Origin of the sequence: Phenylobacterium sp. RIFCSPHIGHO2_01_FULL_69_31, from assembly GCF_001824475.1 — a bacterium.
GTDB lineage: Bacteria > Pseudomonadota > Alphaproteobacteria > Caulobacterales > Caulobacteraceae > Phenylobacterium.
Genome location: NZ_MHXN01000004.1, coordinates 1 through 54,747, shown reverse-complemented (window position 1 = coordinate 54,747; position 54,747 = coordinate 1). Strand labels below are relative to the sequence as shown.

Here is a 54,747-nt window from a genome sequence, read left to right as displayed (position 1 = left end):
CGTCGACCACGTCATTGTAGCCCACCTGACGCACGGCTGGGTCAGCGGCGCCCGGGATAGGCTTGCCCTCCACCATGGCCCGCAGGGCGGTCAGGGTGAACTGCCGGTAGATCGGCGCGAAGATCCGGCATTTCGAGCCGAAGCGGGCCAGCTGCTGCTTCACCACGTTCAGCTCTTCGGCGTTGGCGGTCATGTCCGAGACCACGCCGGGGTCGTTCGAAACCGTGGGGTAGACGTAGAAGCAGTCGATCGGCGCCTTGGGGTCGGCCTTGAAGGCTTCGACGCTGGACGAGCCGTCGGCCTTGACCACCGTCGTCGACAGGTCGATGGCGCAGGCGTCGCCCGCCTTGCCGGGCCAGCACAACCAGGCCTCGGGCTTGGCGTAATCGTTCTTGGGATAGGTGCTCTGCGCCGCGGCGGGCAGGGCGGTCAGACCCGTGGCGGCAAGGGCCAGGATGGCAAGCGATCGTAGCGTCATAGTCTCCCCCGGAAGGCTTCTGATTTTCGAATAACCCGTATGATCATCGCCTGTCGGTTGCGCCAGGTCCAGCGCCCTTCATGCGCGCGGCGATTCGGGCCAAAGTCCCGCCCAGAGTTCGGGGAAAGACAAGATGGCGTCCGATAAACCGGCAGGCTGGCCGGCCAGGATCTGGGCCGTGATCGGCGGTGGGCTGGTGGCGCTGGTCGGGATCCTGCTCCTCGTGGGCGGGGGCTGGCTGATCTTCCTCGACGGCTCGCCCTACTACATGCTGGCGGGGGCTGCGATCATCGCAACGGGCGTGATGCTGGCCCGTCGTCATCCGGCGGCCGGCCTGATCTACGCCGCCGTGCTGGGCGCCACCCTGGCCTGGGGTGTGTGGGAGGGCGGCTTCTCGTTCTGGCCCCTTGTGCCGCGCCTCTTCGCCCCGGCGGTGCTAGGCCTGTTCATCCTGCTGGTGATCCCGTCGGCGCCGAAGGCGGCCCTGCGCCATCAGTCGGGCCTGGCGGTGGCGCTGCTGTCCCTGGCCTGCCTGGGGGTTCTCGGCGCCGCGGTCCCCGCGACTTTCACCTGGGGCCAGGCCACCATTCCGGCCCAGGTGACCGGCGCTGCGCCGCCCGCCGAGGCGACGTCGGACTGGCGCTACTACGGCCGCGATCCCGGCGGCTCGCGCTATGCGCCCGTCGACCAGATCAACCGCGAGAACGTCGACGACCTGAAGGTCGCCTGGACCTTCCGCACGGGCGAGAGGCGCCACCGCGGCAGCCAGGACCAGAACACCCCCGTCCAGGTGGGCGATACGCTCTACGTCTGCACCCCCACCAATGTGGTCATCGCCCTCGATGCCGATACGGGCCGCGAGAAATGGCGGCACGACCCCAAGGTGAAGCCGCTCTTCTGGAACCGCTGCCGCGGCGTGGGCTATTGGGACGGGAGCCAGCCCAAGGTGGCTTTGGCCGGCCCGGCCGCGCCGATAGCGAAGACGAGTGCGGTCCAGCCGGCCGCCGCGCCCAAGCCCGCCAGCGCCGCAGCCAAGGCGGCCGCCGCCCCGCTCTGCCGCCGCCGGATCATCTCCTCGACCGTCAACGCCCAGCTCTTCGCGCTGGACGCCGAGACGGGCCAGCGCTGCCCGGGCTTCGGCAAGGACGGCATGGTCGATCTCACCGTCGGGGTGGGGCCGGTGAAGCCGGGCTTCTACTTCCAGACCTCGACGCCGACGGTGATCGGCAACCGGGTGCTCGTCGGCGGCTGGGTGGTCGACAACCAGGAACTGGCCGAACCGTCGGGCGTCGTGCGCGCCTTCGACGTGGTCACGGGAGAGCTCGTCTGGGCGTGGGACCTGGGCGACCCGTCCATCGACAAGCTGCCGCCGGAGGGCAAGACCTACACCCGCGGCACGCCCAACGTCTGGTCGACGCCCGCGTTCGACCCCGACCTCGGCCTCGTCTACCTGCCGGTGGGCAACGCCACGCCCGACTACTGGGGCTCGCACCGCTCCATGGCGGCGGAGGGGTATTCGTCCTCGGTGGTCGCGGTGGACGTGGCGACCGGCAAGATGCGCTGGACCTTCCAGACGGTGCACCACGACCTCTGGGACTACGACGTCCCGTCCCAGCCGATGCTGATCGACTTCCCGGTCAAGGGCGGCACGGCGCCGGCCCTGGTCCAGCTCACCAAGCGCGGGCAGATCTTCGTGCTCGACCGGCGCGACGGCAAGCCGCTGACGCGGGTGGTGGAGGTGCGGGTTCCCGGCGGGGCCCAGCCCGGCGAGTGGGTCTTCCCGACCCAGCCCTATTCGGTGGAAATGCCCACCATCGGTGTCGAGCGGCTGACCGAGCAGATGATGTGGGGCGCCACGCCCCTGGACCAGTTGGCCTGCCGGATCATGTTCCAGTCCGTGCGCTACGAGGGCGACTTCACGCCGCCCGGAAGCGCCAAGCAGCCGTCGCTGCAGTATCCGGGCAACGCCGGCGGGATGAACTGGGGCTCGGGCGCCTTCGACGCGCGCCGCGGCCTGTTGATCGTCAGCGACGTGCGCATGCCGCAGATCGTGGCCCTGACCAAGTCGGACGAGCCCGGCGTGGCCCTGAGCCGCGCCGCGAAGGACCGCCCCCCGCCCAGCCTCAAGGCCATCCCCTACAAGGTGCGCAACCAGTGGTTCCTGAGCCCCGTGTTCGCGCCCTGCGTCCAGCCCCCGCATGGGATGCTCACCGCCATCGACGTGCGCACGCGCCAGGTGGTCTGGCAGGTTCCGGCGGGCACGGCCGAGGCCCAGGCGCCGTTCGGCCTGAAATCGCACCTGCCGATCCCCATCGGCACGATCGGCATCGGCGGCCCGATCACCACGGCCGGGGGCGTCACCTTCCGCGCCGCGACGACCGACGCCTATCTGCGGGCCTACGACAACGCCACGGGCAAGGTGCTTTGGCAGGCGTCGCTGCCGGTCGCGGCGGCGGGGACGCCGATGACTTACGTCTCGCCTAAGACCGGCCGGCAGTACGTGGTGGTCAGCGCCGGCGGCGCGGCCATGAGCCCGGCCAGCGGGGATTACGTCGTCGCCTACGCCCTGAAGTAGCGGTCAGCCGCCCAGGCTGCGCCGCAGGAACGCGAAGGTCTCCTGCAGGATCTCCAGCGTTCGCGGCGTCGGGCCTGTGAGGTCGAAGCTGTGCGGCGCGGCCGGATTGTTGGCGACCGTCAGCGGATAGTCCCGGCGCAGGGCCTCGGCCACGAACCGGTCCACGCCGGGCAGCAGCTCGGGGATCTCGTCGGCGCCGGCGCGGGCCAGGTACAGCGGCGCCTTGCGGCCCGGCTCGGCGACCTGGCGCAGGGGCGATTGGGCGGTCAGGGTCTCGGCCGCGTTGCTGGCGCGGTGCTGCGCGGAGCCCTCCAGGTCCATCATGGGGTAGTAGGCCACCAGGCACCGCAGCCAGGAGGGCGCATCCTTCACATAGGGCGCCAGCATCGCTCCGCCGGCGGAGTAGGCGGCCAGGCAGATGCGGTCGGGGTCGATGTTCAGCTCGGCCGCATGGGCCCGCACATAGGCTACCGCCGCGGCCACGTCCGTCGCGCCCTCTGCGACGCCCTGGGGGAAGCCCAGCCGGTGGGTGAAGGTCACGCCCACCAGGCCCTGCGCGGCCGTGAGCCGGCCGTAGGAGGTGAAGGCCCCGATCTCCTTCATCGGCGCGCCGGGCGGGCCGCCGCCATGGATGAAGATGACCGCGCCGCGCCGCTCGCCGGACTTCAGGCCGTCCGGCCGATAGACGTCCATGGCGATGCGGGGATCGCTCCCGCCGGCGTAGGGCAGGTTCTTGGTCACGGCGACCCGGTCCATGCCCGGCACGGTCATGACGACGGTCCGTCGCGCCGCTGCGATCACCTCGGGAGGGATGGACGGGGGCTGGGCCATGGCCGAGCCTGCCGCCAGCGTGAAAGCCAGGGCCGCCAGCAAGCGCATCGGAAGGTGTCTCCGGTGAAGGTGGGCGGGGAGTTTAGCCGCCCCCCGCATCCTTCGCCCAGCTAGAGCCGGCCAACAGGCGTTGCCGCCGGACTTTTACGCGACGCGGACCCGCGCCGTGCTCTCGGGCAGATCCTGGCCGAAGGCGCGCTGGTAGAACTCGGCCACCGTCCCGCGCTCCAGCTCGTCGCACTTGTTCAGGAACGTCATCCGGAACGCGAGCCCGATGTCGCCGCCAAAGATCTCGGCGTTCTGGGCCCAGGTGATCACCGTCCGCGGGCTCATGACCGTGGAGATGTCGCCGTTCATGAAGGCGTTCCGGGTCATGTCGGCGACCCGCACCATGGCGTTGATGGTCCGCTTCCCCTCGGCGCTCTGATAGCCAGGGGCCTTGGCCAGGACGATCTCGGCCTCAACGTCGTGGCTGAGGTAGTTCAGCGTGGTGACGATGGACCAGCGGTCCATCTGGGCCTGATTGATCTGCTGGGTGCCGTGGTAGAGGCCGGTCGTGTCGCCCAGGCCGATCGTGTTGGTGGTCGAGAACAGGCGGAAGTACGGATTGGCCCGGATCACCCGGTTCTGGTCCAGCAGGGTCAGCTTGCCCGACGCCTCCAGCACGCGCTGGATCACGAACATCACGTCGGGCCGGCCGGCGTCGTACTCGTCGAACACCAGGGCGATGGGGCGCTGCAGGGCCCAGGGCAGCATGCCCTCGCGGAATTCCGTGACCTGCTTGCCGTCCTTCAGGACGATGGCGTCCTTGCCGACCAGGTCGATGCGGCTGATGTGGCTGTCCAGGTTCACCCGGATCATCGGCCAGTTCAGGCGCGCGGCCACCTGCTCGATGTGCGTCGACTTGCCGGTGCCGTGATAGCCCTGGACCATCACCCGGCGGTCGAAGGCAAAGCCCGCGCAGATCGCCCGCGTGGTCTCGGGATCGAACTTGTAGGCCGGATCCACGTCCGGCACGTGGGGGTCGCGCTCGCTGAAGGCCGGGACCTTCATGTCGATATCCACGCCGAAGGTCTCGCGCACGTCGACCTCCCGGTCCGGCGTGAGCGTGATCAGCTTGTCTTCGGTGGTGTCGAAAGCGGCCATGACGGGCTTCGATTACAAGCTTGCCGTCGCGTACGCAAACAGGTGTTTTGTCGGCAAAGGCCACCGGCGCGGAACCGGTATCCGACAAGGGGAAACGCAGATGGGCGAGAACGCGCGCATCGTCAGGGACTTCATTGCCGCCTGGTCGCGTCTGGACGCGGCCGAACTGGCGTCGTTCTTCAGCCCGGACGGCGTCTACCACAACATGCCGGCCCGACCGGTGGCGGGCCAGGCGGCCGTGCAGGCCTTCATCGCCGGCTTCATCAAGGACTGGACCGCCACGGAGTGGGACATCGTCAACATCGTCGAGACGGGCGACGTGGTGATCGCCGAGCGCCTGGATCGCACGCGGGTAGGCGACCGGCCCGTCGACCTGCCATGCTGCGGCGTGTTCGAGATGTCGGACGGCAAGATCAAGGTGTGGCGGGACTACTTCGACCTTTCGACCTACACGCGCGCCCTCGGGGCCTGACGGGAAGGGGAGAACCACCATGGCGGACGGACAGGCGGGGGAAACGATCCGGGTGCAGCCGCGGGAGAGCGGCTTCGGCGCAGAGGTCACCGGCGTGGATCTCTCGCGTCCCCTGCCGGCGGCGGCGCTCGCAGCGATCCGCGACGCCTTCGCCCGGCACGCGGTGTTGTGGTTCCCCGACCAGCCCTTGAGCCTGGACGAGCTGGAGGCCTTCACGCTGCAGATGGGCCCGTTCGGCGACGACCCGTTCATCAAGCCGATGCCCGGCCGACCCAATGTGCTGGAGCTGCGGCGCGCGCCCGACGAGAAGGCGCCGAATTTCGGCGGGGGCTGGCACTCCGACTGGAGCTTCCAGCCGGCGCCGCCGTCGGCGACCATCCTGCGCTCGGAAGTGACGCCGCCGGTCGGCGGGGACACCCTCTTCGTCGACGCCGCCCGCGCCTACGACGACCTGTCCCCCACCATGAAAGCGATGCTCGCGCCCTTGCGCGCGATCCATTCCGCAGGCCGGCCCTATGGCGCCAACGGCCTCTTCGCGCGGGAGACCGAGAAGCGGACAATGGAGATCATCTCCTCGCCCGAGGCGGACAAGACCCACCCACACCCGCTGGTGCGCACCCATCCGGTGACCGGGCGCAAGGCGCTGTTCGTCAGCCCGACCTATACGGTGGGCGTCGAGGGCCTGACGGACATGGAGGCCGATGCGGTGCTGGGCTTTCTCTACAAGCACCTGCTGCAGGAGACTTATCGCCTGCGCCACACCTGGAAGCCGGGGATGGTGCTGATGTGGGACAACCGCTGCACCATGCACTTCGCCGAGGGTGGCTACGATGGCCACCTGCGGGTCATGCACCGCACGACCGTGGCGGGCGAAGTTCCGGTCTGAGCTACCAGAGGGTCTTCGTCGCGCGACCGGGCCACTCCTCGTCATAGGCCTTGCCGCCGACCTCGCCCGCGCTGAGCGCGGCCAGGATCTGGCCGGGCGTCGGCAGCGAGGCCGGATCGACGTGGGTCGCCGGGTCCCAGATCCTCGAGCGCACTACGGCCCGGGCGCACTGGAAGTAGGCGCGCTCGACGGTGATGACCATGGCCGTGCGCGGGGCCTGGCCCTGGACGGCGAGGGAGGCCAATAGGTCGGGATCGGCGGAGATGACGGCCCGCCCGTTCACCCGGAAGGTCGTGCCCGAACCCGGGATCAGGAACAGCAGCGCCACGCGCGGATCGCGGACGATGTTCGACAGGCTGTCGATCCGGTTATTACCGCGCCGGTCCGGCATCACCAGGGTCCGAGGCCCATCGATCCTGACGGCGGCGCCCGCGTCGCCGCGGGGGCTGCAGTCCAGTCCCTCCGGCCCCACCGTGGCCAGGGCCACAAAGGGCGAAGCCTCGATCAGGGCCCGGTAGTGCGGAGTGATGTGATCGGTCTCCTTGACCGTGGAGGCCGGCACTGGGGCGAGGTCGTAGATTGCGGCGAGCTGTTCGGGCGTCTCGATGAGCATGGGCCGATCATGCCGCGGGTGGGCTACTCCGCATAGCGTGGCTTCAGGGCGATCAGGCCCACGAAGCTCAGCAGCGCTGCGGCGGCGAGGTAGAGGCCGACGGGGGCCAGGCCGCCGCGGTCGGCCAGCAGCTGCGCCGCCATGGGCGCGAGGCCGCCGCCGATGATGCCGCCCACGTTGAAGGCGATGGACGCGCCCGTGTAACGGACGCGGGGTGGAAACAGGCTGGGCAGAAAGGCGCCGAGCGGCCCATAGACGAAGCCCATCATGAGCAGGGCTAGCGAGAGCCACAGCCAGATCAGCACCAGCGAGCCAGCGCCCATCATGGCGCCCATAACCGCGCCGACCGCCACCGTACCGACGCACCCCACCATCAGCACGCGGCGGGGGTTGGCGATATCCGACCACCAGCCGGCGGCCAGGATGCCCACCGCCAGGAACAGGATCGCCCCGAGCTGGACGGCCAGGAAGGTCTCGCGGCTGTACCCCAGGGTCGTCGTGCCATAGCCGAGCGCAAAGGCCGTGGAGAGGTAGAAGATGGCGAAGCAGGCCACCACCGCGAAGGTCCCGCCCAGCAGGGCGCCGCCATGCCGGCGGACCACCTCGGCCATCGGCACGTGGCTGGGTTCGGCCTCCTCCAACACCTTCTGGAAGGCGGGCGTCTCGCCGATGCGCAGCCGCACCCAGAGGCCCAGGCCTACCAGGATCGCGCTCGCCAGGAACGGCAGCCGCCATCCCCAGGTCAGGAAGTCGTCGGCCGGCATGGCCGCGCCCAAGATCAAGAACAGCCCATTCGCGGCGATGAAGCCCACCGGTGCGCCCAGCTGCGGGAACATGCCGAACCGTGCGCGCCAGCCGGGCGGGGCGTTTTCCACCGCCAGCAGCGCCGCGCCGCCCCACTCGCCGCCCAGGCCGAAACCCTGGCCGAACCGCAGCAGGCAGAGCAACGCCGGCGCCACCCAACCCACCATGGCGTAGGTGGGCAGGAAGGCGATCAAGAGCGTGGACGCCCCCATCATCATCAGCGAGGCCACGAGCGTCGACTTGCGCCCGACCCGGTCGCCGAAGTGGCCGAAGAACGCCGCCCCGACCGGGCGTGCGAAGAAGGCCACCGCGAAGGTCGCATAGCTCTGCAGCAGCTGGGCCGAGTCCGACGACTTCGGGAAGAACAGGTGCGGGAACACCAGCGAGGCGGCGGTGGCGTAGATGTAGAAGTCGTAGAACTCGACCGCGGTGCCCACCAGGCTGGCCGCCAGGACGCGGCGGTTCGAGGCGCTGCCGGCGCCGGTCTGAGATGAAGCCACTGGAGATCCCCTTCGACGCAGGAGGCCTTCGCGCCCGGAACGCCGGCGGTCAAGCCGCATGGCGTTTTGGCCGGCTTCGCACTACCTCTGCGGCATGAGCGCCGAGATCGATCCCTTCTACGCCATCTCCGTCAGCGGCCTGGCCCATCGGCTGAAGGCCGAGGGCCGTTCGATCATCCACATGGAGTTCGGGCAGCCGTCGACCGGCGCCCCGAAGGCCGCGATCGAAGCCGCGCACGCCGTGCTCGACGCCGAGGCCATGGGCTACTGGGAGAGCGCGCCGCTGAAGGCCCGCATCTGCCGTCACTATGCCGAAACCTACGGGGTGACGGTGGAGCCGTCGCAGATCACGCTCACCTGCGGCGCTTCGCCGGCTCTGGTGCTGGCGCTGTCGGCCACCTTCAAGCCGGGCGACGTGATCGCCATGGCGCGGCCGGGCTACGTCGCCTACCGCAACAACGTCAAAGCCCTGCACATGGTCCCGCTGGAGATCCCCTGCGGACCCGAGACCCGCTACCAGCTCACGGCCGACCTGCTGGCCCGGATCGAACCTGCGCCCGCCGGCGTCATCCTCGCCAGCCCGGCCAATCCCACCGGCACCGTGATCCCTGGCGACGAACTCGCGGCCATCGCGCAGATCTGCCGCGACCGCGGCATCCGCATCATCTCGGACGAGATCTACCACGGCCTCAGCTACGCCGAGCCGACGCACTCGATGCTGGAGTACGAACCCCAGACTATCGTCGTGAACAGCTTCTCCAAATACTTCAGTATGGCCGGCTGGCGCCTGGGCTGGCTGATCGTGCCTAAGGCCGAGGCCTCGCGGGCGGTGGCCTACATGGGCGCCCTGTTCCTCACCGCGCCCTCCCTGGCCCAGCACGCGGCCCTCGTGGCCATGGACAGTCGCGACGAGCTGGAGGGGCACCTCGCCACCTATCGCCGCAACCGCGAGCTGCTGCTGGAGGCGTTGCCGGCGCTGGGCCTGGAGAAGATCGCCCCGCCGGACGGCGCCTTCTACATCTGGGCGGACGTGGGCCGGCTGACGGACGACAGCCTGTCGTTCTGCAAGCAGCTCCTGCAGGACACCGGCGTGGCGACTGCGCCCGGCATCGACTTCGACCCGGTGGACGGCCGCCGCTTCATCCGCATGAGCTTCGCCGTCTCGACGCTGGAGATCGAGGAGGCGATCCGCCGGCTGATCCCCTGGTTCGAGCAGGCCCGCGCCAAGGCGGCGGCCTAGGCGCGGCCGGATGAGCCTTCGCTCGCTCCATGGCGTCCCTACGTGGGCCTGCCCGCTCGACGGTGCGAAGCTGGACGGCGAACGCGCTGCGACCGACATCATCGGCGAGGCTTTCGGCGTCGACGCCAAGCTGGTGGCGATACCCGTCGAGCGGCTGGGCGACGGCTTCCTCGATCTGCGGACGCGGGTCGCCGGCGAGGTAATCCAGAAGTTCGTGAACTACGGTTTTCAGGTCGCCTTCGTCGGCGACGTATCGGCGGCGATCGCGCGGAGCACCGCCCTTGGCGATTTCGTGCGCGAGTCGAACCGTGGCCGGCACGTCTGGTTCGTGGCCGATTTCGCCGAGCTCGAATCCAAGCTGGGTTGACCTCGACAGGATCGACGGCCTCTTTCGGGCGCAACCCTCAAGGAGATCGCTTCATGCAGACCCGCAAGCTCGGTCCGTTCGACGTCTCGGCCATCGGACTGGGGTGCATGAGCCTGTCCCGTGCCTACGGCTCGCCGCCGCCGCGAGCGCAGGCCGAGGAGGTGCTGCTGGGCGCGCTGGACGCGGGCTACACCTTCTTCGACACCGCGGTCGTCTATGGCCTGGGCCACAACGAGACCCTGGTGGGGGAGGTGCTGGGGCCGCATCGGAAGCGGTTCACCCTCGCCTCCAAGTGTGGCCTGACCGACGCGACCGGCACGCAGCGCGGCATCGACGGGCGCCCCGAGACGATCAAGGCCCTCTGCGACGTCAGCCTGCGTCGCCTGCAGACCGACGTCATCGACCTCTACTATCTGCACCGCTACGACAAGCGCGTGCCCATCGAGGAGAGCGTCGGCGCGCTGGCCGACCTGGTCCAGGCGGGAAAGATCCGCGCCATCGGGCTGTCCGAAGTTTCGGCCGAGACCCTGCGCCGCGCCCACGCCGTCCACCCGATCACGGCGCTGCAGACCGAGTACTCGCCCTGGACCCGCAACCCGGAGGTCGCGGTCCTGGACGCCTGCCGAGAGCTCGGCGTGGCGTTCGTGGCCTTTTCGCCCGTCGCCCGGGGGTTCCTGGCGGGCGGAGCGCCCGACCCGTCGCAGTTCGAGGATGCCGACATCCGCAAGGCCATGCCTCGCTTCCAGGGCGAGGCCTACCAGGCGAACCTGAAGCTGCTGGACGCCTTCAAGGCGATCGCGGCCGAGGCGGGCTGCACGCCGGCCCAGCTCTGCCTCGCCTGGCTGCTGCAGAAGGCCGAGCATATCATCCCGATCCCTGGCACGGCGCGGCCGGACCACATGCGCGAAGACGCGGCCGCCGCCGGCGTCGTCCTGTCGCCGGAGATCGTGGCCAAGGTGGAGGCCACCGTGAACGCCGACACGGTGGCGGGACCCCGCTATTCAGCCGCCCTGCAGGCGTCCATCGACACCGAGAAGCTGCCCACCGAAGCCTAGATCCGCCGCTCCAGTCCGGCCCAGAACGGCTCGCGCAGCTTGCGCTTGAAGATCTTGCCGGAATCCTCGCGCGGCAGATCGGCCGCCAGATCGACGCGCCTGGGCATCTTGTAGCCGGCGACATGCTCGCGCAGGTACGCCTTGACCGAGGCTTCGGTGACGTCCGCGCCCTCGCTGGGCTGGACCACCGCATAGACCCCCTCGCCGAACTCCTCGTCGGGAATGCCGAACACTGCGCAGTCGGCCACGCCGGGCATCTTCAGCAGCTCGGCCTCGATCTCGGCCGGATAGATGTTCACCCCGCCGGAGATGATCATGTCCTTGGCCCGGTCGCAGAGGTAGAGGAAGCCGTCCTTGTCGAAGTAGCCGATGTCGCCGGGGGCGATCAGCCCGGCCTTCTCGCTGTCGGCCCGCTTCTGGTCGTCGCCGTGATACGTGAAGTCGGCCATGCCGCGGGTGCGGGCCAACACCTCGCCGACTTCGCCGGGGGGCAGGCTCTCGCCATCCAGGCCGATCACCCGCACGTCCGTTTCCGGCCACGGCCGGCCCACGGTACCGGGGTGGCTCAGCCAGTCCTCGGACGTGCAGAAGGTGACCGCCGAGACCTCGGTCGAGCCGTAGTACTCGTTGATCACAGGCCCCCACCACTCGATCATCGCGCGCTTGATGGGGGGCGGGCAGGGCGCCGCGGCGTGGACCACGAACTTCAGCGACGAGAGGTCGTAGCGGGCCCGCACCGCGTCGGGCAGCTTCAGCAGCCGGTGGAACATGATCGGCACCATGTGCAGGTGCGTGACCCGGTGGCGCTCGATGAGCTGCAGAAGCTCCTCGGGGTCGAAGCGGGGCTGGAGAATGACCGTGGCGCCGAGCCGAGCGGCGGCGAGGCCGTACGCGTTCGGGGCCGAGTGGTACATCGGCCCGGTCACCACGGTGACGATCTCGTCCGGCGGGCCGAAGCCCATGAAGCCGAAGGCTCGGCCGATGATCAGGCCCGTAAGGGCCGCCTGCTCCGGGCTTGGCGGCCGGCGGCGCACGCCCTTTGGCCGTCCCGTGGTCCCCGACGTGTAGATGATCGTCCCGGGCGCCTCCGTGGGCGGCCCCTCGTACGGCGCGAAGCCCTCCAGCCACGACGACCAGTCCAGGAACCCGGGTGGCGCCGGCGCCGGATCGATGCCGTACGCCTCGGCGATCTCGGGCGGCGTGGGGACGACCAGCACCGGCACGCCCGGCGGCAGGGCCTCGCGGATGGCCGGGATGAGATCGGCGTGGATGACGATGGCCTTGGCGCCGGAATTCTCGAACAGATAGGCCGCCTCGTCGGGCGTGTAGTGCCAGTTCACCGGCGTCGGATAGGCGCCGATGAGGCCGGCGGCCGCGCTGGCCTCGAAGAACGGGAAGTCGTTGCGCAGGTAGAGCGCCACGAGGTCGCCCGCGCCGACGCCCAGGCTCGCGAACCCGGCGGCCGCCCGCGCGGCCCGCTCGCCGAGAGCGTCCGCGCCCAGGCGCCGGGCGCCGCTGATCAGGTCTCCCATCGCCTCGTCCTCACCGCAGGGGCTTGGGGAACTTCGGCAGGGCGTCGAAGTCGGCGGGCACATGTTGCAGCACTACGCGGGCCCCGGTCTCGCGAGCCAGCGCCTCGACCTTGTCCATGCTCTTCAGGGTCTGGGCGCGGTCGGTGTTGAAACGGGGTACGCGGCGCTGTGGCCGGCTCTCGGCGATGTGCCACATGTCGCCGGTGAGCAGGACCGGCCCCGCCGACTTGAGCTTGACCAGCAGCACGGCATGTCCGGGCGTATGGCCGGGGGTCTGCACGATCCTCACCGACCCGTCCCCAAACACATCGTGATCGCCGTCGCCCTCGATCAGCACCGTCTTGGCGGTTTCGAGCGCAGAATAGGCGGCGAAGCCCTGAGCGTTCGAGCGCGCCGCGGGGCGGAAGGCGTGGGCCCGCTCGTCCGCGTCGACGATCCAGGTGGACGCCGCGAACAGGCCGGCGTTGCCGATGTGGTCGAAGTGGCTGTGAGAGATCGAGAGGAATTCGATGTCGGCTGGGGCCAGGCCGAGTTCCGCAAGCTGATCGGTCAGCTTGCGCTCGACCACGATCCCGCCAGGCGCGGTGCGATTCGGCAGGTCGGCGATGGTCTGCGGGACGCCGGTGTCCCACAGGAGGTCGCCCTTGGGGTGCCGAACCAGATAGCAGGGCACCACCATGGTCGCCGACCGGCCCTTGTAGGCGCCGTCGTCGGCATAGCCGTCTGCGTTCTCCATGGTCAGCCGCCCGCAATCCAGGGCGTAGAGCTCCACGCCCTTCGGCGGGGCCTTGGCGGCCTGGGCGGCGCCGGCTTGTCCCAGCAGGGCGGCCGCCACAGCGGAGGCCAGCAGGCGGAGCATCATCGGGGGTTTCCTCAGGTCCGTTGTCGTTGCCGCAAACCTGCGCTGAGCCCGCGCCGGAGTCACCCATCCGATTTGAATGGACCCCGGCCATCTGCCGTGATTGTATGAGTGTATGCATACACAGGAGCAATTGCTGGGCCGCATCCGGATCGAGGGCACCGGCGTCCCGATCTATGTGCAGCTTCGCGAGCAGTTCCTTCAGGCCATGGGCGCGGGCCTGCTGAAGCCCGGCGACCAGATGCCGACCATGCGCCAGGTGGCTGTGGCCTTCCGGATCGATCTGAACACCGTGCGGCATGCCTATGACGAGCTGGAGCGCGCGGGCGCGCTGGTGCTCGTCCGCGGCCGGGGCAGTTTCGTCGCCGAGCCGGCCGCCGCCCTCAAGGGCCCCGATCACGCCGCCGAGGTCGAGCGGCTCGCCCGCCAGGCCCTGGCCACCGCCGCCGCCGCCGGGGTCGATCCCCTGGCGCTGGCCGAGAAGATCGCGGCGCTCGCCGCCGCGAAGGAGGAAGTCCGATGATGAACGCCGCCAGCCCCAATCTCAGGCTCGAGTTCGGGGGAGCCCCGAAGTTGCGAGGAGCCAACCCGCTCGCTATCGTGCTTGCCAGCCTGGCCATCACCGGAGGCGTGATCCTGGCTGTGGCCGTGACGGGACCGACGGCCAAGTGGGTCGGGGCTATCCTGATCTTTCTCGGCGCGCTCATCCCGGTCACCCTGATGCTGGCGAACCAGTGGGAGCGGGCGGTGGTCCTGCGCCTGGGCCGGCTGGACCGCATCGCCGGGCCCGGCCTCTTCTTCATCATCCCGGTCGTGGATCAGGTCGCCTACTGGATCGATCAGCGCATCCAGACCACCGAGTTCAACGCCCAGCAGGCGCTCTCCAAGGATACGGTGCCGGTCAACATTGACGCGGTGGTGTTCTGGCAGGTGCACGACACCGAGCGGGCCGCCCTGGAGATCCAGGACTACCGGCGCGCCATCGCCCAGGTGTCCGAGACGTCGCTGCGGGAGATCGTGGGCTCATCGTTGCTGGCGACGCTGCTGGCCGAACGCGCCAAGGGCGACGAGATCCTCCGCGAAGTGATCGGGCGAAAGACCGCCGATTGGGGCATCTCGGTGATCTCGGTGGAAATCCGCGACATCGGGGTCCCGTCCGGCCTGCAGGACGCCATGAGCCGCCAGGCCCAGGCCGAACGCGAGCGCCTGGCCCGGGTCGCGCTGGCTCAGGCCGAGCAGGAGGTCGCCGCCCGGCTCGTGGAGGCCGCGGAGATCTACGGCCGCTCGCCGGCGGCGCTCCAGCTGCGCGCCATGAACATCATCTACGAGACCACCAAGGAGGGCGGGGCCACCATCCTGCTCCCCACCGCGATGGTCGATTCCCTGAATCCGGGGGGCGTCCTTGGCCTGGCCCAGGCCGGCCTCGCGGCGCAGGCGACGACGTGAAACGGGCCTGCGGGCGCCGCCTCCGCGCCGCTTCGGGTTCTCCGTTACCCTAACGCGGATCTCCGATTAGGTGGGGTTTGGGGCGTAAAGGCATAGCTTGCCAATTCGTCGCAGGGGCGGGAGGCGCGCTGCAAACCAGCGTTAACCCCTGGATTGGCTAGTGCGAGGGGACGAAAGGATCTCCCCCGTGACCGACACCTACGCCGTCAAGGAACGCCTGGATTTCATCGGCCTGGACAGCAAGGCGCGCGAGACGCTCCGATCGCTGCAGCCGTTCATCGCGGCGGAGATCCAGCCCGCACTGACCACCTTCTACGCCAAGATCGCCCAGACGCCGCAGGTCGCCCGGTTCTTCAAGGACCCCGGTCACATGGCGGCGGCCCAGAGGGCGCAGGGCGGGCACTGGAGCACCATCGCCGAGGGTCGGTTCGACGAGGCCTATGTCACCGGCGTACGGACGATCGGCCAGACTCACGCGCGCATCGGGCTGGAACCGCGCTGGTACATCGCCGGCTACGCGCTGATCATCGAGAACCTGCTGCGGCGCCTGGTGGAAAGCCGCTGGCCCAAGGGCTTCGGCGGCCGGGCCAAGGGCGCAGAGGACACCGCCGACGCCACGGCGACCCTGGTCAAGGCCGTGTTCCTGGACATGGACTTCGCGATCTCGATCTACCTCGAGAGCCTGCGGGCGGAGCGCGAGCGGCTCCACGCCGAACAGGTGGCCGCCAAGCGCGATCAGGACGCGGCCATGGCGGCCCTCGGCCAGGCCCTGTCGCGCCTGTCGCAAGGCGACCTGCGGGCCCGCGTGGACGCCGATCTCGCGCCGGAGTTCGCGGGCGTGAAGGATGACTTCAATGCCGCGGTCGGCGCCCTGGAACAGGCCATGGGCTCCGCCGTCGACGTGACGCACGTGGTCACTCAAGGCGTCGCACAGATCGGCTCGGCGGCCGACAACCTCTCCCGGCGCACCGAGCAGCAGGCCGCCAGTCTTGAGGAGACCGCGGCGGCCCTGGAAGAGATCACCGCCGCCGTCCGCAAGAGCGCCGAGAGCGCCCAGGACGCGAGCCGGATCGTCGCGGCGGCGAAGTCCGACGCCGAGCGCTCCGGCGACGTGGTGGCCCAGGCCATCGGCGCCATGGACCAGATCAACGGCTCGTCCAGCCAGATCGGCCAGATCATCGGGGTGATCGACGAAATCGCGTTCCAGACCAACCTCCTGGCCCTCAACGCCGGGGTTGAGGCGGCCCGGGCGGGTGACGCCGGCAAGGGCTTCGCGGTCGTGGCCTCGGAAGTGCGGGCCTTGGCCCAGCGCTCCGCCCAGGCGGCGAAGGAGATCAAGACCCTGATCAACGAGTCCGGTGCGCACGTGCAGGCCGGCGTGGCCCTGGTCGGACAGACGGGCGAGGCGCTGAGCGCCATTTCCGAACGGGTCGGCGCCATCGACACCCTGGTGGCCGACATGGCCTCGTCCGCGCAGGAGCAGACCCGGGCGATCTCGGAGGTGAACATCGCGGTGAACCAGCTGGATCAGCTGACCCAGCAGAACGCCGCCATGGTGGAGGAAACCACCGCTGCGACCCACACCCTGCACAATCAGAGCGCGGACCTGTCGCGCCTGATCGGCGGCTTCACCGTCGCCGCCAGCGCGCCGGCCCGGCTGCGGTCGGCCGCCTAGACCATCCCCGCCTTTCGGAGGGCCTGGTACGAGCGGATCACCCGCTGGAGCCGGTGCTCGCCGGAGCGGTCGCCGTTGTTGGCGTCGGGGTGCAGCCGGCGCACCAGTTCGGTGTAGCGGGCGCGGATCTTGGCGCTGTCGGCGTCCTCGTCCAGGTCCAGGTCGGCCAGGGCGTTGCGCTCGATCTTGCCCAGCTTGCGCCGTTCGGGCTCGGGCCTGCGCGCCTGCTGGCCGCCGCCGCCGAACATGTTGAAGGGGTCGCGATAGCCCTCGCCGCTGCCGAACTTGGCGGTGAAGGCGGCAGCCTCGCGGCTCATCCGCCCCGCCTTCATCTCCCACGTGGGCCGCCCGCCGGTCATCAGCTCTTCCTGCTGGCGCCGGCGCACCTCGGCCTCGGGCAGGCCCGCGAAGAAATTCCAGTTGCGATTGTACTCGGCCGCATGCGGCTGGCAGAACCAGTAGTGTTCGTTCAGCATGTCCCGCGCCTTGGGCGCGCGCGCCGTCGCCGGTCGCCGGCAGCCGGGGTGGTCGCAGGCCCGCTCGCCGGGCTTAAGGGCATGGACGTCCTCCTCCGACTCGTCCTTTTCGGACGGCGGGCGGACGCGGATATCCACGAACTTTGGCTTGTATTGAAACGCGCCGGGCATGGGCCAAGTATGGGGGGGAGAAACTTCCCTGCAAGAATTGAAGATGCGGCCGATGGGCGCCATATTTGAAACGATCCAAGACAAGCTCACGGCGGCCTTCCAGCCCACGCGGCTGGAGATCGTCGACGACTCCCACCGGCATGCGGGCCACTCGGGCGCGCGCGAGGGTGGGGAAAGCCATTTCAACGTGACCATCGAGTCGCCCGCATTCTCGGGCACGCCTCGGGTCGCCCGACAGCGGATGGTCTACCAGGCGCTGGCCGACGAGCTGGCCGGCCCGGTGCATGCCCTGTCGGTGAAGGCGCTGGCGCCCGGCGAGGGCTGAGGCGCACACTTGTGTTTCGAGAGCCGCGCGCCTCAAGCGCGGCCGACAAATCTGGAGGGGACGGGTTGCTGACGACCATCACCGTCAACGGCGAGGCGCGGTCGCTCGACCTCGACCCGCGAACCACGCTGCTCGATGCGCTGCGCGAGCACCTGTTGCTAACGGGCACGAAGAAGGGCTGCGATCACGGACAGTGCGGCGCCTGCACGGTCCTGGTGAACGGCGTGCGGATCAACGCCTGCCTTTCGCTGGCTGTGGCGCACGACGGCGACGAGGTCACCACGATCGAGGGGCTGGGAACGCCGGAGCATCTGCATCCGATGCAGCAGGCCTTCCTGACTCACGACGCCTATCAGTGCGGCTATTGCACGCCGGGCCAGATCTGTTCGGCGGTGGGCATGCTGCGCGAGGTGGAGGCCGGGCTTCCCAGCCACGCCACCCGGGACGTGCGCGCCGATGCGGTGTTGGACGGCGAGGAGATCCGCGAGCGGATGAGCGGGAACATCTGCCGCTGCTCCGCCTATCCGCAGATCGTGGCCGCGATCGCCGCCGTGGCCGAGGCGGAATCATGAGGCCCTTCACCTACGAGCGCGCCACCGACCTGGGTCAGGCGGTCCGGGAGGCCAGCCAGACGCCGGGCGCGCGTTTCCTCGCCGGCGGCACGAACCTGCTGGACCTCATGAAGCTGGAGATCGAGCGGCCGCAGCACCTGATCGACGTCAGCCGCCTGCCGCTGGCGGGAGTCGAGGACGCGGACGGTGGCCTGCGGATCGGCGCCATGGCCACGAACAGCCAGGTGGCCGGCGACCGGCGTGTCCGCGAGCACTATCCGGTCCTGACCCAAGCCATCGTGTCGGGCGCCTCGGGCCAGCTGCGCAACAAGGCGACCACCGGCGGCAACCTGCTCCAGCGGACCCGGTGTCCGTACTTCTACGACACCACCAAACCCTGCAATAAGCGCACGCCGGGCGCGGGTTGCGCGGCGCTGGAGGGGGTCAGCCGCGAGACCGCGATCCTGGGCGCGAGCACCGCGTGCATCGCCGTCCATCCCTCCGACATGGCGGTCGCCCTGGTCGCGTTGGGCGCGGACGTCGAGACCCAGACGCCCGCCGGCGATACCCGGCGCTTCCCGTTGATGGAGCTGCACCGGCTCCCGGGCGAGACGCCGCACATCGAGACCCACCTGATCCCGGGCGAGCTGATCACCGCCGTGGTGCTGCCGCCACCGCCCCCGGGCGGGCAGATTTATCGTAAGGCCCGCGACCGGGCCTCGTACGCCACCGCGCACGCCAGCATCGCCATCGCGGGCGGCCAGGTCGCCTTGGGCGGCCTCGCGCACAAGCCCTGGCGCGCCGTCACCGCCGAGGCGGCCCTCGCGGCGGGGGCGTCCCCCACGGAAGCCATGACCGCCGAATTGGCCGACGCCTCGGTCGGCGAACTCAATGCGTTCAAGGTCCCCCTGACCACCCGGCTGTTCGCCGCGGCGGTGCAAGAGATTTCGGGAGAGGCGGCATGAGCTCGGTGCACGACTGGGCGGCGCCCAACCCCGTCACGACGAACCGCTCGGGCCTGATCGGCAAGGGGGTCGACCGCTACGAAGGTCCGCTCAAGGTCACGGGCACGGCGCCCTACGCCTACGAGGTCCGGCCGCCGTCGCCCCCGGCCTATGGCGTCATGGTCGGGTCGGCTATCGCCACCGGCCGGATCGCCGCCGTGGACACGGCCGAGGCTCAGGCCGCGCCGGGCGTCCTGGCGGTCTGGACTCACCTCAACGTTCCGCCCCAGCCGCCGCGGGGGACGAAGGCGCACCCGCGCAGCACCGCCGGCTCGCGGCCGGCGCTCGAGAGCGACCGGGTCACCCACTGGGGCCAGCCGGTTGCGCTGGTGGTCGCCGACACCTGGGAAAACGCGATCGCCGCCTCGGCCCTGGTGCGCCTGAGCTATGAGGCCGGGACGCCGGACGTGGACTTCAGCGCGCGGCTGCCCGACGCCGGCCAGCCGCCCGGCGAGCAGGACGTGGAGATCGGCGATTTCGACGCCGGGTTCGCCACCTCGCCCGTGACGCTGGACGAGACCTGGTCCACGCCGATCCAGAACCACTGCCAGATGGAGCCCTGCGCCTCGCTTGCGTGGTGGGAAGGCGACAAGTGCATCGCCCACACCTCGGTCCAGATGGTGAAGCCGGCGCAGCACGGGCTGGCCGAAACGCTGGGCATCGACCGCGACGCCGTCCACCTGCTGACCCGCTACATCGGCGGCGGCTTCGGCGGGAAGGGCCAGACCTACGACGACCTGACGCTGGCGGCGCTGGCCGCGCGCGCCCTGGGCCGCCCGGTGAAGGTGGCCTTCAGCCGTCAGCAGATGATGCACGGTACGATCCACCGCCCGGCGACGGTGCAGCGGGTGCGGCTCGGCGCCGAGAAGGACGGCCGCCTCAACGCCTTCTCGATCATGACCTGGACCCACTGCCACCAGGACGGGACGTTCACCGAGCACGCCTCCAACTTCGCCCGCGCGCTCTATGCAGCCCCCAACCGCCTGACGGGACACCGGCTGGTGAAGCTAGATCTGCCGGGCGCCGGGCCGATGCGCGCGCCCGGCGAGGCGTCGGGCACGCTCAGCCTGGAATGCGCCATGGACGAGCTGGCCGAACAACTCGGCCTGGACCCGGTCGAGCTGCGCATCCGCAACGAGCCGGCTGTCGACCCCGAGAACGGCCGGCCCTTCTCGCAGCGCCAGCTTGTCCGCTGCCTGCGCGAAGGCGCCCAGATGTTCGGCTGGGACCGGCGCCTGCCCACGCCGGGCCAGGTGCGCGACGGACGCTGGCTGGTGGGCTTGGGAATGGCCGCGGCGATCCGCGGCAACTTCCTGCTACCCGCCAAGTGCAGTTTCTCGGTCGACGCGGAGGGCGTGATCACCGTCCGCCAGGGCATGACCGACATCGGGACCGGAACCTATACCGTCCTGGCCCAGATCGCGGCCGAGACCCTGGGCGTGCCGCTGGGCGTGGTGAAGGTGGAGATCGGCGACAGCGAGCTGCCCCCGGCGCCCGGGTCGGGCGGCCAGTTCGGCGCGGCCTCGGCCGGCTCGGCGGCGCTGGCGGCGGGGATGAACCTGCGCAGGGCCATCGCCGAACTCGCCACTGGCGACCCTAATTCGCCGCTCTACGGCGGCGATCCGGAACGGGTGACCTTCCAGGACGGCGTGGTGGCGATCGAGAACCGGTCCGAGACCCTGGCGGCCCTGGTCCGCCGCGCCGCGCCCGACGGGCTGACGGCCGAGGGCGACAGCCGTCCCCCGCCGGACATGCGCGAATGGAGCACCCAGACCTATGGCAGCCACTTCTGCGAGGTCGGCGTCGATCCGGTGACGGGGGAGGTGCGTGTCCGCCGGATGCTGGGTGTCTTCGCCGCGGGCCGGATCCTCAACGAGAAGACGGCGCGAAGCCAGCTGACAGGCGGCATGATCTGGGGGGTCGGCTCGGCGCTGACCGAAGGCAATGCGGTGGATCCGCGCCACGGCTCGCTGATCGGCCAGGACCTGGCCCAGTACCTCGTGCCGGTCCAGGCCGACATCGGAGACCTGGAGGCCATCATGCTCGACGAGGTCGACGACAAGGCGAACCCGATGGGGATCAAGGGCGTCGGCGAACTGGGGAATTCCGGCGCCGGGGCCGCCGTGGCCAATGCGATCTACAACGCCTGCGGCGTCCGCGTCCGTGACTATCCGATCACGCCGGACAAGCTGCTGGCCGGGCTGATAGCCAAAGGTATGTAGACCCTTTCCAAAAGCGCAGAACCATTATGCACAAAAGGTAACTACCGGACGGTCAGGCTCCACCGTATCTCCTGCGTCACCGGCGTCGAGCCGGCGGAAAGGAGACAAGACCGTGAAACTGCTGCTGGCGATTTCAACGCTGCTGGGCTCGACGAGCCTGCTGATCACCGACTGGGCCGGTCAGGCCTTCCCGTACCTGTAGCGCGGGTCTAGCGCGCCTTCAGCTCGCCCAGCACGCGGGCCAGATCGCCCTCGCGGAAGGGCTTCTGCAGCACCGGCGAGCCCCTGTCGACATCGCGAAGTCCCGCATCGCCGTATCCCGTGGCAAATGCGAAGGGCGCGCCCTTCTCCCGGAGCAGGTCGGCCAGCGGGAAAATCGGCTGGCCGCCCAGGTTCACGTCCAGGACCGCGCAGTCCAGCTCGGCCGCCTTGGCCAGCTCGATCGCCTCATCGAGGCGCGAGGCGGGCCCCACGACCGTGCAACCGAGGTCGCTGAGCATGTCCTCGATCAGCATGGACACCATCATCTCGTCTTCGACCACGAGGACGCGTAGCCCCTCGAGGTTCGCCTGAACGGTCATTCCATGCACTCCAACTCGATGGCCAGCGTCATCCGGCATCGGCTCTTTCACACTTCTGTAGTTGAACATCGCCTGAATGTCGCGGGCTGGGTATAGCCTTCGCGCACTGCGTGCATGCCTTCCCCCGCGCCATTCGCGAACTCAACGGGCCGAGCTTGACCTTGGTTCCCTGCGCGCATGGGTCGCACGGGGTGCGACGCGGGGTCTTCGTGCTTTGGAAACCACTTATCCCCAGAATCCTTCGCAGGTTGAGGGGAAAACCCATGTTCGACTTCACCGTGCGGGCCCGCAGCGGCCATTGGGTGCTCCAGGACGCCGAAGCCGGCGAGCTCGGCGCCTATGAGACCCGTGACGAGGCCCTGGCGGCCGCCAGCGACTGGGTGCGGCTGATCGAAATGCCCTGGCCGGTCCTGGTCTGCGACGCCGACGGCGAATGGGACCAGACGGTGGTGGAGCCGACCTGTCTTCACTGATCTCGAACATTACGGGCGGTTAAAGTATTAAGCTGCTGTAATTTTCTTAAATCGGCGTCATTACTCCATATTCACGGGAATTCGGGAGCGCCCCGAAGTATTCGTTTCCTCGCCGGCGGACAACACCGCCGGAGCACACCGCTCCGAAGGAAACGACCATGAACCTGACCAACAGCATCTCCGGCTTCGCCATGCTTGCCCTGGCCGCCCTGCCCATCGCCTCGCTGCCGGCCTCGGCCCTGGCCGCCCCCGCCTCCGTCAAGATCGCCGACATCAACCTGCTCAGCCCCCAGGGCATGGCGACCTTCGACAAGCGCGCCGACTACGCCGCCCGCGACTTCTGCCGCGAAGAACGCAGCCTGAGCGTCGCTGCCGCCTGCCGCGTGGCCGTCAAGGAAGAACTCTCCGAAAAGGTCACCGCCATCCGCTCGGCCCGGCTCGAGCAGGCGTCCAAGACCTTCGCCGCCCGCTAGCTCTCCCTTCGATAAGCGGACGTGCGAAAGGGCCCGCGGCCACCCCCAAGCCGCGGGCCTAATCGCGTCTGCCGCCGACGCGCCGGGATCAGGCGGCGTCGACCAGAACGATTTCGGCGTCCTCCAGGGCCGTGACCCGCAGGACCTCCTCGTCCCTCACCGCCGCGCCGTCGCGGGCGTTCAGACGAACCCCGTTGACCTCGACGGCGCCCACCGCCGGCACCAGGTACGCGTGCCGGTCCTTGCCCAGCACATATTCCGTGGTCTCGCCGGCCCGCAGGGTCGCGCCGGACACGCGCCCGTTGGTGCGGATCGGCAGGGCGTCCTCGTCGCCGGGAACGCCGCTGGCCAGGGTGACGAACTTGCCCGCCCGGTCACCCTTGGGGAACGGCTTGGCGCCCCAGCTGGGCCGTCCGCCGCGATCGGACGGCTCGATCCAGATCTGGAACAGCGTCGTGGTCTCGGGTTCCAGGTTGTATTCGGCATGCCGGATGCCCGTGCCCGCGCTCATCACCTGAACGTCGCCCGCCGCGGTGCGGCCTTCGTTGCCCAGGCTATCCTTGTGGGTGATCGCGCCCGTCCGGACGTAGGTGATGATCTCCATGTCTGAGTGCGGGTGGGGCGGGAAGCCGGAGTTCGGCGCGATCTCGTCGTCGTTCCACACCCGGATCGGGCCCCAGCCCATGTTCTCGGGATCGTAGTAGTTGGCGAACGAGAAGTGATGGCGAGCCTTCAGCCAGCCGTGGTCGGCGCCGCCGAGGCGCGCGAAGGGTCTGCGGTCGATCATTTCAAACTCTCCCTTGTCGGGCGCGGGCCGCCGCGCCGTCTTCGGAGGTGAAGATAGTCGGTCCATTCCGGAGATAAATCTGCCGAACCGCATAAGATTATCTCCTCGGTGGTAACAATGAAGCTGCGCCTATCCGCGCGCTTCAGCCGCGGTTCATTGCGGTCAAGCTCAACTGGCGGCGCAATGGGTTGGAGGCCCGAGATGACCAAGACGTTCTGCATCGCCGCGCTCGCGGCGCTCGCCTTGACCGGCGCGGCCGAAGCCCAGCCGTTCCGCAGTGGATCGGCCACCCTCTACGACCAGCCCAACTTCCAGGGCAATTCGGTCACCATCACCCAGTCCGCGCCGGACCTGGGCAGGTGGCGGTTCAACGACCGGGCTCGGAGCGCACGGTTCGAGGGCCGCTGGCTGATCTGCGAGCACGACAACTTCAAAGGCCGGTGCCAGGAGGTCAGGGGCGAGCTCCCTAACCTGAACACGCTGGGCCTGATGGAGCAGGTGTCGTCCATCGAGCCGGCCGGGCGGCCGGGCGGCGGGCCGGGGCCGGGCTTCCCGGGTGCTCCCGGCGCGCGCGGGACCGAGGGGGCGGTCACGGTGTTCTTTCCCCGTCCGACGCTGGGCGGCCTCGACGTCGCGGCGGGCGGCCGGGGCGCCGACATGTACTGCCGCCGCCAGGGGTTGGGTCCGGCGGTCTGGTATGACTCGAGCGAGCGGGCCCGGGAGGCCGTGGGTCCCGACGGCGAACGGGTGGGGCGCTCCAGCGTCCTGCGCGACCTGCTCTGCCGGAAGTATTGACCGCGCGCGCGGCGCCTGCCCCTCTCACGCCGCGGCGGGGAGGGGCGGATGCTTCGGCTTTTCGGAATTTGCGTGGCTGCCCTGGGCCTGATTGCGGCGGCGCCGGCAGGTGACTGGCGGCCGCTAGATCCGGAGAACACCTTGGTGGTCGAGACCACCAAGGGGCAGGTCGTGGTCGAATTGCGCCCGGAGTTCGCGCCCAGGGCGGTCGAGCGCATCCGGCTGCTGGCCCGGGAGGGAGTTTACAGCGGCCTGCAGTTCCATCGGGTGATCGACGGCTTCGTCGCCCAGACCGGCAATCCGGACAACCGCGACGGCGGAACCTCCCGTCACCCGGACCTGCCGCCGGAGTTCGGCTTCCGCATCCCGGCGGAGGCGGCCGTCGTGGTCGTCGAGCGCAGCGACGCGCGTGAGGGCTTCGTCGGCGCCACCCCGTTCCAGGCGGTCTCTGCGGCGGAGCAGGCGCGGGGGCCGGACGGGCGGCTGCGGGGCTGGGGCGCCTATTGCCCCGGCGTGGTGGGGATGGGCCGCCAGGCCGATCCCGGGACCGCCAACAGCGAGATATTCTTCATGCGCGGCCCGTCCCGGCGGCTCGACCACGAGTACACGGTCGTCGGCCGGGTGGTGTCGGGGCGTGACGCGGTGATGGCGGTGGCGGTCGGCGAGCCGCCCAAGGTCCCGGACCTCATGTTGAAGGTCCGCATGCTGGCCGACATCCCGCAGGCCGAACGGCCGAGGCTGGAGGTGATGGACACCCGTGGCCCCGCGTTCCAGGCCCGCGTCGCGGCGCTCCGCCAGGCAAAGGGCGCGGCGTTCACCGTCTGCGACGTCGAGGTTCCGGTACGGCTAAGGTGAAGCTCTGCGACGATACGCGCCATTGTTGTCGTGTGACCGGTTCCGTAACAGCCGGTTGCAGGAAACGGGACTGCAATGCGCTTCGAAGTTGTTGAGAGCGCGGGCGAGTGGATCGTCCGCAGCGAGGATCGTGAACTGGGCCGCTTCGCGGACCAGGACGCCGCCCTGCGCGATGTGGCCGACCGCCTGCGCGCGGCCGATGGCTCCGAGCCCGCGTCCCTGGCGATGCGCTACGAGAACCGCGCCGCCTAACCTAAGCGCTTGCCGCCGGCGCCGACGCCGGGCCAGATCGCCCGCAATCCGGACGTCCTGGAATCACGGAGCGCGGCGACCTTGAAATTCCTACGATCCCTGAGCGTCCAGGTGCTGATCGCCCTGGCCGCCGGCCTCGCTGTCGGCGCCGTCGCCGCGGCCTACGGCGGCGATCCCGCGCGGCAGGCGATCGAGGGCTTCGAGGCGCTGGGCGGCCTCTGGCTCAATGCGCTGCGCATGACCGTGGTGCCGCTGATCTTCGCCGTCCTGGTCACCGGCATCGCCCAGGTGTCGGACGCAGCGGCCACCGGGCGGCTGGCCATGCGCGCGGTGCTCTGGTTCGTGGGCCTCCTGCTCGTTTCGGCGGTCACCGCCGTCCTGCTGGTCAACGGCATGCTGGCGGTCTGGCCCGTGGGCGAGGCCGCCGCCGCGGCGCTGCGCGCCGGCGCCCAGGCGCCGCCTGCCGACATCGCCACGGCCCCCGACTTCGTGGCCTGGGTGAAGAGCCTTGCGCCCGCCAACCCGATCAAGGCCGCGGCGGAGGATGCGATCCTGCCTGTGGTGGTCTTCGCCGTCTTCACCGGCTTCGCCCTCACGCGCCTGCCCGACGCGCGGGGCCGCACCCTGCTGGACGTGTTCCAGGCCATGGGCGAGGCGATGATAGTCATCGTCCGCTGGGTGCTGCTGGCCGCGCCGATCGGGGTGTTTGCCCTAGGTCTGGGCGTGGGGCTCCGCGCGGGCGTGGGCGCGGCGGGGATCCTCGGGCAGTACATCGTGGTGGCCTCGTTCACCGGCCTGGTGATCGCCATCGTCGCCTACGTCCTGGCGGTGACGGTGGGCCGCGTTCCGCTCGGCCGCTGGGCCCAGGCCACCTCGCCGGTGCTGGCCACGGCCTTCGCCACCCAGTCGTCCCTGGCCTGCCTGCCGGCCATGGTCGAGCGCTCGCGCGACGACCTGGGCGTGCCGCAGCGGATCGCCAATCTGGTGCTGCCCCTGGCCGTGGCGGTGTTCCGGATGACCAGCCCGGCGGTGAACCTGGCGGTCTGCATCTTCGTGGCGCACGTCTACGGGCTCCAGCCCTCGCTCCTGCAGTACACTGGAGCCGTGTTCGTCGCCCTGGCGGTGAGCGTCGGTTCGGTGGGCCTGCCGGGGCAGGTGTCGTTCATCGTCAGCGTCGCGCCGATCTGCATCGCGCTTGGCCTGCCCATCGACCTGCTGCCGATCCTGCTGGCGGTGGAGGTGGCGCCGGACATCTTCCGCACCTTGGGCAATGTCAGCGGCGACATGGCGGTGACCGCCATCTTGGCGAAGGGCGAGACCGAGGCCGAGCCGGCTACCCAAGCTTGAGCGCTTCCGGCATGGTCGCCGGCGCATGAAGAACGAACCTTTCTTTCGAAAAGACCGCGACCTGTTCGTCCCCACCACGGCCGGCATCGGCCCCTGGGACAAGAACTCGCTGCACGGCCGGGTGATCATCGGCCTGCTGGGCGCCGAGATCGAGCGGCGCCACGGCTCGCCCGAGTACATGCCCGCCCGCCTCACGGTCGACATGTACAAGCTGCCCGACCTGTCGCCGGTGGAGGTGGTGACCCGGACGGTCAAGGACGGCTACCGGATCAAGGTCATCGACGCCGAGTTCATCTCCGGCGGGGTCAGCGCCGGCCGCGCCACCTGCCAGCTCCTGCGCAAGACCGAGAATCCGCCCGGCCAGGTCTGGAAGCGCGAGCCCTGGGGCGCGCCGCACCCGGACGACCTGCCTCAGGCCCCCGAGGGTCCGATGGGCAGCATGTGGAAGGTGAAGCCGATCTCCGGCCAGATGCGCGGGGTCGAGCCGCGCCGTCTGTGGATGGCGGAAGTGCGCGAGGTGGTGGACGGCGATCCGCTGACGCCCTTCGTGCGCGTCGCCGTGGCCGCGGACTTCGCCAGCCCCTTCGCGCATGTGGGCGACCAGGGCCTGGGCTACATCAACACCGACGTCACCGTGTACCTGCACCGCGAACCGGTGGGCGAGTGGATCGGGTTCGAGAGCCTGACGCATGGGGCAACGGACGGCGTCGCGGTCGGTGACTGCCTGCTGCACGACGCCGACGGCCACATCGGCTCGGCGAGTTGCACGGCGCTGGCGCAGAAGCGGAAGCTGTAAGACTTAAGGGCATGTTCGCCCCCACGCCGCGCCCCGAAATCCAGGACCTGCGGATCTCCAGGATTCGTGAGGTCGCCAACGCCGGCATGGGGCGGGACGACATCCTGGCCTTCTGGTTCGGCGAGGGCGACCAGGCGACGCCCGGGTTCATCCGCCAGGCCGCATCCGACGCGCTTCTGGCGGGCCGCACCTATTACACCCACAACCTGGGCCGGCCCGAGCTGCGCGAGGCGCTGTCCCGCTACCTCGCCGGCCTGCACGGCGCACCGATCGGAGCGGACCGGATCGCGGTGACCAGCGCCGGGGTCAGCGCGCTGATGCTCGCCGCCCAGCTGGTGCTGTCGCCCGGCGAACGGACGGTGGTGGTTGGGCCGATCTGGCCCAATGTGGTGGAGATCCCCAAGATCCTATCGGGCGCGGTCGAGGTCGTGCCGGTCGAGGCCGGCCAGGGCGGCTGGCGCCTGGACATGGACCGGCTCATGTCCGCCCTGACGCCCGGCACGCGGGCGCTGATCCTCAACTCCCCGAACAATCCCACCGGCTGGACCCTGCCGGCGGAGGCGCGCGCGGCGATCCTCGAACGCTGCCGCCGCTACGGCATCTGGCTGATCTGCGACGACGTCTACGAGCGCCTGACCTTCGACCGCCCTTACGCCCCGTCGTTCCTGCCCCTGGCCACGCCCGAGGACCGGGTCATCGGCGTGAACAGCTTCTCCAAGGCCTGGCGGATGACGGGCTGGCGCCTGGGCTGGATGGCCTGCCCGCCCGCGCTCATGGAGGGGCTGGGCGTCCTGATCGAGTACAACACCTCCTGCGCGCCGGACTTCGTCCAGGAAGGCGCGCGGGTCGCCGTGGAGCAGGGTGAGCCGGTCGTGGCCGAACTGCGGGCCGAGCTGGCGGCCGCCCGCGACCAGGTGGTGGGTGCGCTCCGGACCCTGCCGGGCGTGGAGGCGCCCATGCCTGACGGCGGGCTATATGCCTTCTTCCGGCTCGAGGGCTGCAGGGACTCCCTGGCGCTCTGCAAGGACCTGATCGCCCAGGTCGGACTGGGTCTTGCGCCGGGCGTCGCCTTCGGCCCGGAGGGCGAGGGCTGGCTGCGCTGGTGCTTCGCCGCCCGGCCCGAGAAGAACGCCGCGGGGCTGGAGCGGCTCGCCGCCTATCTCGGCAGCAGGTAGGCCAGGGCGGCCAGCCCCAGCGCCTGGACGCCGACGATCGTCCAGAGCCAGGTCCGGAAAGGCTCCTTGCGGGTCTTGTGCCTCAGCACCTGCTGGCCGATCAGCGCGCCGGGCGAGCCGCCAAGCGCCGCCAGCGTCAGCAGCCGCCGCTCGGGCACGCGCCGGGCCCGCCGTCCGGCAGCCCGTTTATCGAGGGCGAAGGCCCCGAACGTCACGGCGTTGATGGCGATCAGATAGAGCCCCGCAAGCTCGAGCATGGGTCCGAGCCTGCGAACGCCAGGATCAGTTCGTCGGGTCCGGCGAGGTCTGCTCGCCCTCCGTGGGCGCCGGTTCGACCGCGGGAGTCTCGGCGGGGGCCGGCGGCTCCTCGTTCACCTTGAACGTGGCGCCCATCAGCTTGGCGCGGGTCTCCAACGAGGCGGAGACGGTCTCGCAACGCGCGGGCAGGGCCCAGCTCATCCACTCCTGCGCCTTGCGGGCCTTGGTGACGTCCGGGCCGGTGTTCCAGATCTGCCGGCCCTGGCGCACGGCGTTGGCCCCCAGGGTGTTGATCGGGCGCACCGAGGCCTTCTCGGCGGCGGTCAGCGCGGTCTGGAAGGACTTGAGCTGGGCGCGCCCGTCCTTCTGCATCTGGGCGTAGACCTTCAGGTCGTCCTCCAGCTTGGTGCCGGGCTTGCGGAACTGGCTCTCGATGCGGGTGACTTCCGGCATCATCTCGTCGTGCATGTCGAGATAGCCGCGCAGGGCGCCGTAGCACCAGGCCACGAACTGGTAGTCTTCCCTTGGCGCGCCGGCGGGCAGGCGATCCTCGGCTGGCGCGGGGGCTTCAGGGGCGGGCGCGGCGACCTCGGGGGTCTGGGCGAACAGGGCGAGTGCAATTGCGAACGGCGTCATTCAGGACCTTGTGTGCGTTTATTTTGTCAGCTTTGCGCCGGACCTAGTTCACGGGGCCGAAACCGCCGCCACCGGGGGTCTCGATCTCGATCGCGTCGCCAAGCTCCACCGTAACGGAGAAGCAGCCGGGAAGTTCACTAACCGTCCCCGATGCGGCGATCAAACGTTGCCGGCCGGGAAGGCCGGGCGCGCCGCCCGCCAGGCCCTGGGGCGCGTGGTCCCGGCGCGAGGACAGCAGAGCCGCCTCCATGGGCGCGAGGAACCGGATGCGTCGCAGCGCCCCGTCGCCACCCCGCCGGGCGCCCGCGCCGCCCGATCCGGCGCGCACCCCGAAGGCCTCCACGCGCACCGGGAACCGGCGTTCCAGGATTTCCGGGTCGGTCAGGCGAGAGTTGGTCATGTGGGTATGGATCGCGCTGGCGCCCTCGTGGCCGGCGGTCGCCCCGGCCCCGCCGCAGATGGTTTCGTAGTACTGCCGCTGCTCGTCGCCGAAGGTGAAATTGTTCATCGTGCCCTGGGCGTTGGCCATCACCCCGAGCGCGGCGTAGAGCGCGTCCACCACGTGCTGGCTGGTCTCGACGTTGCCGGCCACGACCGCGGCGGGCGGGCGCGGGGCCAGCATCGAGCCGTCGCGGGTGAGGATCTTCAAAGGCTTCAGGCAGCCCGCGTTCAGCGGGATATCGTCGTCCACCAGAGTGCGGAAGACGTAGAGCGCCGCCGCGTCGACGATGGCCGAGGGTGCGTTGAAGTTGGAGCCGAGCTGGTCGGCGCTGGCGGTGAAGTCGAGCGTGGCCTCGCGCGCCGCCGCATCGACCGTGGTGCGCACCACGATCTCGCCGCCGCCGTCCATGGGGACCCGGGCCTGCCCGTCGGAGAGGCGGTCCACGGCCCGGCGCACGGCCTCGGCGGCGTTATCCTGCACGAACCCCATGTAGCGGGCGACGGCCGCGGCGCCGTAGGTGCGGATCATCTCCGCCACGGCAGCGGCCCCGGCCTGGCACGACGCCACCTGGGCCTTCAGGTCGGCGAGGTTGCGGTCCGGCGCCCGGGCCGGCCAGGGGCCCGCCGCTAGCGCCGCGCGCACCTCGGCGTCGAGGAACCGGCCGTCCCGCATGATCGGCAGGGCGTCCAGCATCACGCCCTCCTCGTCGATGGTGTGCGAGAACGGCGGCATCGACCCCGGCTGGATCCCGCCGACGTCGGCGTGGTGGCCCCGTGCGGCGACGTAGAAGCTGGCCTGCGCATCGGTCGGCGCCATGAACACCGGCATGACCACCGTGATGTCGGGCAGGTGCGTGCCGCCCGCGTAGGGGTTGTTCAGGGCGAAGGCCTGGCCGGGCTTCAGGTCCGGATGGCGGTCGCGGACCGCGCGGACCGACGCGCCCATGGAGCCCAGGTGGACCGGCATGTGCGGCGCGTTCGCCACCAGGCCGCCATCGGCGTCGAACAGGGCGCAGGAGAAGTCGAGCCGCTCCTTGATGTTCACCGAGTGGGCCGTGCGTTCCAGCGCCGCGCCCATGGCCTCGGCCACCCCCATGAAGCGGCGGTTGAACAGCTCCAGAGTCACCGGATCGGGGCGGTCGAGGGCGATGGCCTGGCGCGCCGCAGCCCCGGTCCGGGCCAGGCGGATCAGGCCCTCGGCGTCCGCCGACGCACGCCAGCCCGGCAGGACCGCGATCTGGGTGTCGGCGCGGACCACGAGCGCAGGGCCGTCGATCGTCGTGAGCGCGTCGGCGGCCACGACCGGTGCTTCATGCCAGGCGCCTTGGGCGAAGATGCGGACCTGCGCCCCGTCGTCTTCCGGCCCCGCCCGCAGACTGTTCGTACGGCTCACCGTCTCGGGTAGTGAGGATGACCGGTCGACCGCCTCCGCCTCCACGGCGGCGATCAGGATGGGCCGGTCGGGCTCGATGAAGCCGAACAGGCGCTGGTGGGCGGCTTCGAAGGCGGCCTTGGCGGCCGCCGCATCGCTCAGCGCCACGGGGAGTTCGGCGTCCGCGCCGTCGTAGCGCAGGCGCAGGGCGCGGCGGATCTCGCCCGCTTCCGCGCCCTGGGCGGCCATGTCGGCGCGCACCCCGGCCTCGAGGTTGTCCAGCGCCGTCCGGGCCGCGACCAGCCCCGTCGCCAACGGCGCCTCCACGCCGGCCTGCCTTAGGGCCGAGACCTGGGCCTGCCCGATCCCCCACGCCGAAAGGACGCTGCCATACTTCGGGCACAGCACCTCGCCGACGCCCAGCGCCTCGGCGGTCTGGCAGGCCACCTGTCCGGCGGCCCCGCCGAACGCCACCAGGGCGTGCTCGCGCGGGTCGAAGCCGCGCTCGGTGGAGATCCGGCGCACGGCCTGGGCCATCTGCTCCACCGCCACGGCGACGAAGCCCTCGGCGGCGGTCTCCACGTCCGCCGCGCCCATCTCGCGGGCCAGCGCCTCCAGGCGCGCGCGGCTGGCGGCGGGATCCGGGGGCGCATCGCCCCGCGGCCCGAACACGGCGGGGAAGAAGCGCGGGTCCAGCCGCCCCAGCACCAGGTTCGCGTCCGTCACCGCCGCCGGCCCGCCGCGGCCGTAGCAGGCCGGGCCGGGATCGGCGCCGGCGCTGGCCGGCCCGGCGCGGGCGCGCATGCCGTCGAAGATCAGGACCGACCCGCCGCCCGCCGCCACGGTCTCCACGTCCAGCATGGGACTGCGCAGCTTCACGCCCGCCACCCGCGCCGTGTCGCGGCGTTCCAGCTGGCCGGCGAAGCGGCAGACGTCGGTGGAGGTGCCGCCCATGTCGAAGCCCAGCACGGCGTCAGCGCCCGCCTGCGCCGCCGTGCGCGCCACGCCCACCACCCCGCCTGCCGGGCCGGAGACCACGGCGTCGCGGCCGCGGAACGCCTCGGCCCGGACCAGCCCACCGGCAGAGGTCATGAAGTAGAGCGGCGCGCCCGCGACGGCATCCGCCACCCGGCGGACATAGGCTTGAAGCACCGGCGTGAGATAGGCGTCGGCCACCGTCGTCTCGGCGCGGGGCACGAAGCGGGGCAGGGGCGAGACCTCGGAGCTGAGCGCGACGAATTCGAACCCTGCGGCGCGTGCGATCTCGCCGGCCGCCTGCTCGTGGGCGGGATTGAGGTCGGCGTGCAGGAAGGCGATGGCGGCGGAGGTAAAGCCCTCGGCCACGGCCATCTCCAGCTTTGCCCGCAAGCCCGCGCCATCCAGCGGCGCCACCACCGCCCCGTCGGCGGCCAGGCGTTCTGTCGCCTCGACCACGCCGTCGTAGAGCGGCCGGGGTCGGTCGATGTCGAGCGCGAACAGGTCGGGCCTGGCCTGGTCGCCGATCAGCAGCGCGTCGGCGAAGCCGGCGGTGGTGACGAAGAGGGTGCGGGCGCCGCAACGCTCCAGCAGGGCGTTGGTGGCGACGGTCGTCCCCATCTTGATCGCCGAGACCCGGTCCGCCGGGAAGGGCGCGCCGGGCGCCGCACCGAGGATCCGCCGCATCGCCTCCACGGCCGCGTCCTCATAGGCTGGCGAGGCGGACAAGAGCTTGGCCGAGACCTCCTCGCCGTCGTCCGCGCGGCCGATCACGTCGATGAACGTGCCGCCACGATCGATCCAGAACGAGAAAACCCTGTCCAAAACTTAACCCCTGGCGTGATTGTCACGCGCCCGCCGCGGTCGTAAGGCATGCCATAGCAAATGAGCTTCTGGCGCAAAATTGCCGGCCTGGCGGCGCGCAAGGTCGATGAGGCGGAATGCGATGTCTGCCCGCCCGGCCTTCCGGGCGAGGATCCTGCGTTCTCCACGGCGGTGACGGCGCTGGGCGCCAAGCTGGCCAAGGTCGACGGCGAGGCCCATGCCGCCGAGTACGACGCCTTCCACACCGTGTTCCAGGCCGACGCCGGCAGCGAAGGCAATATCCGGCGGCTCTACCAGCTCGCCCGGCAGACCACGCGCGGCTTCGAAGGCTACGCCCGCCGGCTGCGCAAGCGCTACGGCGCCTGCCCGCAGCTGTTGGAGGACGTGCTGGACGGCCTGTTCCATATCGCCGCGTCCGACGGCGTGGTGACCGGGGACGAGCTCGCCTATCTGGAGCGTGTGGCCGAGCTGTTCGGCCTGTCGCCCCTGACCTTCCGGCGGTTGAAGGCCACCCACCTGGGCGCGGCCAACGACGACCCCTACGTCATCCTGGGCGTGGCTCCGGACGCCTCCGACGAGGCGGTGCGATCCGCCTGGCGCGCCCAGCTGTCCCAGGCGCACCCCGATCGCGCTCGCGCCCGGGGCCTGCCCGCCGAGTTCATTGAGGTCGCCGAGGCCAAGGCGGCCAGCATCAACGCCGCCTATTCCCAGATCGTGCGCGAGCGGAAATCCATGACCCTCGAGGGTGCGGCATGAGGGCTTGGCGCCGCTTTCCCGACGCATCGGCAGTTGACGTCGGGAACCAGTGTGCTGACATGCATCTTTCACGGATCGGCGGACGCCGCCCGCTGAGGAGCTGATATGGTCAAGGACTTCGCCGCGTCTGAGGGTTCCGCCCTTCGCAGCCTGGCCGCTGTCGGCGCTGCGCTCGCCACGACCGGGGCCGTGATCGTCGGCGCCGTGCTCGCCGTCTTCGCCGCCGCCACGGTGGCGGTGATCGCCGTGATGGCGTCCGCCCTGCTGGGCTTCGCCGCGCTGGCCATGCGCGCCCGCCGCAAGGTCCGCGCCCGCCACGCCCCCGATGGCGTGATCGAAGCCCGTCACCTGGGCGGCCACCACTGGGTTGCCTACGGCTGGAACGAGCGCCGCTAGGAATTTCCCTTCCCGGTGTCCAAGGCGTGACGGCGCACGTCGCGCTTGCCCGCGCCGCGCTGCCCCTCTACCGTCCATTCAAACATCTGTTGGAGGGACGGCATGACCATTGGCGTGATCGCGAAACTGCCCATTCAGGAAGGCAAGGCGGCTGAGTTCGAGGCCTTCTTCACGGAACTCGCCAAGCAGGTCCGCGCCAACGAGCCGGGCAACATCGCCTACCAGCTGGTGAAAAGCCGCACCGAGCCCAACGTCTACAAGGTGCTGGAGCTCTACAAGGACCAGGACGCCCTGACCCACCATGGCGGCACCGACTACTTCAAGGCCGCGGGCCCGAAGTTCGCCGGGGTGCTCGCGGGCCGTCCCGAGATCGAATACCTCGACGGCGTGGGCTGACCGCCATGGACCTGGATTTCTCCCCTGAGGACCTCGCCTTCGGCGAGGAGGTGCGCGCTTTCATCGCCGAGGCGTTCGACGACGACATGCGGGCCAAGCTCTCGCAGTCGAAGAACAACCACCTCGACAAGGAGGCCCAGGTCCGCTGGCTGAAGCGGCTGGGCGAGAAGGGCTGGATCGCGCCCGACTGGCCGGTTGAATACGGCGGCACGGGCTGGAGCCTGGGCAAGAAGTACGTCTTCGACATGGAGATGGCGCTGGCCGGCGCCCCCTCCACCTCGAACATGGGCCTGAAGATGTGCGCCCCCGTCGTGATGGCCTTCGGCACGGACGAGCAGAAGAAGCAGCACCTGCCCAGGATCCTCTCCACCGACGTGTGGTGGTGCCAGGGCTATTCAGAGCCCGGTTCGGGCTCGGACCTCGCTTCCCTGGCGCTGAAGGCCGAGCGGGACGGGGACTATTACGTCCTGAACGGCTCCAAGACGTGGACGACCCTGGCCCAGTGGGCCGACTGGATGTTCTGCCTGGTGCGGACGTCGAACGAGGACATCCGCCAGAAGGGTATCTCGTTCCTGCTGATCGACATGAAGACGCCGGGCATCTCGATCCGCCCGATCGTCACCCTGGACGGCCCGGCCGAGGGCGAGCAGGAGATCAACGAGACCTTCTTCGACAACGTCCGCGTGCCGGTCTCGAACCGGATCGGCAAGGAAGGCGAGGGCTGGACCTACGCCAAGTACCTGCTGCAGTTCGAGCGCGGCAACGCCTATGCGCCGGGCCTCTCGGCCCAGCTCAAGAAGGTGCGGAAGATCGCCAATATTGAGCGGTCGGACGGCGGCAGCTCGATGATGAGCGACCCCGACTTCCGCAGGAAGCTGTCCGAGGTCGAGATCAAGGTCGAGGCGCTCAACGCCACCGAACTGCGGATCTTCTCCGGCCGCGCCAACGGCGACGCCATGGGCGCCGTCTCGTCCATGCTGAAGCTGGAAGGCAGCCAGATGCAGCAGGCGATCACCGAACTGGCGCTGGAGGCGGCCGGGCTCTACGCCCAGCCCTTCGTCCAGGACACCTGGAGCCACCTGAAGGGCGACGGCGCCAACTACTTCCGCGCCGGCCAGGACTATTCGGCCACGGTGGCGCCGACCTACTTCAACTACCGCAAGACCTCGATCTACGCCGGCTCCAACGAGATCCAGCACAACATCATGGCGAAGATGGTGCTGGGACTCTGACGGTCGAGCGCAAGACGTTCGGCCGGCGCCGTGTCGGAGGGGCCAGCCGGACGGGCTCTGACGCAGCCGCGGAAGTGGAAGGTCAACCCTGTGGAATGCCCTTCATATTGGGCAGCTGGTGAGCGATGCCCTTGTGGCAGTCGATGCAGGTGTTCTTGCCGGTGCCCAGGTAATTCTGGTGAATCCAGGCGGCGCGACGTGACTGACGCGTGAGATCCATGGAGTCGTACTGGTGACAGTTGCGGCACTCGCGGGAGTCGTTGGCCTTCAGGCGGGCCCACTCGTTCTTGGCCAGTACAAGGCGGTGCTCGAGGAATTCTTCGCGCGTGTCGATGGTGCCAAAGATCTTGCCCCAGACCTCCTTGGACGCCTGCATCTTGCGACCCATCTTGTAGGTCCAGTCGTGGGGCACATGGCAGTCCGAGCAGACCGCGCGAACGCCGGAGCGGTTCGAGAAGTGGATCGTCTGCTGCAGCTCCGGGTACACGTTGTCCCGCATCTCGTGGCAACCGGTGCAGAAGGCCTCGGTGTTGGTGGCCTCCATGGCGGTGTTGAACCCGCCCCAGAAGATCACGCCGGCGATGAAGCCGCCGAGGGTTAGGAACCCCAGGCTGAGATGGACCGCTGGCGATCGGAACGTGGTCCAGAAGGGCTTGAGGCGTGCGAGCACGCCGGCGACGATCCTGCGCACGGGACCTCCGGTCATGGCATGGCCCTCGGGCTGGCTTCAGCTTCGGGCTCGAGCCCCTTGAAAGTGTTGGCCACCAACGGCGGGGCGTCCGTCTGCACCACGTGGCACTGGACGCAGAAGTAGCGCCGGGTGGAGATCTGCTCGAGGACCTGGCCGTCTCGCGTCACATAGTGAGCCGGACTCACGGGCGGCGCCTGGAACTTCGCCGCGTTGGAGCGCGTGTGGCAAAGCATGCATCGGTTGGTGTTTACGGTGAGCTGGTAATTGTCGATGGCGTGCGGAATCGTCGGTGGCTGCATCTCGTAGTTCACGGGCCGCCGCTGGTCGAAGTTCTCGACGCGGGCCATCGGCAGCGGCGACGCCTCCTGGTCGATGGGTATGCCGCGGCGCATGGCGTCGATCTGCTGGCCAGGGTTGGTCACGGTCACCGCCGGGCTTGGCGCCCGTCGTGACTTGTCGGCCTCGTGCTTGGAGCAGCCGCAAAGCACCAGCGCCGCGAGCAGCAAGGGGGTCCAGGCTTGCATCGCGCGCTCCTACGCCATCACGACCTTGACCGCGCACTTCTTGAAGTCGGTCTGTTTCGAGATTGGGCAGGTCGCATCGAGCGTGGTCTTGTTGATGAGCTGGGAGGCGTCGAACCACGGCACGAAGATCACACCTCGCGGCATCCGGTTGCGACCACGGGTCTCGACCCGGCTCCGCATTTCGCCCCGGCGAGATATCACCCGAACCTCGTCGCCGCGTTTCAGGCCGCGCTTGGCCGCATCGGCGGGGTTCATGAAGACCACGGCGGATGGGAACGCCTTGTAGAGTTCGGGCACCCGCATGGTCATCGAGCCGGAGTGCCAGTGCTCGAGGACCCGCCCCGTGCTGAGCCAGAGATCGTATTCGGCGTCAGGCGATTCCGGCGGCGGCTCGTAAGGGAGGGCCCAGATCACGGCCCGGCCGTCCTTGTTTCCGTAGAAGCTGAACCCGGCGCCTCTTTTGACGTAGGGATCGGCGCCCTCCCGGTAGCGCCAGCGGGTCTCGCGACCGTTGACCACCGGCCACCTCAGCCCGCGGGCCTGGTGGTAGGCGTCGAAAGGCGCGAGGTCGTGGCCGTGGCCCCGCCCGAACTCGGCATATTCCTCGAATAGCCCCTTCTGTGGGTAGAAGCCGAAGGCCTGGGCTTCGTCGTTGGCGTATCCGGCCTCGACCTGGCTGGCCGGGAAGCGGTCGACCTTTCCGTTCGCGAACAGCACCTGGAACAGAGTCTTGCCGCGGTAGGACGGGTTTGCGGCCAGGATCGCCGCGGGCCAGCACTCGTCCGTGGTGAAACGCTTGGAGAATTCCATGAGCTGCCACAGGTCGGAGCGGGCCTCGCCGGGGGCGTCGACGAGCTGATGCCAGAACTGGGTCCTACGTTCGGCGTTGCCATAGGCGCCTTCCTTCTCGACCCACATGGCGGTGGGCAGGATCAGGTCGGCGGCTTGGGCTGTGACTGTGGGATAGGGGTCTGAGACCACCACGAAGGCCGTGGGGTTGCGGTAGCCGGGATAGCCCTCCTCGTTGAGGTTCGCGGCGGCCTGCATGTTGTTGTTGGCCATCACCCAATAGGCGCTGAGCTTGCCGTCTCGCAGCATCCGGTTCTGCTCGACGATGTGGTAGCCGGGCTTCCCGACGATGACGCCGTGGGGAACGTTCCAGATCTCCTCGGCATGCCGCCGGTGTTCGGGATTGGTCACCACCAAGTCCGCCGGGAGCCGGTGCGAGAAGGTTCCCACTTCCCGCGCCGTCCCGCAGGCCGAGGGTTGGCCGGTCAAGGAGAATGGGCTGTTGCCAGGGGTGGCGATTTTCCCGGTCAGCAGATGGATATTGTAGACCATGTTGTTGGCCCACGTGCCGCGGGTGTGCTGGTTGAAACCCATGGTCCAAAGGGACATCACCTTGACCTTCGGATCGGCGTAGAGCTCGGCCAGCTGCTTGAGCCATCCCTTTTCGACGCCGCTCATCTCTGCGGCGCGGTCCAGGGTGTACGGCTCCACGAAGGCGGCGAATTCCTCAAATGTGACCGGCCGGCCGCCTCCTGCGTCCTTCGCATTCTTGGCTTTGACCTCCAGCGGGTGATCGGCCCGCAGGCCGTAGCCGATGTCGGCGTTTCCCTGTTTGAAGGTCACGTGGCGATCGACGAAGGTCTTGTTGACCCGGCCCGACTGGATGATGTGGTTCGCGATGTAGTTCAGGATGACCAGGTCGGTCTGCGGCTTGAAGATGATGGGGATGTCGGCGAGGTCGAAGCTGCGGTGCTCGAAGGTGGAAAGCACCGCGACCTTGACGTGAGGGTTCGCCAACCGCCTATCCGTCACCCGCGTCCAGAGAATGGGATGCATCTCGGCCATGTTCGAGCCCCACAGCACGAAGGCGTCGGCGGCCTCGAAGTCGTCATAGCAGCCCATTGGCTCGTCGGCGCCGAAGGTGCGCATGAACCCCTGGACCGCCGAGGCCATGCAGTGTCGTGCGTTCGGATCGATGTGGTTCGACCGGAATCCGGCCTTCATCAGCTTGTTGGCGGCATAGCCCTCCCACACGGTCCACTGTCCCGAGCCGGCCATGCCGATCCCGCCCCCGCCTTGGGTCTTCAGCACGCGCTTGAACTGCTCGGCCATGACATCGAAGGCCTCGTCCCAGCTTACCGGCGTGAACGCGCCGTCCTTCGCGAACCGGCCGTCTTTCTTGCGCAGCAGCGGCGTGGTCAGTCGATCGCTGCCGTAGAGGATCTTGGAGAGGAAGTAGCCCTTCACACAGTTGAGGCCGCGGTTGACCTCGGCCTTCGGGTCGCCTTCGGTCGCGATCACGCGGCCGTCTTTTACCCCGACCGCGACGCCGCAGCCGGTTCCGCAGAAGCGGCAGGGCGCCTTGCTCCACTTCACCCCCTCGGTCGCGCCCGGCGCCGCCGCGCCTGCGGGGCGCACCGGCAGTTGCAGGCCGGCTGCGGCCGCCGCCGCGCCCACGGCGCTAGCCCGGATGAGATCACGACGCGAGGCCATCGGACGCTCCTGAATGCTCGAGCGGGGATGCGGGCTGCTCCAGGGCGTCCCGCGGCTCGGCATGGTGGTAGATGAGGTTCACACTGACGACGCCGGGCGTGGCCTGGCAGTCTTCGATGAGCTCCATGAGCTCCCGCGTCCCCGAGCCCTCGTAAAGCAGGATGCTGCAGGCGCCGTCTCGGCCGGCGATCTCCAGCGCCGGGCATTTCCCGACCCAGGCCTCGAGCCGAGGCCCCGCGTCTGGGCGATGGCGGACCACGAGGCTGGCGATGTGCACCTCATCGTTCACGACCGGCCTCCTTCGCCGGCGCCACGACGATCGCCGCCGTCGGGCACACGCCGACGCATGCGCCGCAACCTGTGCAGCGTTCGCGGTCCAGATCGGGACGCGCGCCGCCCGGAGCCGGGCGAAAGCGGATGGCGGCCTCACCGCAAACGTCGCGGCAGCTCAGGCAGACGACGCCGCGCTGCGCAAGACAGGCGGTCCCGATCTCGGCCTTCAGCTGCCAAGGCTGTTCGGCGCGCCCAAAATCAAGCGCATGGGGCGCGCAGGCTTCGACACAGGCCGCGCAGAAGGTGCATTCCCCCCGGCGTGGGTCGAAGACAGGATGCCGGCCATCGCCCTCGACCAGCACCCCGGCGGGGCACGCGGCGACGCACGCGAGGCAGGACGTACACACGTCAAGAAAGGCGCCTTCGTCCCCCGCCCAAGGGGGGCGCAGCGGCGTCTCCAGGGCCTGTCGGCCCCGTAGGAAGGCGCGGCGCTGGAGAGAAGGGGCCGATACCATCAGTACACCGGCGGCGGACCGGTGATCACCTGCCACATCCAGACGACAAAACCCCAACCCGCCACCACGCCCACTGCGATCACCGGAAACAGGACCACGGTCAGAAGGAAGAATACGAGGTACTCACGCCGCTTCTGAGCGGCCACCGTAGGCTCTGACATTGGCTCGCTGCAGTCTGTTCACGGGATGGAGCGGCTAACCTAGACAACATTCTAGCGTTCGCAAAAGTTGCAGACTGCGGCTGCAAGTGCAACGTCGACGCGCGGTTAGTCTCGGAAGGTCCGCCCGTTGTGGCGGAACTGCGGGCGCGGCCGGGGCGATGGGCCCGCGGTCGCGGTGTCGAGCCATCGCCTCCACGCCGGCGGGCGAGGTTCAGCGGAAGGTTCGGCTTCGGCAACGGTGGTGACCTCGGGGACGTAGCGCCGGACAATCCGCTCCACGGCGTCCTTGAGCGTTCGCCGGGAGGACGGGCAGCCGCCACAGGCTCCTTCCATCCGCACCCAGAGCACGCCCGTCGCCGGGTCCAACCGGTCGAAGACAATGTCGCCACCGTCGCGCGCCACGCCCGGGCGCACGTGACGGGCGAGGACGTCCCGGATCTCGCGCTCGAGCCCTTCGGCGGCGCAGGCTTCCTCCGCGAGGCGGATGGCGGGGGGACCTTGCGCCAGAGCTTCGGCGATGGCCGCGATCACCCGGATGCGGAGGGTCGTCCACGCTTCTCCGTCCGGGGCGCGGGCGACGGTGACGAAGTCCTCGCCGATGTACACCCGAGCGACATCGGGCAGGTCGAAGATCGCCCGTGCGAGAGGCGAGGCGTCGACGTCGTCCCCGCCATCCCGTGTGAAGCTCCGGCCGCGGCCGTCGGTTAGCCGCATCTGGGGCAGGAACTTGAGCGCATCCGGGTTCGGCGTTCGCTCGACGAGGATCAGCACCGGATCCTCAATTGCGCGACAGTAGCCCGGCCTCCAGCAGGGCGATCTCGTCGCGCGAGGCCGCCTTGCCGCGCTTCAGCTCCGCGATCCGCAGGCTGGCGGGCGATTCCGATGTGGGGCCGCGGTCCTTCGCAGATCGCCGCCGTCGCGCGTTGCGCCAGATCATGTGTCACCTCGGTTCTTTCATCCGAGCCTAGGCGGGACCTGGGGAACCGTCCTTGTGCGGGCGCAAGCTCGCGGGTCCGTCCGACGCCGGCGGCGTGCGGACGCGGGTCCACGCCTCGCTGCCGCCGCCGATCCACGCCAGACCTTGCGTCGGCCAGCGGGCCGGCACGATCCCTCCGGACGAACCGGGACCGTGCGTCCGGCCCGTCGCCTTCCGCCCAGCCTGGATGCGAGCCCGCCGCTTATGCTGGAACCGTACGAGGCCGGTGAGGAAGAGACTCGCCGCACCGAGACCGGAGACCGCCGCCAACAGGCGTCCGGGAAGGCCGGCGGCCTCACCGTTGTGGATCGCGTGCAGCCAGTTCAACACCTTGTCTCCGGCCGGCTCCGTGCGCGGGTCCCGCACCGCTAGCACCCGCCCGGAATAGGCATCGACCCAGACATTGGTGCGGGGAAACCGACGGCTCGGCTCTCCCGGCTGCTGCAGGTTGATCCGGAACACGCCGTGCGGGCCGGCCGGCGTTTCGATCCAGGCAAGTTCCGCCTGTGGGAAAACGGCCTGGGCCCGGTCGACCGCCATGTCCACGCTGATGCGCGCAGCGCCTGGCGCGGACGCGGAGTGCAGTTCCGGCGCCCGGTAGAGCGGCCCGAAGGCGGCCAAGCCGGGCCGGAACCATTCAGGCGCCCCGAGGACGACCCCCGTCGCCGTGAGAATGGCCAGCTGTAGCAGGCCGTAGATGCCGGCCACCTTGTGCAGATCGTAGATTCGCCGCTGGGGGCTCGGGGAGGGCTTGAACGTCAGCGCCGACCGCAGCTTGCCCCTGGCGGGCCACCACAGCCAGGTCCCGCCTACCAGCAGGACCAGGACGAGGATGCCGACGATCGCCATCAGCGCCTTGCCCATGTCGCCCAGGAGCAGTGCGTAATGGAGATCGTAGATCCAGGTCGCCAGGTACTCGCCCCACAAGGCCTCGCGCACGACCGCGCCGTTCTGGGCGTCGACCCAGAGCATCAGAGGGGCGAAGTCCCGGCCAGCGGTCTCGGCGGGGGCGTAGTAGCGCACCGGAACGGGGCCGCCTCGGCCTGTCACTTCCAGGCGCCATGCGCCCGGCCGGTGCGGGGCATGCGCCTCGAGGGCGCGGAGGATCGGCTCGTAGTGGGCCGGGGCGGGGGTGTCGGCCAGACGGCGGAGGTCTGCATGGGCGGCGCGGTCGGCCTCCACGTAGAACACCAGGATCGCGCCCGTGACGCCGGCCACGGCGAAGACGAGCCCGGCCGTCAGCCCAAGCCACAGATGGGCCAGCCCCGCCCAACGGCGGAGCCGTCCTTTGAGGCTGGTGGAGGATCCGGGGCGCCCGCGCACGGCCGACGGCTCAGAAACGCGCCATGAGCGCCGCGTGGACACCGCGGGTCTCGCCCGGCGAGTGCAAAGACTGGGTCCCGTCCCACCAGACGTACTCATAGCGCTCGTTCGCCAGGTTCTTCACCTGGACCTGGAGCTCCACAGTGTTGTTCAGGCGGTAGCTCGCTTCGGCGTTGGCGAGGATGAAGGCCCCGAAGCGCCCGGTCGTGTTGGTTGGCTCCAAGTAGTAGCTGTTCTGACTGTTCACCGAGAGGGAGAGCCGCAGCTTCTCGCTCGCCTGCCAGTCCACGCCCCCGGACGCCAGACGGGTCGGAACGTGGTCGATGCGCTTGCCTCTCGCGGCCGGCAGCGCAGGGTCGGGGGCCTTGATCGCGGCCTCCTGCAGGGTGAGCGCGCCCCAGACCTGGACGCGAGGGGAAACGTCGAACGACGCTTGCACGTCGAACCCGCGCCGCTTGGTGCGGCCGAGGTTCTGGGAGTCGCCCAAGGGATCGTTGAGGCGCCGCTTCACCTCGCCTGTGGCCGTCTGTTCCCAATAGGCCGCCCGCGCCTGCCACCGGTCTGCGAAGGTGTGTTTGACACCTACCTCCCAGCCGTCGTTTTCCGAGGGCTCGAGGTCGGCCGCGCGAGGCGGGATGCGATAGGCGCCGGACCCCGCGCCGACCTGGAAGGTTCGCCCGTAGTTGCCGTAGATCATGACGTCGGGACGGGGCGTCCAGATCGCGCTGAACTTGGGCTGGCCGACCGCACCGTAGTCGTAGGCGGCGGCGGTCACGCCCGCGAGCCGGTCACGGTAGTCGCCGTCGATCCAGTCCACGCGGTAGCCGGGGATCAGCTTCAACTGGGCGGTGGGCTCGATCACGGCCTGGACGTAGAGGCCGGTGTTCTTGAGATCGTAGATTTGGTCGCGGGTCTGGGACGTCCGGGCGCGGGCGTTTGTGAGATAGCGACGGCTCGTGACGTCCTGAACTTGATATTCCGCCCCTGCCTCGAGGGTCAGGGCGCTCAGTGGCCCAGCCGGCGCCTCCCAACGCAGCGCGCCCCGCGCGCCCCACTGGGTCTCGTCGGCGAGGCGTTCCTGCTGCGAGACCCCCGCCGAGAAGCGCACGAACCGCTGGTCGTCGAAGGTGTTGGCATAGATCACCGCGTCAGCGGACAGGTTTTCGCCCGGCGATCCGGCGTAGGCCACAGCAAGCTGCGTCAGGGTGCGCTCGCCGCCGTCCGTGGCTGAAAAGGCGTAGGATCTCCGCGGCGCCGCCCGGGCGTCGGCGCGTGTGAGATAGCCGGGCTCGTCCGCTTCCACGCGATATGCACGGGCCAATGCCGTGACGCGCCCGTTCTCGCCCAGGGCGAGGCTCCATTTGCCGGAGGCGCCGTAACGCTCGAGCCCGGCGTGGTCGCGGTAGCCGTCGGTGGCGCGCCAGCCGACGAAGTAGTTGTGCTGCACGCCGCCGAACTCCTGGCCCGCGGCGGCCTGGGCTTCTCGACCGCCCCAGGCGCCCGCGCCCAGCCGCAGATCAAGGTAGTCGCCCCGTGACCGCGTCTGGATCGCGGCGCTGCCGGCTATGGCGTAGAGGCCAACCCGCGGATCGAGCGTCCCGCGCACGGTCTCCAGGCTCGAAATCTCCAACGGGAAGACGCCGTCAAGAAAGGTCATGCCGCCATCGTTCGTGTTGGCGGGCACACCGTCGATCAGGACCTTCACGGCATTGATCTCGCCCTCGCCGTTGAACGCGCGCATCGAGAACCGGCCCGATGTGGTGCCCTGGTTGAAGTCGGTGAGCAGTACGCCGGGCAGCCGGCCGAACAGCTCCCACGCGTTGTCCACGGTCTGGCGCTCGATGACCTGCGGCGACAGACGGTCGACGGACGTGAAGACGTTGGCAGTGGATGCAGAGGCGTAGGGCAGGGCGGTGACGACCAGCTCGCCAACCTCGAAGCCGGTGTCCTGGCCCTCGGCCGCCACGGCCGGCCCCCCGACCGTGGCCAGGCACGCCGCCAGGACGACGAGGGACGGTTGCCGCAGGCTGGGGGATCTTGATTGGGACACGTGACACTCTCCGAGACGAATGTCCTCGTACCGAGGGACGCGCCCCCGCGCGTTGAGCCTGCGCAAGCTCGGTTGGGCGCAGTGTCGCACCCTCAAAAAGCGAAGGGCCGGGCGTTCGCCCGGCCCTTGCTTGGAGCCCGTGGATCGTGGGCTATTCGGCGGCGATCGGTAGCGGGACCTCCTCCGGCTTGGCCAGCTGGCGCTTGCCGCGGCTCAGGAAGAGCCGGGCGGCGAACAGCGCCAGGGTGAAGGCGCCGGCGCTGAAGACGATGTCCCCAGGCACCCGCAGCCACACCAGAGTCTCCATCAGGGTGGAGTGGATGGTCTCCGGCGAGCGGGCGTACCAGTAGCCGTGCTCGATGCTCGCGAAGGCCTGCACCACCCCCATGGGAAGCAGGGACATGAAGAGCATCATGGCCAGGCCGCCGTTGAGCAGCCAGAACGTCCAGCCCAGGAGTCGGTCGCTCCAGGCCTCCCGGCGGGCGAGCCCGCGGAAGCAGAAGAGCAGCAGGCCGATCCCCAGCATCCCATACACCCCGAACAGGGCGGCGTGCGCATGGGTCGCCGTCGTGTTGAGCCCCTGGATATAGTAGAGGCTGATCGGCGGGTTGATCATGAACCCGAAGACCCCGGCGCCCAGCAGGTTCCAGAAGGCCACGGCGACGAAGAACAGGATCGGCCACTTGTAAGCCGAGACCCAGGGCGCCGCCTTGCTGTGGCGCCAGTTCTCGAACGCCTCCGCCCCGATCAGCGCCAGGGGCACGACCTCAAGCGCCGAGAACACCGAGCCGATGGCGATCACCGACACCGGGGTGCCCGCGAAGTACCAGTGGTGGGCCGTGCCCAGCACCCCGCCGAACATGAAGACGATGGTGCCGAAGATCACCGCGCCGTTGGCGCTTTGGGGGCGCACCAAGCCGAGCTTGACGAGCAGCAGGCTGATCACCGCCGTGGCGAAGACCTCGAAGAAGCCTTCCACCCACAGGTGGACCACCCACCAGCGCCAGTATTCCACCATGCTGATGTGGCTGTGCTTCCCCCACATGAAGCCGGCCGCATAGAAGAGGCCGATGGCGACGGTGGAGAGGAAGAGGATCCACAGGGTCGGCTTGCTGTCGGATTGGCCCTTGAGCGCCGGGGCCAGGGCCCGGGTCACCAGAACCAGCCAGAGCATAAGCCCCACGAACAACAGGCTCTGCCAGAAGCGGCCGAGGTCGATGTACTCCCAGCCCTGATGGCCAAACCAGAAGTTGGTGTCGAGGTCGAAGACCTGCTGCACGCCAAGCCATTCGCCGGCCATCGAGCCCAGGACGACGAACACCAGGGCCCCCCAGAGCACGTTCACGCCGAGCTTCTGGAACTTGGGCTCATGGCCCGAGATCATCGGCGCGACGTAGAGCCCCGTGGCGAGCCAGGCCGTGGCGATCCAGAACACCGCAAGCTGCGTATGCCAGGTGCGGGTCACCGCGTAGGGGATGACGTCCGAGATCTGGACACCATAGAAGTCGTGGCCCTCGACGGCGTAGTGCGCGGTCAGCGCGCCCAGCCCGACCTGCAGCAGGAACAGCCCGATCACCGTCAGGAAATACTTGCCGGTCGCGCGCATGGACGGCGTGGGCTTCAGGTCAAGCAGCGGATCCTTCACCGGCGGCTTGAGGTGGTCCTCCGTCTTGGTCCGGGCGTGCCAGAAGACCAGCGCGCCCACGCCGAAGATCAGCAGCAGGATGGAGGCCACCGACCAGACCACGTTGGCCGACGAGGGTGTGTTGCCGACCAGCGGCTCGTGCGGCCAGTTGGAGGTGTAGGAGACCGTGTCGTCCGGCCTGTTCGTGGCGGCCGCCCAGGCGGTCCACCAGTAGTAGTTGGCGATGGCCTCGCGCCGCGAGAGATCCGGCACGGCGCCGTTCTTGACGGCATACTGCTCACGCAGGGCCTCAAGCTCAGGCGTGTCGCTGTAGAGCGACACATAGTGCGCCTTCACCTGCCGGAGGGCCAGCGCGCGATCCTTGGAGACCGTGATCACGCCCGTCTCCGGGTTGTAGGTGTTGGTGCGCATTTCGGCCTTCAGGCGCGCCTGAAGCGCGGCCTTCGGCTCGGCCCCGAGCGCGGCGTAAGCCTTGCCGTGTTCGCGCTGGGCCCAGATGTCGAGCAGGGCCATGGCCTCGCGGTGCAACTGGTCGGCCGACCAGTCGGGCGCGACGTAGCCGCCGTGCCCCCAGATCGAGCCGCTCTGCTGGCCGCCCATGGATTGCCAGGCGAGCTGCCCGGTCTGGATGTCCTGGCGCGTCATCAGGACAGCGCCGGACGGATCGACGACGCTGGCCGGAATCGGCGGCGCCTGTCGGTGGATTTCTCGCCCCATCAGCCCCAGGACGGTGAAGGACACCGCCATGACGAGGGCGAGGACGAACCAGAGTCTTCGCGTGTTCATCTCGCATTCCCCATAGGCCGAGGGGAGGTCCCACTGCGGCCGAGGCGCCAGCCATGCTCCAGGTCTCGTCCCCCGACGTTGACGGGGCACAACGTTCTGGCTGGCGCTGTCAAAAAAGAGAGGCCGGGATTTCCCAAGCCTCGGCGTTGGACGGCGATGGCTCGGCGCTAGACGGCCTTGGCATGCCGGTTTTGGGCGACGGGCAGTCGCTCGTCGAACGCGGCCGCCACCACCCGCATCAGCCGGCGGCCGCCCTCAGGAATCTCGATGCGCCGGCCATCGATGCGGCAAAGGCCGTCGCTCTCGGCTTCGGCCAGGGCCGCGACGCTGGCGTCGAGCGCACCGGGATTGACCCCGTGGGCTTGGCAGACCGCCCCGACGTCCACGGCAAGATCGCACATGAGGCGCTCGATGATCGCCGCGCGAAGCCGATCTTCGGCTGAGAGCGGCAGCTTGCGGGCAAGCGGCAACTCGCCCTTCAGGACAGCTCGGCCCCAGGTGTCGGTGGCGACGGCGTTCTGCACGAACCCTTCGCGGAACTGGCCGATTGACGAGGGGCCCACCGGCACGAGCACCGGGGCCGGGTCATCGGTATAGCCTTGGAAGTTCCGGCGCAGGCGACCCTCCGCCGCGGCGATCGCCAACGGATCTTCAGGCCGCGCATAGTGGTCGAGACCGATGCGGACATAGCCGCCTGCAACGAGGGCTTGGTCGGCCGCCTCGGCCTGCGCCCAACGCCCCGCGACGTCGGCCAGATCGGCGTCCTGGATCATCACCTGGTGCTTCTTCATCCAGGGCACGTGGGCGTAGCCGAACACCGCAATCCGGTCCGGCTTCAGCGTCAGCGCCAGTTCAACGGACTCGGCGACGTTCTCAGGGTTCTGGGCAGGCAGGCCGTACATCAGGTCGAAGTTGAGCCCCCGAACCCCCTGCGCGCGCAGCCGCTCCGCTGAGGCGGCGACCCGATCGTAAGGCTGGATGCGGTTGACCTTCTCCTGGACGATGGGGTCGAAGGTCTGCACGCCGAGACTGGCGCGGGTGACCCCCGCCTCGCCCAAGGCATCGACGAAGGCGTCGCTTAGCAGGGCCGGGTCCAGCTCGACCGCGATCTCGGCGTCCGCACGCAGGCCGAGCCGATCGTAAAGCCGGTCTGCCAGGTTCAGGAAATGCTCCGGCGAGAGCGCGTTGGGGCTGCCGCCGCCGAAGTGCAGGTGGGCCACGCCGGCATGCGGCCCCAGCGCCCGGGCCAGCAGGTCGATCTCGCGCTCCAGCACCTGCTGGAAGGTGTCGATCCGGTCGTATTCATGGGCCACGGTGGTGTTGCAGCCGCAGTACCAGCAGAGCCTGCGGCAAAACGGCACGTGCACATAGGCCGAGATCGTGTCCTCGGCCCGTGTCGCCGCGAACCAGTCGACCGGGGCCGCGGCGCCTTCGCCCGGCTGGAACGCAAGCGCCGTGGGATAGCTGGTGTAGCGCGGGAGGTTCCGGCTCGCGTGCCGCAGCTGCGCAGCCGTCGCAGGCCGGGAGAGCGGCCGATCAGTGGTCTTGGACGTGGACAGCATGGCGCAAACCCAGGTTGGAACAGTCACTTGGCCCTAGGGCGCCTGCGCGAAACCGGAAATCTGGGAGTTGTCCCTAAGTACCAGCCCCAGGATGACGCGCAGGGCCCGGCGGCCTAAGCCCCCCATTCGAGCCGAAGGGATGCTGAGCGTATGACGACCGCTGATCTCGACCCGTCCGTCCTTGCGGGCGCAGACATGTTCGACGTTCTGGACGCCGAGGGGCGTCGCGAGGTTCTGAAGGCCGGAATGGTCCGCAAACTTCCCCTGGGCAAGTTGATCTTCGCCCAGGGCGACGCCGGGGAGACCTGTCACACCTTGCTCGAGGGCCGGGTGAAGATCGTCCAGACCCGCCCCGACGGCGGGCAGTCGGTGATCCGCTTCATAGGTCCCGGCGAGATGTACGGCACGGTTGCCGCGCTGATGGACAAGCCGTTCCCGGCCGATGCGGTCGCTGTCGTTGACAGCCTCGAAATCTATTGGCCGATCAAGGTCATGCGCCATCTGATGACCCGCTTCCCTCAGGTGGCGATCCGCTCGGCCGCCTCGGCCGGGAACCGCCTCTTTGAACTGCAGAGCCGCGTGGGGGAGCTCTCGGGCGAACGGGTCGAGCAGCGCATCGCGCGGGCCCTGGCGCGGCTGGTCCGTCAAGCCGGCCGCCGGACAGAGGCCGGAATCGAGATCGATTTCCCCATCACCCGCCAGGAACTGGCCGAGATGGCAGGCTCCACCCTGCATACGGTGAGCCGTACGCTTTCGGCGTGGGAGGACCGCGAGATCATCGCCAGCACGCGTCGCCATGTGGTGGTGCGCAAGCTGCACGTCCTGCTCGATATGGCCGATCAAGGCGCCAGCTGACGACGGCTTGGCGTCGAGGCGTTGACCGGGTCGGCAGCGGAACTGCCGTGCCCGGTCCCTCGCCCTGAGCTTGCCTACTTGAGGGCGGCGAAGCTCTGCGCCAGACGCTTCTTGGCCATCGGCGGGGTCTTCGCCGCGGCGGCTTCCGCATCGGCCAGGTTGGCCGCCTGGCCCACCTTGGCCACGAAGGCCATGCCGAAGCCCCAGTGCGGCGTGCACTTGAAGCCGTAGACCCCGGGCTTGCTGAACTTGACCACGATCTCCTGGCTGAGCGGGCTCTTCACGATTTCGGCCCCAGCCGGCAGCATTTCCTTGATCGTCTCGACGTTGTGCCCCTTGTCCGTCGGGATGAACCGCACGGTATCGCCGGGCTTCAGCTTGGCGGAGGCGGGCTCGAACACCATGGCGCCCTGAGCGCCCTTGTTCAGCATCTTGACCTGGACTTCCGCCGCGGCGGCTTGACCAGCGGCGGCCAGGAGACCGGCGACGGCGCCGGCGGCCAGGATAGTCTTAATCATGATCTTGTCCTTGAGAACTGAGGAGACATTGCTTTCGCCTCACTCAGAAAACCTACGACACTCTCGGGGTGGCGACTTTGCGCCAGAACAACCTGTGCGCACGATCTCCCGTTTTTCAGAGAAAGCGTGGGAACAACACGCGCTCTTCCAGCTGGACGTGGGCGCGGAACTCCCGGTCGAACTTGCGGCAGAGGTCGTAGAGGCGACGCCACGAGCCGCAGGCCTCCGCCGGCGGCGTGAAGTCGCGCGTCAGGCGCACCAATCGCTCCAGGCGGTCCTGCGCCGTGTCGTGGTCGATGGACATCGCCGCGACGGGGATGCGCAAGGCCGCGCCTCGGCCTTCCAGGATCGCCGGGAAGATCACCGACTCCTCCCGCGCGTGGTGAGCCCTTAGCTCACCCAGCATGTCGTGAAGCTCGCCCGGCAGCCGCGCCGGGAAGGCGGGCGAGGCGCCGTGCACGCCGGCGACGCGCTCGGCGAGCGCGAGGGCGGCCGTCAGATCCAGGATGTGGGCGGCGTGGTAGTGCAGGATCAGGTCGATGAGGGCCGCGTCGTCGAGCGCGGCGGCCTGGGCCAGGGCCGGTGGCAGGGCGGCGTGTGACGGGGCGGGCGGGGCGGTGGCGGTGGGCATGTTTGGCTCCTTCGTGTGCCGACGCTAGCGCTGGGCGCGCCGGCCTTTCGTTGCCCCCCGACAACTTCGCCCCGCCAGGGAGCCTAAGGCTCGGCAAGGGCGTCCCCAAAACGCAAGGCGGCCCGCCGGGGGGCGGGCCGCGCAACGTGAGCTGAACCACAGCCAGAGCCGCGCCGGAGAGGCGCGACCTGGCCGCCGGCCTAGTGGCTGCTGTCGTGGTTGGCGTTGGGAGGAGCCTTGAAGATGTCCGGCGCGTCCGGTCCGGTGACGTGCAGGATGCCGGCGCCGCCGCGTTCGACCCGGCTCAGTGCGTGGTCGACCAGCACGTAGTTGCCGGGAACCTCCAGCTTGAAGTCGACCACCGTGGCGCCGCCGGGCGCAACCGTGACGGTCTGCACGTCCTTGATGGGCGGGCTGGTGAGCGAGCCCAGGTTGTAGACGTTGTCGAAGATCTCGCCGATCACGTGGAAGCTCGAGGTCTTGTTGGGCCCGCCGACCCCGAAGAAGATGCGGACGGTCTCGCCGACCTTGGCTTCCAGCTGATTGGCGCCGGTGAGGGCCTTGTAGGCGCCGTTGAAGACGTAGAACTCCGCGTCCTCGTCCAGCAGCTTGGTGATGCTCTCGGTGAGTTCGCCCTTCGCGTCGTGGTCCTCCTCCGTGTAGATCTCGCCCTGCACGACGTAGAACTCGCGATCGACCTTGGGCAGGCCCTCCTCGGGTTCGACCAGGATCGCGCCGTACATGCCGTTGGCGATGTGCTGCGCGACGGTGGGGGCCGCGCAGTGGTAGATGTAGAGGCCGGGCTGGAGCGCCTTGAAGGTGAACGTCTTGGTCTCGCCAGGGTTGGCGAGCGTGGCGCTGGCGCCGCCGCCCGGGCCGGTCACGGCATGGAAATCGACGTTGTGCATCGTCATGCTGTCGGCTGGGTTGTGGAGCGTGACCTCAACCGTGTCGCCCACCCGCACCCGAACCATCGGACCTGGCAGCTTGCTGTTGAACGTCCAGTACTTGAACGTCGCGCCGTCGGCGATCTTGCCGACCACCTCCTGGGTCACGAGGTTCACTTTCACGACCGCGGGCGCGCGCCGCGTGATCGGCGGCGGCAGATCGGTGGCCGGGCGGACAATGTCGACGCCGGCAGCAGCCACCGGCTGCGGCGCGGCGTCGGCGGCCAGCGCGGGGCTCGCGACGATCGCCAGAGCGGCGACGGTGGCGAAGAGGCTAAAGGCTTTCATAGTGGCTATCCCCAGGACGCCACGGTGGCGTCCGATGAGGCCTGTTTAGCGATTACCTGGAGCCCGACGTTGTGCCCGCGCAATGTCGCGGCTGGCGCACCCTGATCCGACCTATCCGCCGCGGGCCCGAAACGGTCAGAACAGCGTCGGCTGGCGCGGCGCAGGCGGCGGCGCATCGGGCTGTTCTCCGCGGCGCCGGAGCTCCGTCTCCGCGCTGAACCGGACGTCGCGGTCCCGGTCCTTGGCCAACAGTTGGAGCGCCGTGTCCGAAAGGTCGCGCCAGGCTTTCCCGCGGTGGTCGCCGGCCGGGACGCGGGGTAGCAGCCCGGGCTCCCCGCTCCAGGCCAGAAGGTCCTCCAGAGAGGCCGCATTCAGCAGGTCCCGCAGGTGGTGAGCGGTGACATAGGCGTCCGGCAGGGCGCGGTGCGCCGGCAGGCCCAGTTCGTGGACGAGGCCCTCGGGATGGCGCTGGTAGCGAAGCATCTGGTTCGAAAAGCGCATCAGTTCGGGCCACACCCGTAGGGCGCATTTCCAGGTGCAAATCCAGGGGGCGCCGCCCGTGAGGGCCGGGCGGCAATAGCGCTGCTCGAACGCGGCCCGGTGCGCCGCCAGCGCCACGACGCCGCCCTCCGGCTGCAGGACGCCGGGCGCAACGGCCTTCCACAGCGGCGCGTCGGCGACATGGGCGTCCAGGATATGGTGCACGGCCATCGTCTCGGGCGAGATCGGCCGACCCGGGTTGACCAGGCGTGCGCCCCGCTCGTCGGTAATGCGCCACAGCCCGTCTGCCTCGCGGACGACGTCCTGCCAGCCGACCTCGCATACATCGTGGGGACCCGTGCCGGCGGTTTCGAGGTCGATGACGCGGATTCGCGCCAGGACGCGGCTGGGCTCTAGGGTCATGGCAGGCATTCCGTCAGATCAGGTGGGGAGGGCTGGCGCGCAATGCGAGCGTGACGTCGGCGGCAGCCTGTCGCGGCTGAACCGTTCGGGCGCGGCGGCGCTCTACAGCCATGAAGCGACCAAGTGCGGCGAGCCTCAAGCGGGTCAACGCCGAGAACCTGACGCGGCTGGGCGCCGAGCGGCTGGCGGAAATCCTGCTCGAGGTGGCCGACACCCGGGTGGACCTGAAGCGCCGCCTGCGGATGGAACTCGCCGCCGAGCAGGGCGCCGCACACCTGCTGCCGGAGATCGACCGACGGCTGGCCCTCCTGTCCGGGAGCCGCGGCGCGGTCACATGGCGCCAGCGTCCCGCCTTCGTCCGCGATCTCGACGGTCTCCGAGGGCTTATCGCGGGCCGGCTGGCGGGACTGGACCTTGCCGCCGCGCAGGCCCGCATCGTCGAGTTTCTCGCCCTGTTCCCACAGGCGATGCGCCGCGTGCGTGACCGGGAAGGCGCCGTGGCGGCGGTGTTCGACCAGGCGGCGGCCGACGCGGTGACCCTCCTTGCGCGCGCTGAGGGGCGCGAGGGCGCCGCGCGGCTCGCCGAGGCGATCGCCGCGCAGCCGGTCGCCTGGGGGCGCTGGTCGGGCGGCGCGTTCGCGGCCGCATCCCGCGATGTGGCGGCCCTGACGCTGGGCTTCCTGGCCGGTCGCGAGGGTCCGGCCTTCACCTCCGTCCTGCGCAGGCTCGCCGACGTGGCCGGCGATGCCCGGGCTTACGAGGCGACGTTCACGCGCGAGGCCCTGCGGTCCCCGGCGGCCGCAGCGGACGTCGCGTCCCGTCACCTGCGGGCCGGCGACCCGGAGGCGGCCCGCGCCCTTCTCGAGGCGGCGATCAACCCGCAGCTCATGCGGCGCAGCGAGAGCGGCGTGGCCGCGCCCGATTTCGCCTGGGAAGGCGCCTGGATCGACTACCTGGAGGCGGTGGGCCGAGTGGCGGAGGCCCAGGCGGCCCGCTGGGCGTCGTTCGAGCGTACACTGTCGGCCGACCGGGCGCGGGCGTTCACCCGAAGGCTGCCGGACTTCGAGGATGTCGAAGCCGAAGCGCGCATTTTTGATCTTGCGAGGACCTTTCCGGACGCCGGGCGCGGACTCGAACTTCTGATGAGCTGGCCGGCGTTGCGGGAAGCGGCCGAGCTCATCGCGGCCCGCGGCGCGGAGTTGCGGCCCGACCCCGAGCAAGCCGAGGCGTGGGGAAGATTGCTGCGCCGTCGCTTTCCCGCTGCGGCCGAGGCGCTCCTGCGTCGGGGTGCGGCGGAAGCCTTCCGCCGTCGCGAGTTCTCGACCTCCGCACGGCTTACCGAGGAGGCGGATGCGCTCGCCGCCTGAGCCCGCCGCAGCATCGAAGATGATCCGTTTGGAGCGTGGGTGACTCGCGCTGCGGCAGGGCGGCCTCGCCGGAGGTCCGGGGGCGTTACGCGTCGTAGCCGGGCAATTCGCGATCCAGCTTGCGCAGGCAGCCGGGCCAGGGCAGGCCGCCGCCGATTCCGCGCGAGACCTGCGACTTCAC

The 54,747-nt window shown here is 69.6% G+C and carries 56 protein-coding genes (1 of these 56 only partly in view); 27 read left to right on the top strand and 29 right to left on the bottom strand.

Annotation, left to right across the window (positions count from 1 at the left end; translation table 11 throughout):
• On the bottom strand, positions 1–478 hold the beginning of the coding sequence (locus tag A2790_RS02205; protein ID WP_293387157.1) for a DUF3089 domain-containing protein. The gene continues 701 nt to the left of window position 1, outside the view; the window shows 478 of its 1,179 coding nt (coding positions 1–478); it begins with the start codon at positions 476–478; its stop codon lies off the left edge, out of view.
• Positions 479–611: 133 nt separating this feature from the next.
• Here A2790_RS02205 and A2790_RS02200 point away from each other — a divergent pair, with 133 nt between their 5' ends.
• A complete protein-coding gene (locus A2790_RS02200) occupies positions 612–3,053 on the top strand; it encodes a membrane-bound PQQ-dependent dehydrogenase, glucose/quinate/shikimate family (protein WP_293387156.1) in 2,442 nt (813 codons plus the stop codon).
• Positions 3,054–3,056: 3 nt separating this feature from the next.
• Here the strand turns inward: A2790_RS02200 and A2790_RS02195 are convergent, their stop codons facing one another.
• Both A2790_RS02195 and cobS read right to left on the bottom strand, forming a co-directional pair.
• Positions 3,057–3,932, bottom strand: a complete 876-nt coding sequence (locus tag A2790_RS02195; protein WP_293387155.1) for an alpha/beta hydrolase fold domain-containing protein — start codon at positions 3,930–3,932, stop codon at positions 3,057–3,059.
• A gap of 96 nt (positions 3,933–4,028) precedes the next feature.
• Entirely contained in the window at positions 4,029–5,030 is a 1,002-nt protein-coding gene (cobS, locus tag A2790_RS02190) for a cobaltochelatase subunit CobS (protein ID WP_293387153.1), read from the bottom strand.
• A 100-nt stretch (positions 5,031–5,130) separates the two neighbouring features.
• Between cobS and A2790_RS02185 the strand changes: the two genes are divergently transcribed.
• Together A2790_RS02185 and A2790_RS02180 are read left to right on the top strand one after the other, a co-directional pair.
• Positions 5,131–5,502: a limonene-1,2-epoxide hydrolase family protein gene (locus A2790_RS02185; protein WP_293387151.1), complete on the top strand. Its 372-nt coding sequence runs from the start codon at positions 5,131–5,133 to the stop codon at positions 5,500–5,502.
• 19 nt (positions 5,503–5,521) lie between these two features.
• Positions 5,522–6,388 (top strand): TauD/TfdA family dioxygenase, encoded by an 867-nt coding sequence (locus A2790_RS02180; RefSeq protein WP_293387149.1) that lies wholly within the window; start codon positions 5,522–5,524, stop codon positions 6,386–6,388.
• Between the two features lies 1 nt (position 6,389).
• On the opposite strand, the gene A2790_RS02175 is transcribed toward A2790_RS02180, so the two are convergent.
• Positions 6,390–7,001, bottom strand: a complete 612-nt coding sequence (locus A2790_RS02175; RefSeq protein ID WP_293387147.1) for a pyridoxamine 5'-phosphate oxidase family protein — start codon at positions 6,999–7,001, stop codon at positions 6,390–6,392.
• 23 nt (positions 7,002–7,024) lie between these two features.
• Positions 7,025–8,305, bottom strand: coding sequence for an MFS transporter (locus A2790_RS02170; RefSeq protein ID WP_293387145.1), 1,281 nt, complete (start codon positions 8,303–8,305; stop codon positions 7,025–7,027).
• A 94-nt stretch (positions 8,306–8,399) separates the two neighbouring features.
• On the opposite strand from A2790_RS02170, the gene A2790_RS02165 reads away from it, so the two are divergent.
• From A2790_RS02165 to A2790_RS02155, 3 genes are read left to right on the top strand one after another with little or no spacing between them, the layout of a single operon-like run.
• Complete coding sequence (locus A2790_RS02165) at positions 8,400–9,545, top strand: aminotransferase class I/II-fold pyridoxal phosphate-dependent enzyme (RefSeq protein WP_293387363.1); 1,146 nt, start codon at positions 8,400–8,402, stop codon at positions 9,543–9,545.
• 10 nt (positions 9,546–9,555) lie between these two features.
• A complete protein-coding gene (locus A2790_RS02160; protein ID WP_293387143.1) occupies positions 9,556–9,912 on the top strand; it encodes a DUF4180 domain-containing protein in 357 nt (118 codons plus the stop codon).
• A gap of 53 nt (positions 9,913–9,965) precedes the next feature.
• Positions 9,966–10,967, top strand: coding sequence for an aldo/keto reductase (locus A2790_RS02155; RefSeq protein ID WP_293387141.1), 1,002 nt, complete (start codon positions 9,966–9,968; stop codon positions 10,965–10,967).
• Here the strand turns inward: A2790_RS02155 and A2790_RS02150 are convergent.
• Both A2790_RS02150 and A2790_RS02145 read right to left on the bottom strand, forming a co-directional pair.
• The gene (locus tag A2790_RS02150; RefSeq protein WP_293387139.1) at positions 10,964–12,499 is read right to left on the bottom strand and encodes an acyl-CoA synthetase; all 1,536 of its coding nucleotides are present in this window, start codon (positions 12,497–12,499) and stop codon (positions 10,964–10,966) included. The genes A2790_RS02155 and A2790_RS02150 overlap by 4 nt on opposite strands.
• Before the next feature lie 10 nt (positions 12,500–12,509).
• Positions 12,510–13,361 carry an N-acyl homoserine lactonase family protein gene (locus tag A2790_RS02145; RefSeq protein WP_293387138.1) on the bottom strand — a complete coding sequence of 284 codons (852 nt, stop codon included), beginning with the start codon at positions 13,359–13,361 and terminating at the stop codon, positions 12,510–12,512.
• Positions 13,362–13,473: 112 nt separating this feature from the next.
• Between A2790_RS02145 and A2790_RS02140 the strand changes: the two genes are divergently transcribed.
• From A2790_RS02140 to A2790_RS02130, 3 genes are all read left to right on the top strand, one after another.
• Positions 13,474–13,881, top strand: a complete 408-nt coding sequence (locus tag A2790_RS02140; RefSeq protein WP_293387136.1) for a GntR family transcriptional regulator — start codon at positions 13,474–13,476, stop codon at positions 13,879–13,881.
• Positions 13,878–14,804 (top strand): slipin family protein, encoded by a 927-nt coding sequence (locus A2790_RS02135; RefSeq protein WP_293387134.1) that lies wholly within the window; start codon positions 13,878–13,880, stop codon positions 14,802–14,804. The genes A2790_RS02140 and A2790_RS02135 overlap by 4 nt, the downstream gene beginning before the upstream one ends.
• A 187-nt stretch (positions 14,805–14,991) precedes the next feature.
• Positions 14,992–16,479, top strand: coding sequence for a globin-coupled sensor protein (locus A2790_RS02130; protein ID WP_293387133.1), 1,488 nt, complete (start codon positions 14,992–14,994; stop codon positions 16,477–16,479).
• On the opposite strand, the gene A2790_RS02125 is transcribed toward A2790_RS02130, so the two are convergent.
• On the bottom strand, positions 16,476–17,126 hold the full coding sequence (locus A2790_RS02125; RefSeq protein ID WP_293387131.1) for a DnaJ domain-containing protein: 651 nt from the start codon (positions 17,124–17,126) through the stop codon (positions 16,476–16,478). The two genes, A2790_RS02130 and A2790_RS02125, sit on opposite strands and share 4 nt — an antisense overlap.
• A gap of 52 nt (positions 17,127–17,178) precedes the next feature.
• Here A2790_RS02125 and A2790_RS02120 point away from each other — a divergent pair, with 52 nt between their 5' ends.
• From A2790_RS02120 to A2790_RS02105, 4 genes are all read left to right on the top strand, one after another.
• A complete protein-coding gene (locus A2790_RS02120; protein ID WP_293387129.1) occupies positions 17,179–17,451 on the top strand; it encodes a BolA family protein in 273 nt (90 codons plus the stop codon).
• A gap of 65 nt (positions 17,452–17,516) precedes the next feature.
• Positions 17,517–18,023 carry a 2Fe-2S iron-sulfur cluster-binding protein gene (locus tag A2790_RS02115; protein ID WP_293387127.1) on the top strand — a complete coding sequence of 169 codons (507 nt, stop codon included), beginning with the start codon at positions 17,517–17,519 and terminating at the stop codon, positions 18,021–18,023.
• Complete coding sequence (locus A2790_RS02110; protein WP_293387125.1) at positions 18,020–18,967, top strand: xanthine dehydrogenase family protein subunit M; 948 nt, start codon at positions 18,020–18,022, stop codon at positions 18,965–18,967. The genes A2790_RS02115 and A2790_RS02110 overlap by 4 nt, the downstream gene beginning before the upstream one ends.
• The gene (locus A2790_RS02105; protein ID WP_293387123.1) at positions 18,964–21,228 is read left to right on the top strand and encodes a xanthine dehydrogenase family protein molybdopterin-binding subunit; all 2,265 of its coding nucleotides are present in this window, start codon (positions 18,964–18,966) and stop codon (positions 21,226–21,228) included. The genes A2790_RS02110 and A2790_RS02105 overlap by 4 nt, the downstream gene beginning before the upstream one ends.
• A gap of 209 nt (positions 21,229–21,437) precedes the next feature.
• Here A2790_RS02105 and A2790_RS02100 read toward each other — a convergent pair whose 3' ends face one another.
• Complete coding sequence (locus A2790_RS02100) at positions 21,438–21,809, bottom strand: response regulator (RefSeq protein ID WP_293387121.1); 372 nt, start codon at positions 21,807–21,809, stop codon at positions 21,438–21,440.
• Positions 21,810–22,072: 263 nt separating this feature from the next.
• On the opposite strand from A2790_RS02100, the gene A2790_RS02095 reads away from it, so the two are divergent.
• Positions 22,073–22,282, top strand: a complete 210-nt coding sequence (locus A2790_RS02095; protein WP_293387119.1) for a hypothetical protein — start codon at positions 22,073–22,075, stop codon at positions 22,280–22,282.
• Between the two features lie 158 nt (positions 22,283–22,440).
• Positions 22,441–22,755: a UrcA family protein gene (locus A2790_RS02090; protein WP_293387117.1), complete on the top strand. Its 315-nt coding sequence runs from the start codon at positions 22,441–22,443 to the stop codon at positions 22,753–22,755.
• 88 nt (positions 22,756–22,843) lie between these two features.
• Here A2790_RS02090 and A2790_RS02085 read toward each other — a convergent pair whose 3' ends face one another.
• Entirely contained in the window at positions 22,844–23,542 is a 699-nt protein-coding gene (locus tag A2790_RS02085; RefSeq protein WP_293387115.1) for a pirin family protein, read from the bottom strand.
• Between the two features lie 201 nt (positions 23,543–23,743).
• Between A2790_RS02085 and A2790_RS02080 the strand changes: the two genes are divergently transcribed.
• From A2790_RS02080 to A2790_RS02055, 6 genes are all read left to right on the top strand, one after another.
• Positions 23,744–24,337 (top strand): beta/gamma crystallin-related protein, encoded by a 594-nt coding sequence (locus A2790_RS02080; RefSeq protein ID WP_293387113.1) that lies wholly within the window; start codon positions 23,744–23,746, stop codon positions 24,335–24,337.
• Between the two features lie 48 nt (positions 24,338–24,385).
• On the top strand, positions 24,386–25,192 hold the full coding sequence (locus tag A2790_RS02075; RefSeq protein WP_293387111.1) for a peptidylprolyl isomerase: 807 nt from the start codon (positions 24,386–24,388) through the stop codon (positions 25,190–25,192).
• A 75-nt stretch (positions 25,193–25,267) separates the two neighbouring features.
• On the top strand, positions 25,268–25,444 hold the full coding sequence (locus tag A2790_RS02070; RefSeq protein ID WP_293387109.1) for a hypothetical protein: 177 nt from the start codon (positions 25,268–25,270) through the stop codon (positions 25,442–25,444).
• Positions 25,445–25,525: 81 nt separating this feature from the next.
• Positions 25,526–26,791 carry a dicarboxylate/amino acid:cation symporter gene (locus A2790_RS02065; RefSeq protein WP_293387108.1) on the top strand — a complete coding sequence of 422 codons (1,266 nt, stop codon included), beginning with the start codon at positions 25,526–25,528 and terminating at the stop codon, positions 26,789–26,791.
• A gap of 25 nt (positions 26,792–26,816) precedes the next feature.
• Entirely contained in the window at positions 26,817–27,587 is a 771-nt protein-coding gene (locus A2790_RS02060) for an acyl-CoA thioesterase domain-containing protein (protein WP_293387106.1), read from the top strand.
• An 11-nt stretch (positions 27,588–27,598) separates the two neighbouring features.
• Positions 27,599–28,762, top strand: coding sequence for a pyridoxal phosphate-dependent aminotransferase (locus A2790_RS02055; RefSeq protein ID WP_293387104.1), 1,164 nt, complete (start codon positions 27,599–27,601; stop codon positions 28,760–28,762).
• On the opposite strand, the gene A2790_RS02050 is transcribed toward A2790_RS02055, so the two are convergent.
• Genes A2790_RS02050 through A2790_RS02040 form a run of 3 tightly spaced genes read right to left on the bottom strand, consistent with a single transcriptional unit; the run spans position 28,744 to position 33,269 of the window.
• Entirely contained in the window at positions 28,744–29,019 is a 276-nt protein-coding gene (locus A2790_RS02050; protein WP_293387102.1) for a DUF1294 domain-containing protein, read from the bottom strand. The genes A2790_RS02055 and A2790_RS02050 overlap by 19 nt on opposite strands.
• Positions 29,020–29,044: 25 nt before the next feature.
• Positions 29,045–29,656, bottom strand: a complete 612-nt coding sequence (locus A2790_RS02045; RefSeq protein ID WP_293387100.1) for a hypothetical protein — start codon at positions 29,654–29,656, stop codon at positions 29,045–29,047.
• Between the two features lie 43 nt (positions 29,657–29,699).
• Positions 29,700–33,269 (bottom strand): hydantoinase B/oxoprolinase family protein, encoded by a 3,570-nt coding sequence (locus tag A2790_RS02040; protein ID WP_293387098.1) that lies wholly within the window; start codon positions 33,267–33,269, stop codon positions 29,700–29,702.
• Between the two features lie 60 nt (positions 33,270–33,329).
• Here A2790_RS02040 and A2790_RS02035 point away from each other — a divergent pair, with 60 nt between their 5' ends.
• The 4 genes from A2790_RS02035 to A2790_RS02020 all read left to right on the top strand — a co-directional run bounded on the left by A2790_RS02035 (position 33,330) and on the right by A2790_RS02020 (position 36,049).
• Positions 33,330–34,025 carry a DnaJ family molecular chaperone gene (locus A2790_RS02035; RefSeq protein WP_293387096.1) on the top strand — a complete coding sequence of 232 codons (696 nt, stop codon included), beginning with the start codon at positions 33,330–33,332 and terminating at the stop codon, positions 34,023–34,025.
• 105 nt (positions 34,026–34,130) lie between these two features.
• Positions 34,131–34,421 carry a hypothetical protein gene (locus A2790_RS02030; RefSeq protein ID WP_293387094.1) on the top strand — a complete coding sequence of 97 codons (291 nt, stop codon included), beginning with the start codon at positions 34,131–34,133 and terminating at the stop codon, positions 34,419–34,421.
• Positions 34,422–34,523: 102 nt separating this feature from the next.
• Entirely contained in the window at positions 34,524–34,817 is a 294-nt protein-coding gene (locus tag A2790_RS02025) for a putative quinol monooxygenase (RefSeq protein WP_293387093.1), read from the top strand.
• A 5-nt stretch (positions 34,818–34,822) separates the two neighbouring features.
• Positions 34,823–36,049 carry an acyl-CoA dehydrogenase family protein gene (locus A2790_RS02020; protein ID WP_293387091.1) on the top strand — a complete coding sequence of 409 codons (1,227 nt, stop codon included), beginning with the start codon at positions 34,823–34,825 and terminating at the stop codon, positions 36,047–36,049.
• Between the two features lie 82 nt (positions 36,050–36,131).
• On the opposite strand, the gene A2790_RS02015 is transcribed toward A2790_RS02020, so the two are convergent.
• The 12 genes from A2790_RS02015 to hemN form a co-directional block, all read right to left on the bottom strand.
• Positions 36,132–36,755 (bottom strand): cytochrome c3 family protein, encoded by a 624-nt coding sequence (locus A2790_RS02015; protein ID WP_293387089.1) that lies wholly within the window; start codon positions 36,753–36,755, stop codon positions 36,132–36,134.
• Complete coding sequence (locus A2790_RS02010; RefSeq protein WP_293387087.1) at positions 36,752–37,264, bottom strand: nitrate reductase cytochrome c-type subunit; 513 nt, start codon at positions 37,262–37,264, stop codon at positions 36,752–36,754. Before A2790_RS02010 ends, A2790_RS02015 begins: the two co-directional genes overlap by 4 nt.
• Before the next feature lie 9 nt (positions 37,265–37,273).
• Entirely contained in the window at positions 37,274–39,766 is a 2,493-nt protein-coding gene (gene napA / locus A2790_RS02005) for a periplasmic nitrate reductase subunit alpha (RefSeq protein WP_293387085.1), read from the bottom strand.
• The gene (locus A2790_RS02000; RefSeq protein ID WP_293387083.1) at positions 39,750–40,055 is read right to left on the bottom strand and encodes a chaperone NapD; all 306 of its coding nucleotides are present in this window, start codon (positions 40,053–40,055) and stop codon (positions 39,750–39,752) included. The genes napA and A2790_RS02000 overlap by 17 nt, the downstream gene beginning before the upstream one ends.
• Entirely contained in the window at positions 40,045–40,554 is a 510-nt protein-coding gene (gene napF, locus A2790_RS01995) for a ferredoxin-type protein NapF (protein ID WP_293387081.1), read from the bottom strand. Before napF ends, A2790_RS02000 begins: the two co-directional genes overlap by 11 nt.
• The gene (locus A2790_RS01990; protein WP_293387079.1) at positions 40,554–40,715 is read right to left on the bottom strand and encodes a periplasmic nitrate reductase, NapE protein; all 162 of its coding nucleotides are present in this window, start codon (positions 40,713–40,715) and stop codon (positions 40,554–40,556) included. The genes napF and A2790_RS01990 overlap by 1 nt, the downstream gene beginning before the upstream one ends.
• A gap of 105 nt (positions 40,716–40,820) precedes the next feature.
• Positions 40,821–41,486, bottom strand: coding sequence for a NifU family protein (locus A2790_RS01985; protein ID WP_293387077.1), 666 nt, complete (start codon positions 41,484–41,486; stop codon positions 40,821–40,823).
• A gap of 7 nt (positions 41,487–41,493) precedes the next feature.
• Positions 41,494–41,652, bottom strand: coding sequence for a hypothetical protein (locus A2790_RS01980; protein WP_293387076.1), 159 nt, complete (start codon positions 41,650–41,652; stop codon positions 41,494–41,496).
• Between the two features lie 27 nt (positions 41,653–41,679).
• On the bottom strand, positions 41,680–43,014 hold the full coding sequence (locus A2790_RS01975; RefSeq protein ID WP_293387074.1) for a PepSY-associated TM helix domain-containing protein: 1,335 nt from the start codon (positions 43,012–43,014) through the stop codon (positions 41,680–41,682).
• A 10-nt stretch (positions 43,015–43,024) separates the two neighbouring features.
• Complete coding sequence (locus tag A2790_RS01970) at positions 43,025–45,064, bottom strand: TonB-dependent receptor (RefSeq protein ID WP_293387072.1); 2,040 nt, start codon at positions 45,062–45,064, stop codon at positions 43,025–43,027.
• Between the two features lie 151 nt (positions 45,065–45,215).
• Positions 45,216–47,495, bottom strand: coding sequence for a nitric-oxide reductase large subunit (locus A2790_RS01965; protein ID WP_293387070.1), 2,280 nt, complete (start codon positions 47,493–47,495; stop codon positions 45,216–45,218).
• A gap of 167 nt (positions 47,496–47,662) precedes the next feature.
• On the bottom strand, positions 47,663–49,057 hold the full coding sequence (gene hemN / locus A2790_RS01960; protein WP_293387068.1) for an oxygen-independent coproporphyrinogen III oxidase: 1,395 nt from the start codon (positions 49,055–49,057) through the stop codon (positions 47,663–47,665).
• Between the two features lie 150 nt (positions 49,058–49,207).
• Here hemN and A2790_RS01955 point away from each other — a divergent pair, with 150 nt between their 5' ends.
• The gene (locus tag A2790_RS01955; RefSeq protein WP_293387066.1) at positions 49,208–49,912 is read left to right on the top strand and encodes a Crp/Fnr family transcriptional regulator; all 705 of its coding nucleotides are present in this window, start codon (positions 49,208–49,210) and stop codon (positions 49,910–49,912) included.
• 74 nt (positions 49,913–49,986) lie between these two features.
• Here the strand turns inward: A2790_RS01955 and A2790_RS01950 are convergent, their stop codons facing one another.
• The 4 genes from A2790_RS01950 to A2790_RS01935 form a co-directional block, all read right to left on the bottom strand.
• Positions 49,987–50,430, bottom strand: a complete 444-nt coding sequence (locus A2790_RS01950; protein ID WP_293387064.1) for a pseudoazurin — start codon at positions 50,428–50,430, stop codon at positions 49,987–49,989.
• Between the two features lie 115 nt (positions 50,431–50,545).
• The gene (locus A2790_RS01945; protein ID WP_293387062.1) at positions 50,546–51,061 is read right to left on the bottom strand and encodes a hemerythrin domain-containing protein; all 516 of its coding nucleotides are present in this window, start codon (positions 51,059–51,061) and stop codon (positions 50,546–50,548) included.
• Between the two features lie 200 nt (positions 51,062–51,261).
• Entirely contained in the window at positions 51,262–52,296 is a 1,035-nt protein-coding gene (gene nirK / locus A2790_RS01940) for a copper-containing nitrite reductase (RefSeq protein WP_293387060.1), read from the bottom strand.
• A 135-nt stretch (positions 52,297–52,431) separates the two neighbouring features.
• Positions 52,432–53,199, bottom strand: a complete 768-nt coding sequence (locus A2790_RS01935) for an exonuclease domain-containing protein (protein ID WP_293387058.1) — start codon at positions 53,197–53,199, stop codon at positions 52,432–52,434.
• Between the two features lie 110 nt (positions 53,200–53,309).
• Here A2790_RS01935 and A2790_RS01930 point away from each other — a divergent pair, with 110 nt between their 5' ends.
• Positions 53,310–54,566: a DUF6880 family protein gene (locus tag A2790_RS01930; RefSeq protein WP_293387056.1), complete on the top strand. Its 1,257-nt coding sequence runs from the start codon at positions 53,310–53,312 to the stop codon at positions 54,564–54,566.
• The last annotated feature ends 181 nt before the right edge of the window (positions 54,567–54,747 follow it).

What these genes read in the sequence shown, in the direction of transcription:
- A2790_RS02200 (WP_293387156.1), top strand. Translation starts at nt 612, where the DNA reads ATGGCGTCCGATAAACCGGCAGGCTGGCCGGCCAGGATCTGGGCCGTG.
- A2790_RS02195 (WP_293387155.1), bottom strand. Translation starts at nt 3,932, where the DNA reads ATGCGCTTGCTGGCGGCCCTGGCTTTCACGCTGGCGGCAGGCTCGGCC.
- cobS (WP_293387153.1), bottom strand. Translation starts at nt 5,030, where the DNA reads ATGGCCGCTTTCGACACCACCGAAGACAAGCTGATCACGCTCACGCCG.
- A2790_RS02185 (WP_293387151.1), top strand. Translation starts at nt 5,131, where the DNA reads ATGGGCGAGAACGCGCGCATCGTCAGGGACTTCATTGCCGCCTGGTCG.
- A2790_RS02180 (WP_293387149.1), top strand. Translation starts at nt 5,522, where the DNA reads ATGGCGGACGGACAGGCGGGGGAAACGATCCGGGTGCAGCCGCGGGAG.
- A2790_RS02175 (WP_293387147.1), bottom strand. Translation starts at nt 7,001, where the DNA reads ATGCTCATCGAGACGCCCGAACAGCTCGCCGCAATCTACGACCTCGCC.
- A2790_RS02165 (WP_293387363.1), top strand. Translation starts at nt 8,400, where the DNA reads ATGAGCGCCGAGATCGATCCCTTCTACGCCATCTCCGTCAGCGGCCTG.
- A2790_RS02160 (WP_293387143.1), top strand. Translation starts at nt 9,556, where the DNA reads ATGAGCCTTCGCTCGCTCCATGGCGTCCCTACGTGGGCCTGCCCGCTC.
- A2790_RS02155 (WP_293387141.1), top strand. Translation starts at nt 9,966, where the DNA reads ATGCAGACCCGCAAGCTCGGTCCGTTCGACGTCTCGGCCATCGGACTG.
- A2790_RS02150 (WP_293387139.1), bottom strand. Translation starts at nt 12,499, where the DNA reads ATGGGAGACCTGATCAGCGGCGCCCGGCGCCTGGGCGCGGACGCTCTC.
- A2790_RS02145 (WP_293387138.1), bottom strand. Translation starts at nt 13,361, where the DNA reads ATGATGCTCCGCCTGCTGGCCTCCGCTGTGGCGGCCGCCCTGCTGGGA.
- A2790_RS02140 (WP_293387136.1), top strand. Translation starts at nt 13,474, where the DNA reads ATGCATACACAGGAGCAATTGCTGGGCCGCATCCGGATCGAGGGCACC.
- A2790_RS02135 (WP_293387134.1), top strand. Translation starts at nt 13,878, where the DNA reads ATGATGAACGCCGCCAGCCCCAATCTCAGGCTCGAGTTCGGGGGAGCC.
- A2790_RS02125 (WP_293387131.1), bottom strand. Translation starts at nt 17,126, where the DNA reads ATGCCCGGCGCGTTTCAATACAAGCCAAAGTTCGTGGATATCCGCGTC.
- A2790_RS02120 (WP_293387129.1), top strand. Translation starts at nt 17,179, where the DNA reads ATGGGCGCCATATTTGAAACGATCCAAGACAAGCTCACGGCGGCCTTC.
- A2790_RS02110 (WP_293387125.1), top strand. Translation starts at nt 18,020, where the DNA reads ATGAGGCCCTTCACCTACGAGCGCGCCACCGACCTGGGTCAGGCGGTC.
- A2790_RS02105 (WP_293387123.1), top strand. Translation starts at nt 18,964, where the DNA reads ATGAGCTCGGTGCACGACTGGGCGGCGCCCAACCCCGTCACGACGAAC.
- A2790_RS02100 (WP_293387121.1), bottom strand. Translation starts at nt 21,809, where the DNA reads ATGACCGTTCAGGCGAACCTCGAGGGGCTACGCGTCCTCGTGGTCGAA.
- A2790_RS02095 (WP_293387119.1), top strand. Translation starts at nt 22,073, where the DNA reads ATGTTCGACTTCACCGTGCGGGCCCGCAGCGGCCATTGGGTGCTCCAG.
- A2790_RS02090 (WP_293387117.1), top strand. Translation starts at nt 22,441, where the DNA reads ATGAACCTGACCAACAGCATCTCCGGCTTCGCCATGCTTGCCCTGGCC.
- A2790_RS02085 (WP_293387115.1), bottom strand. Translation starts at nt 23,542, where the DNA reads ATGATCGACCGCAGACCCTTCGCGCGCCTCGGCGGCGCCGACCACGGC.
- A2790_RS02080 (WP_293387113.1), top strand. Translation starts at nt 23,744, where the DNA reads ATGACCAAGACGTTCTGCATCGCCGCGCTCGCGGCGCTCGCCTTGACC.
- A2790_RS02075 (WP_293387111.1), top strand. Translation starts at nt 24,386, where the DNA reads ATGCTTCGGCTTTTCGGAATTTGCGTGGCTGCCCTGGGCCTGATTGCG.
- A2790_RS02070 (WP_293387109.1), top strand. Translation starts at nt 25,268, where the DNA reads ATGCGCTTCGAAGTTGTTGAGAGCGCGGGCGAGTGGATCGTCCGCAGC.
- A2790_RS02060 (WP_293387106.1), top strand. Translation starts at nt 26,817, where the DNA reads ATGAAGAACGAACCTTTCTTTCGAAAAGACCGCGACCTGTTCGTCCCC.
- A2790_RS02055 (WP_293387104.1), top strand. Translation starts at nt 27,599, where the DNA reads ATGTTCGCCCCCACGCCGCGCCCCGAAATCCAGGACCTGCGGATCTCC.
- A2790_RS02050 (WP_293387102.1), bottom strand. Translation starts at nt 29,019, where the DNA reads ATGCTCGAGCTTGCGGGGCTCTATCTGATCGCCATCAACGCCGTGACG.
- A2790_RS02045 (WP_293387100.1), bottom strand. Translation starts at nt 29,656, where the DNA reads ATGACGCCGTTCGCAATTGCACTCGCCCTGTTCGCCCAGACCCCCGAG.
- A2790_RS02035 (WP_293387096.1), top strand. Translation starts at nt 33,330, where the DNA reads ATGAGCTTCTGGCGCAAAATTGCCGGCCTGGCGGCGCGCAAGGTCGAT.
- A2790_RS02030 (WP_293387094.1), top strand. Translation starts at nt 34,131, where the DNA reads ATGGTCAAGGACTTCGCCGCGTCTGAGGGTTCCGCCCTTCGCAGCCTG.
- A2790_RS02025 (WP_293387093.1), top strand. Translation starts at nt 34,524, where the DNA reads ATGACCATTGGCGTGATCGCGAAACTGCCCATTCAGGAAGGCAAGGCG.
- A2790_RS02020 (WP_293387091.1), top strand. Translation starts at nt 34,823, where the DNA reads ATGGACCTGGATTTCTCCCCTGAGGACCTCGCCTTCGGCGAGGAGGTG.
- A2790_RS02015 (WP_293387089.1), bottom strand. Translation starts at nt 36,755, where the DNA reads ATGACCGGAGGTCCCGTGCGCAGGATCGTCGCCGGCGTGCTCGCACGC.
- A2790_RS02010 (WP_293387087.1), bottom strand. Translation starts at nt 37,264, where the DNA reads ATGCAAGCCTGGACCCCCTTGCTGCTCGCGGCGCTGGTGCTTTGCGGC.
- napA (WP_293387085.1), bottom strand. Translation starts at nt 39,766, where the DNA reads ATGGCCTCGCGTCGTGATCTCATCCGGGCTAGCGCCGTGGGCGCGGCG.
- napF (WP_293387081.1), bottom strand. Translation starts at nt 40,554, where the DNA reads ATGGTATCGGCCCCTTCTCTCCAGCGCCGCGCCTTCCTACGGGGCCGA.
- A2790_RS01990 (WP_293387079.1), bottom strand. Translation starts at nt 40,715, where the DNA reads ATGTCAGAGCCTACGGTGGCCGCTCAGAAGCGGCGTGAGTACCTCGTA.
- A2790_RS01980 (WP_293387076.1), bottom strand. Translation starts at nt 41,652, where the DNA reads ATGATCTGGCGCAACGCGCGACGGCGGCGATCTGCGAAGGACCGCGGC.
- A2790_RS01965 (WP_293387070.1), bottom strand. Translation starts at nt 47,495, where the DNA reads ATGAACACGCGAAGACTCTGGTTCGTCCTCGCCCTCGTCATGGCGGTG.
- hemN (WP_293387068.1), bottom strand. Translation starts at nt 49,057, where the DNA reads ATGCTGTCCACGTCCAAGACCACTGATCGGCCGCTCTCCCGGCCTGCG.
- A2790_RS01955 (WP_293387066.1), top strand. Translation starts at nt 49,208, where the DNA reads ATGACGACCGCTGATCTCGACCCGTCCGTCCTTGCGGGCGCAGACATG.
- A2790_RS01950 (WP_293387064.1), bottom strand. Translation starts at nt 50,430, where the DNA reads ATGATTAAGACTATCCTGGCCGCCGGCGCCGTCGCCGGTCTCCTGGCC.
- A2790_RS01945 (WP_293387062.1), bottom strand. Translation starts at nt 51,061, where the DNA reads ATGCCCACCGCCACCGCCCCGCCCGCCCCGTCACACGCCGCCCTGCCA.
- nirK (WP_293387060.1), bottom strand. Translation starts at nt 52,296, where the DNA reads ATGAAAGCCTTTAGCCTCTTCGCCACCGTCGCCGCTCTGGCGATCGTC.
- A2790_RS01935 (WP_293387058.1), bottom strand. Translation starts at nt 53,199, where the DNA reads ATGACCCTAGAGCCCAGCCGCGTCCTGGCGCGAATCCGCGTCATCGAC.
- A2790_RS01930 (WP_293387056.1), top strand. Translation starts at nt 53,310, where the DNA reads ATGAAGCGACCAAGTGCGGCGAGCCTCAAGCGGGTCAACGCCGAGAAC.